A 56152-nucleotide genomic window follows, 5' to 3' on the forward strand; every position below is an offset into this window, starting at 1 on the left:
GCGGATCGGTGCGCTCTGCCAGCGGCGGTCGATCGCGGCGACGCCGTGTCGCAGCCGTTCCGCGCCGGCGATCACCCGTCACCGCGCAGGACGTACCCGACCCCGCGCACGGTGTGGATCAACCGCGGCTCGCCCGCAGCTTCGGTCTTGCGGCGCAGGTAGCCGACGAACACCTCGAGGGAGTTGCTGGTGGGTTCGGACTCCCAGCCCCACACCCGATCCATGATCGTCTCGCGAGGCAGCGGGCGGCCGGCGTTGCGCAGCAACAGCTCGAGCAGGGCGAACTCGGTGCGCGTCAAGTCGATCGGCCGGTTCCCGCGCCGAGCGGTGTGCGCGGCTGGGTCGAGCTCGAGGTCTTCGTAGCTGAGCACCGCCGTGTCGTCGCCGTCACCCACCGACGTACGGCGCAGCAGCGCCCGCAGCCGGGCACGCAGCTCCTCCAGCGCAAACGGCTTGGTGAGGTAGTCGTCGGCGCCGGCGTCGAGTCCGGCCACCCGGTCCCCGACCTCGTCGCGAGCGGTCAGTACGAGGATCGGCAGGCGGTCGTTCTTGCTGCGCAAGGTGCGGCAGACGTCGAGCCCGCCGACGTACGGCATCATCACGTCGAGCACCATGACGTCCGGGCGGCTGTGACCCACCGCCTCGAGCGCCTTGACCCCGTTACTGGCCGTGGACACCCGGTAGTCGTCGAGCTCGAGCGCTCTCGTCAACGCCTCGCGAAGCTGCGGGTCGTCGTCGACGACGAGTACCTGGGGGCCGGCTGCCATGTCAGCTCGTCGTCGAGTCCGACAACGTGACCGTCGCGGTCTTGGTGGATCCGCCTCGCAGGTAGGTGACGGCGATCCGGTCACCCGGCTGGAAGGAGCGGACGTAGGCGATCACGGCGTCAGCTCCCGCCGTCGGGTGCCCGTCGATCGCGGTGATCACGTCGCCCTCCTTGATGCCCGCCTTGTCGGCCGGCCCGCCGGCGGTGACCGCTCGCACCACCGCCTGGTCCGCGCCGTTGGCGGAGGTGGCGTCGGCCAGGGTCACTCCCAACAAAGGATGCGTCGCGTGACCGCTCTCGATCAACTCACTCGCGATCACCTTCGCCTGGTTGATCGGGATCGCGAAGCCGACCCCGATGTTGCCGCTCTGCCCGCTCAGATCGGTCGAGCCGAGCGAGGCGATCGCCGAGTTGATCCCGATGACCTGACCGGCCGAGTCGACGAGGGCGCCGCCGGAGTTGCCGGGGTTGATCGCGGCGTCGGTCTGGATCGCGTCGATCACGGTCGGCTCGGCCGGCGCCTGCGGGGCGCTGTTGCCGAAGCCGAAGCCGAACCCGAAGGGGTCCTCTTGCTGTTGGGGCTGACTGTCGTCCTCGGTTTCGACCGGGCGGTTGAGCGCGGACACGATGCCCTCCGTGACGGTGCCCTGCAGCCCGAGCGGGGAACCGACGGCGAGCACCGGGTCGCCGACCTGGATGGCCGAGCTGTCGCCGAGGGTCGCGGGAGTGAGCCCGGACTTGGACACCTTGATCACCGCGAGGTCGTCGAGCGGGTCGGTCCCGACGATCTTGGCGCCGGTCGTCGACCCGTCGTTGAACGTCACCGAGATCTGGCCACCACCGTCGCTGGCCGCCGAGACCACGTGGTTGTTGGTGAGGATGTAGCCGTCCGGGCGCAGCACGATGCCGGACCCGGTGTCCGACTCGTCCTGGGACGTCACGTTGATGTTGACCACCGACGGCAACACCCGTGAGGCGATGGCCGCGTAGGACTTCGGGTCGTTGCTGAGCGCGACCGAGCTCGCCGTTCCGACCGTCAGCCCCGAGCCGGGCAGGGTCGAGTTCGAACCGTTGTTGAGCAGCTCCGCGCCGACGGCCACGCCGCCGCCGCCGAAGACGAACGCGGTCGCGGCGACCACCATCGCGGTCCAGCGACGCGACCGGGCCGCGGGGTCGCTCGACAGGGACCGGAAAGGCGCCGTGGGCTGCGGGTCGAACGCGCGGGTGTCGGCCGACGACGGGTCGATCGGCGCGGTCGGGTTCGCTTGCGGGTTGCCGGGATCCGGCTCCGGAGCAGCGAAGGGAGACCAGAACAGATCGTCGTCGCTCATGTGATGTCCTCCGTCGTCTCGAACACCAACGACGTTGCCCGGGCGGTCTGAATGATTGCTGAGACAGACCTGGCCGGACGCTGGGTGCGACAAACCCGGCACACCGGACGCCCACGACAAGACGCGCTGTGAGTTCTCACACTGTTCGGCGCCGCGGTTGACCGGGTCGTGCTCCGACAGGGAACACTGTTCACATGACGGTCCCCAGAGAGATCGCCACTGCCGCGGTCGCGCTTGCGAAGCCGAAGCTTCGTGGCTGGCTGCACGCCGTGACCTCGCCGCTGGCCCTCGCCGCCGGCATCGTGCTCGTCTGCCTCGCACCGACCACGGCGGCACGCCTCGCCGCTGCCGCCTTCGCGTTGACGTCGTTCGTCCTGTTCACGACCAGCGCGCTCTATCACCGGGGCCGCTGGTCACCGCGCACCGAGCGCCGCCTCAAGCGACTCGACCACGCGAACATCTTCTTGCTGATCGCCGGGTCGTACACGCCGTTCGCCGTGCTCGCCCTGAAGGGGGATGCACGGGTCGCGATCATGTCCGCGGTGTGGTGCACCGCCGTACTCGGTGTGGTGTTCCGGGTGCTGTGGGTCGGTGCGCCCCGGTGGTCGTACGTCCCGCTCTACATCGGGCTGGGATGGGCGATGGCCTTCGTCTTCCCGCAGCTGCTCCACGGTGCCGGGGTGGCGGCGTTCGTGCTGGTCGCGGTCGGTGGCCTGCTCTACACCGCGGGCGGCCTGATCTACGGCATGAAGCGACCGAACCCGAGTCCGCGCTGGTTCGGCTTCCACGAGATCTTCCACACCTGCACGATCGCGGCGTTCGTCTGCCAGTACGTCGCCGCTTCGTTCGTGGTCTACCGGGCCGCCTGAGGTCAGGGCGTCTGCCAGAGCGGCAGCGGCTCCGTCGCCGAAGCAGCGCCGTCACCGTCGCGCGCGACGGCGTACAGCCAGCTCGGGTTGCCCTGCCCGGCCGAGCTGTCGGCGGCGACGGTGACAACTCGCCCGCCGGCCGCGGTCACGTCGTGCACCACCTCGGACCGGGGCACCCCAAACATCCGCACCTTCTTCGCGTCGTCGTTACCGCTGCGCAGCAGGTGTGACAGCGCCCGGCTCGCCCGGCCGGGCAACCGGTCCGGGATCTGGAACAGCGCCAGTCCACCGGGGCGCAGCACGCGGACGAACTCCGCGACGTAGCCGCGAGCCAGGTTCGGCGGGATGTGCTGGAGGACGATGCGGGAGTAGATGAAGTCGAAGCTCGCGTCCGGCAGTACCGACAGGTCGTCGCGGTCGTTGCAGATGAACTCGCAGTTGCTGGTCGCGCCTTGTCGCTGCTGCGCGAGCGCGATCATCGGCGCCGAGATATCGACGCCGACCGCGCGCGAGAAGTGCTTGCCGAGGGCGTACGTCAGCCGTCCCGGACCACAGCCGAAGTCGAGCGCGTCCCCGTGGGCCAGTGTCGGGCGAACGGCCTCGGCGTAGCTGACGACGTAGTCGATCTCCGCCTCACCCGAGGCGTAGAACGCCTCGACATCCCACTTGCCGCCCCGCTTGGCCGGGTCGGACAGCACCGCCCAGTAGGCGTCGCTCTCGCCGAGGCGCTCCCAGTCCTCGCGCAGCCGCGTCAGACGCATGTGCGACAGCCTCCCATCGCTGGGTACGCCGTTTCGCGGCGTACGCCGGTCAGTCCTGCGACTCGAGGCTGCTGGCGTCGTGCCAGGCGCGGATGAACGCAGCCGCGACCGCGCCGACGTTGTCCGCCGAGATCTGCTGGTAGACGAAGAAGCTGAAGGGATAACCCGGCAGATGCAGCGGGTCGCCGCCGCCGTCCGAGACCCCCCGGAAGCCGATGAACGGCAGGTGGGCGGCGTGGGCGGCCTTCGCTACCTCCGCGGTCTCGTTGTCAGAGCTGACGTAGTGGCCTGCGACGGAGGCGGAGGAGAAGTAGCCGGTGATGAAGCTGGGGCTGGCGATCGCGAGCAGCTGGTCGAGCAGCGTCACGACGTTGTTCGGCGTGACGTCTGCCGAGTCGCACGGCCGGCAGCCGAACACGTCCGTCGCGCCCGGGACGCACGGGAACGCCTTGCCCCCGAACGGGTCGGTGGTCAGGCCCGTACCACCGACTTTGAACGTCGGCGCGTGAGTCAACGTGATGGCCGGACCGAGATCGGCCGGCAGCATCGGGACACACGGCAGGTTCGGCAGGTGGGCGTTGCGGGCGAGGCGGTAGCGGTGGTCGCGCTCCACGTCACGCGCCACGCGGATCATCGCGCGACTGACCGGGATGTAGTGCTTGCCGTCCTCGGTCCACCGGGTCGCGGCGTTGACGTCGCCGATGTAGTCGCCGCCCGCCACGCCGGCGAACACGACCCCGGTGATCACCGACCTGCCGTCGCAGCGGAAGTGCGACAAGGCCAGGCGAGTGGTGTTGCGGGCGTTGACCGGACCGATCCCGGTCAACGTGAGGGCGACCCGGTGCCCTTCGAGGTTGCCGAGGTAGAACGTGTGGTCGCCGACCGGTACGGCGCTGCCACCGACCGGATCGGTGCGCCCCAGCAGTGGCCCCAGCTCGGTCGGAAAGGCGGACAGCACGAGCAGGCGCGGCAGGCAGCCGGCGGGGGCATCGTGCGCGGTCGGGCCCGGGACCGCTGCGGCGCCGGCGACGCCACAGCAGACGACGCCGGTGACGGCCACGAGCATGGCAAGCGCCGTACGCAGGAACCTCATGGACATCGGTTCGCCATCGGTCGATCGCAACCTCCGTCGCGGCTCGACCGCGCCGCCGTTACTTCGGCGTGGTCTGGCGAGGCGCCGGCGGGCTCGGCTGGCCGTGCTCGTAGCCGGTGAGCAAGCCGGCCAGCGCGTTCGCCGGCTTGGCAAGCGACGGCGGCTCGTAGAACGCGGGCTTCGACGTGTCGAGGAAGGCGGCCAGCGTCGAGGCGTTCGCGTCGCGACGGGTCAGGGCGGGCAGGTTCCACTGCCGTTCGATCGTCGCGAGCACCGAGGTGTGGTCGTGGACGACGTTCGTCACCGCGCGCTTGCGTGCGTACGGGCTGACCACGACGGCAGGAACGCGCGGACCGTACATGTTGTAAGCCCCGGGCAGGCTGTCGCTTTGCAGGTTCGGTTTCCAGCCGTCCGGTTCGAGCGCTCGCGGCGGCGCGACGTGGTCGTAGTAGCCGCCGTGCTCGTCGTAGAACCAGATCAGCAGCGTGCGGTCCCAGTTCTTGCCGTTCATCACCGCGTTGACGACCCGGGCGACGAACGCCTCACCGAGCTGGACGTCCTCCGGGTTCTCCTCGGACTCGCACGTCGTGTCGATCGCGGTGTCGGGCAGCCGGGTGAAGGTCGGAATCGGGGCGGGCAGCGACTCGATCACGCCGGGGATCTCGCTTTGGATCGCACCCATGTTGCAGTCGACGAGGCTCACGGCCGGCAGGTTGCCCACGGCGGCGTCGAGGTAGAACTGCTCGATGCGGCGCAGGTTGGCGGCGTGCCGCAGCTCGGTCCCGAGGATGATCGCCGAGGTCGGCGCGTCACTGAAGTAGTTGGCCCACGAGATGCCGTGCTTGCTCAGCTGGTCCCAGATCGTGCCGTTCTTCGGGTACGTCGTGAGCGTCTCCATGCCGGTGTGGATGACGCCCGTGGCGGTGCCGGCCATCAGGAACCGCCGGTTGGGGTAGGTCTGCGCCGGCACCGAGCAGAACCAACGGTTGGCCAGCGTGAACGTCTTTGCCAGCGAGTAGTAGAACGGCAGCTCGTCTTCGGTGTAGTAGCCCATAGAGCCGGGGCCGGTCTGCGCGAAGCCGGTCATCGCGCCGTTCGCGATCTGGATGTGGGAGTCGTTCCACGACTGGCTCCCGGAGTCGCTGGCACCGATCGCGCCCGACTGCCGGTACACGTACATCCGGTCCTTCTCCAGCGGGTTCCAGTTGACCGGCTCGTCCCGCTTGTTGAACGTGAACCCGTCGGCCTTCGGCTGGCCGCTGACCGGCAGCATGCCGAGGTAGTTGTCGAACGAGTGGTTCTCCTGCATCACCAGGACGAGGTGGTCGAACGGGAACTCGCCGGTGTTCTTGCCGACCGCGCGGCCCGGGAACGGCAGCGAGCCTGCCTCGCGGATGCGGCGAGGCGTGGGCGAGGCGGCGAGGGCCGAGCCGGATGGGCGGATCGCACCGAACGTGCCGAGCGCCGCCGCGGCAGCGCCGTACTGCAGGAGGCGGCGACGGCTCAGCCGAGCCGAGTGCGAGTCGGTGTAGCGAAGCGGATCCACGGCATTCATCTTTCGCCGCAGAAGGGCGCTTCGCCTGCCACCGTCAGGCGAAGGAGAAGTGAACTCTCGCGACATCACATTTGGGGAGTTGAGGGGAGTTGAACCCCTGACCCCATCGTCGGGAAGATTCATCGACGACGGTTCGAGCTGAGGCGTGAAAACCTACACAAGACTGCAGGTTCACCCGGCATTTAGGTCGCGGGTCGGTCTCGGATCGCAATTGGAATCTGCAGAAGGGTCCAGATTTCCCATCGCCTTGCAGACCCCCAGGGCTACCGCGAGAGCTTCGAATCTCACATTGACTGTAGATTTCTTGCCGGGTCGTGGGCATAATCTCTAGCCTTGTGGAGGATTCGCCCAGGCTGGTTCGGATCGGTGAGGTAGCCCGGACCCTGGGCGTGTCGCCATCGCGGGTGCGGCAGTTGGCTGACGAGGGGGCCATCCCCTTCGAGCGAACGGCGGGAGGGCACCGACTATTCGACCTAGGGGCAGTTCGCCAAGCGCAGGCAGCCCGCGAGCTGCCGCGATCCCGGCAGAGCCGGCCTCCAGACGTACCGGACTGGCAGGAGATCGTCCGTCTCGAGGCGGCAGACGAGGCTGACGTTTGGTCTGAGGTGCGTGGCGCGCTCGACCTCGCTGACTCACCTGCTCGACGAATCATGCAGTACGCGTTCACGGAGATGCTGAACAACGCCATAGATCATTCCGGCAGCTCGCCGGCGTCAATCTCTTGGTGGGTACGGCCGAGCGCATGGACGTTCGAGATCCTCGACGATGGCGACGGAGTGTTTCCGCATCTGCGGGACGGAGCAGGGCTCGAGGACCTGTTCGCCGCGATCCAGGAGCTGACGAAAGGCAGGACGACGACCGATCCGGCTCGGCACACCGGTGAGGGGATCTTCTTCACGAGCAAAATGGTCGATCTGTTCATCCTCGAATCTGCCGGCCTCGCGTGGGTGGTCGACAATCTTCGAGACGACCAGGCAGTCGGGATCGCCAAGACAACTGTGGGCACCCGCGTCATCTGCGAGGTCGACCCGAAAACCAACAGACAGACCACCGATGTCTTCCGCCGCTTCTCCGACGATGACCATCAGTTTTCTCGGTCGCGAACGGCGGTCCACCTCTTCGGCCTCGGAGTCCGATTCGTTTCGCGATCCGAAGCCAAACGACTCCTGCACGGGCTCGAACGCTTCCGCGAGGTCGAAATCGACTTCACCGGTGTGGATGAAGTCGGACAGGGCTTCGTCGACGAACTCGTTCGTGTGTGGCCTTCACAACACCCCGACACGCACATCAACCCGGTGGGGATGAACGAGGCCGTCGACTTCATGGTTCGGCGCGGCCTCGCGAGATCAAGCGAGGGTTAGCTGACCGATACCCGCCGCCCGCGAGCGCTCGCCTTCATCGATCCATACCGGACAGCGGGCCGCCGACATCCAACAGGGCTCGCCGACATCCGTGAGCACACGCCGACCTCACGGTCCAGCCACGGTCCAAGCTCTTCTCAGTGGATATCCACGTCGGCGTGATTCGCACTCGCAAGCCGCTGACCTGCGGCGATGCTGTGGTCGAATCGGTGGAGCTGAGGGGATTCGAACCCCTGACCCCCTCGTTGCGAACGAGGTGCGCTACCAACTGCGCTACAGCCCCTTGAGCGGCGACGAGTCTAATCCTTCGCGATTGCCGGCTGACGGTGCTCTAGGACATCGAGGCGGCAATCGCGGTGGCGGTGGCTAGTCGTTGACCGCCCAGCGGCGATCGAGGATCGCCTCGAGGTCGTCGTCGGTCTGCAGCTCGATCGCCGGTTCGACCGGCGGCAGCAACCGCTCGCGGGGGGTTTCGTAGACCGGACGGGACGCCGCAACCGGCTTGGTGGCGTACGTCGGCTTCGGCACCGGGACCGGCTCCCACGGCTTGCCGCCGACCGCCCGCACCTCCGCCGCGGCATGGGCGGCCGCACGCGCCGCGCGCTCGCTGCTGTAGACGTGCTCCGGCTCCGCCTCGAACTCCGGCTCAGGCTCGACCTCAGCCTCGACATCGGCTGCCGCAACGTTCGGCTGCAGATGGTCGTCGTCTTCCTGGTCGAAGAAGCCGTCGTTGCGGGCCCGGTGAGCGGGCGTCGGAGCCGACGACGCTACGAACGCCGAGTCGGTCTGTTCCCACGGGGCGGTCTGGTCGAAGACCGCGTCGTCGGCCGCAGCGGGCGGCTGGTCGGCGCTGACGCGGGTGACGAGGCGGGTGTCAGCCGCGGCCGGGACCGGCCCGCGGTGCACGGTGATCCCCTCTTCCCAGTGCGCGGGCTCGGCGCGCTCCCAGCCGCCGTCGCGCTCGAGCTCAGCGAGCTCGGCGCGTTCCCGGCGCCGGGCAGCCGCACGACGCCGCGCCGCGGCGGCACGCACCGCCTCGCGGCGCAGGTGTACGGCGTAGCCGGCAGCAGCTAGGTCGAGCAGCACCTGGACCACCCACAGCAGCAGACCACCGACGGCGGCAGCGGCCACCAACGTGGCGAGGACGCTCAGGGCCAACCCGACGAGCAGCTGCCGACGGCGGCGGGCGAGGTCGCGCTTGCGGCGAGCGGCGAGCGCGTCGGGGGCCGACGCGCCGGACACGTGGACGAGGACTTCTGGAGCTGTCTCGCGCTTCATGGCACGCGCCTCGCGCTGGACGGACTGGGGGTGGCCGTACGACGACGTCTGCACGTTTCGCTGGGTGGGACGGGCGCCGTGGCTGGACAAGGTGCTCATCGCGGTCGAGAACCGGTCGACGGAACGGGACTCCTCGACCTCGTCGTGACGTCGCAGCCACATGGGGACCAGCACCACACCCCACATGAGGATGAGGCCGAGGATGATTACCGGGCTCACGTCAGATCACCACGCACGACTGGCCCACAATATGAGGCCAACGACAGGTGACGTCCATCGTGGATAGGACGCTAACGAGCGATCCGCCGTTGGGCACGGACCTACGTCGGTGTGTCGCCGAACGGCTCCCGAACCCGGCTCCAGCGGGCCAGCAGCCCGCCCGGGACATCCTCGCGCACCAAGGCGTAGGTCAGGTGGTCTCGCCAGTCGCCGGAGATGTGCAGATAGCGCTGCCGGGTGCCCTCCAGACGGAAGCCCAGCTTCTCGACCACGCGCTGGCTGGCGACGTTCTCCGGGCGGATGTTGATCTCGATCCGATGCAGGCCGACCACGCCGAAACAGTGGTCCGTGGCAAGCGCCACGCACGTCGGCATGACCCCCCGGCCGGCGACGCGTTGGTCCACCCAGTAGCCGATGCTGGCCGACTCCAACGAGCCGCGGACGATGCCCGACACGTTGAGCTGACCTGAGAACCTGCCGTCGACGACGACCGCGAACGGCAAACCGCGACCGCCGCGGGCTTCGGCTCGCAACCGCCGCGCCATCGAGACGAAGACCGGGCGCGACGACGCGAAGATTCCCGAGCCGCCCGGTGGCGTCGCCTCCCACGGTCGTAGCCACTCGACGTTGTGCTTGCGCGCCTCGACCCATGCGGCGGCGTCGCGAACCCGCAGCGGGCGCAGCCCGACCGTGCCGTGGTTGAGCTCGGCCGGCCAGCCGGGAGCCAGAGTCATGCTGCCGCCGGCGCCGTCACGGCTGGCGGCGCTCCAGCATCATCACGGTTGCCGGCTCGCCGCGGTCCAGGATCGCGACCTCCTCCGGTACGACGATCAACGCGTTGGCCGACGCGAGCCCCGCGATCTGACCCGAGCTCGCCCCGTGCGTCACGCGGACGGTGTAGGCGCCGTCCTCGACGGCCAGCCACGCCGCGAGATAGCTGCGGACGCCGGGCGCCGACCGGATCTGGTCGTGCAGCCTCGCCCGCACCAGCGGCCGGGTGATCGGTTCGACGCCGATCATCCGGCGCAGCGCGGGACGCACGAAGGCCTCGAACGACAGGTACGCCGCGACCGGATCGGACGGCAGCGCGAAGAACGGGGTGTGGTCCGGGCCGATCAACCCGAACCCCTGCGACGAACCCGGGTGCATGGCCACGTGGTCGAAGCTCACCTGACCGAGCCTCGAGACCACCTCGCGAAGCACGCCGGACCCTCCTCCGGACCCGCCCGCGGCGATCACGACGTCGGCCCGGATGAGCTGGTCCTCGAGCGTGTCGGCGAGCACGCCTGGCTGGTCGGGCACGATGCCGACGCGGAAGGCGATCGCGCCGGCCTCCTCAGCCGCCGAGGTCAGCAGCGCGCTGTTGGCGTCCGGCCGCTGACCTCGTGCCAGCTGCTGGCCCGGCTCGACGAGATCCTGGCCGGTCGACATCACGACGACGCGAGGTCGCGGCATCACCGCGACCCGGTCACGACCCACGGCCGCCAGCAATCCGATCTGGGCCGCGCCGAGGTTGGTCCCCGCCGCCATCAGCCGGGTGCCGGACGGCGCTTCGCTACCCGCGGCGTTCACGTAGCGGTTCGACCCGGCCGGCCGACGGATCGCGACGTTGGCCATGCCGCCGTCGGTCGCGCCGTACGGCACGACGGCGTCGGCGCCGGGCGGCATCGGCGCGCCCTCCATGATCCGCACGGACAGCCCGGGCTGGACGGTGTACGGCGTGTTGCTGCCGGCGACCACGTCCCCGACCACCGGCAGCACCGTCGGGGTATCCGGCGTGGCGAGCCGGACGTCCTCGCTGCGAACCGCGTACCCGTCCGCCGCCGCCATGTCGTAGGGCGGCAACGGGAATGTGGTGAACACGTCCTCGGCGAGCACGCACCCGTGCGCGTCGGAAAGGGTGAGGACCAGGCTGCCCAGCGGGGCGACGGCGGTGAGGATCTCCTGGAGATGGACGTCGACCGGCTTGAGGCCCTGCGTCACGTGCCGGCCTGCGTCATGGCTCGATCGGGTGGTCCGGCGCGCCGGAGGCACGCCCGCTCGCGACGAACTCGGTCAGCCAGGCCCGGAACTCTTCGCCGAGGTCGGAGCGGTCGCAGCCGAGCTGGACGACGGCCTTGAGGTAGTCCGCCTTGTCACCGGTGTCGTAACGCCGGCCGCGGAACACGATGCCGTGGACCGGACCGCCCGCGCCCGGTCGGTCGATCATCTCGGCGATCGCGTCGGTCACCTGGATCTCGCCGCCACGGCCGGGCTTCGTCGTACGCAGCACGTCGAAGATCTCGGGACTGAGCACATACCGGCCGATCAGCGCGAGATCACTCGGCGCCTCCTCCGGTGGCGGCTTCTCCACCAGGCCGGTCACCCGGACCACGCCGTCTTCGTCGGTGGGCTCGATCGCCGCGCAGCCGTACATCCCGATCGACTCGTGGGGCACCTCGAGCAGCGCCAGGACGCACCCGCCGCGCTGCGCCTGTACCTCGACCATCCGGCGCAGCAGGTCGTCGCGTTCGTCGATCAGGTCGTCTCCGAGCATGACCGCGAAGGGCTCGTGACCGACGTGCTCGGCCGCGCACAGGACCGCGTGACCAAGGCCGAGCGGCTCGCCCTGACGCACCGAATGGATCGTTGCGATCCCGGTTGTGGCGCGCACCCGCGCGAGCAGGTCAGCCTTGCCCTCCAGCTTGCGCTCGAGGTCGGCGTTGCTGTCGAAGTGGTCCTCGATGGCGGACTTGCCGCGCCCGGAGATGAACAGCACGTCGGCCAGACCGGAGCGGGCGGCCTCTTCGACGATGTACTGGATGGCCGGCTTGTCGACGACCGGCAGCAGCTCCTTCGGGATCGCCTTGGTCGCCGGCAGGAACCGAGTGCCGAGCCCAGCCGCAGGGATGACGGCCTTGCGCACCGACGACATGCCGCCACAGTAGGGCTAGCGCAGACTGAACGCGTGGCGGGCCCGGGCGAAGACGTCGCGGCGGTGAAGCGCGCAATGCGGCGAACCGCGTTGGCCGCCCGGCGGTCGCGCACACCCGAGGACCGCATAGCCGCGGGCGCGGCCGTGGCTCGTCACGGCGTCGCACAGTGGCGCGGCAGTCGCCGTGTCGCGGCGCATCTCGACTTCGGCACCGAGCCGCCGATGCGCCCGCTGCTCGACGCTCTCGCTGCCGGCGACACAGAGATCGTCATACCGGTCATCGACGGGGACGAACTCGACTGGGTCCGGTACCTGCCCGGCGGCGAGGTGCAACGCAACTCGCTCGGGATCGCCGAGCCGACCGGGACCCGGCTCGGTGCCGCTGTCCTGGACTCGGTCGACGTGGTGCTCGTCCCGGCGCTCGCCGTCGATCCGGCCGGTCACCGGCTTGGCCGGGGCCGGGGCTTCTATGACCGCGCGCTGCGCCGCGTGTCCGTGCCGGCAGTCGCGATCGGGTACGACGACGAACTTGTCCCGGCGGTACCCGCAGAGCCACACGACCGCCCGGTGCAGGCGATGCTGCGCCCGGCCGGCTACGTCCCGTTCTTGCTGCCCACCGAGCCGGTGCCCGACCCGGTCTGAGGCGGCGCGACGTCGAAGGCCGGGTCGGACTCGGATGGCAGTCCGGCGCGAAGCGACTTCGCCGCGCGACTCGGGGCCGCGCCACCGGCGACCCACTGCCGCCACGGCATGTTCCAGTCCTCGGTGCCCGGGTCTCCCGGGTCCGGCGGGCGCACGCCGTCGAAGACGTCGATGATGTCGCCGCGGTTCGACCAGTTGAAGAACCACTCGGCGTCCTCGGTGCTGAGGTTCACGCAACCGTGCGAGACGTTGGTGTGGCCCTGGTCGGACACCGACCACGGCGCGGCGTGGACGAACTCGCCGCCGTCGGAGATGCGGACGTCCCAGTACACGGTCTCGTCGTAGTAATCGGGGTTGCCCGGGAAGATGCCGACCGTGGCGGAGTTCATCTGCACCACCGGCGACTTCTCGATGGCGATGTGGACGCCGTCCATCGTCGGGTACTGGTCGCGCCCGGTGCTCACCGGGAAGGTCTTGATGAGAGCGCCGTTGTCGTAGACGTGCATCTCGTGGGTCGCGATGTCGACCTCACTGACGTGCGCGTCACCGATGTGGAACGACGTCTGGTGGATGCCGTCGCCGCCCCACAGCCCGTGGCCGAAGTTCAGGCCCTGGAGGTCCGCGCTGATCGTCACCGACGTACCCGGCTTCCAGTACGTCGGCGGACGCCAGTGCACCTCGCGGTCGTTCATCCAGTGCCAGGCGCCGACCACGCTCGGGCTGGTGCGTACGGCGAGGCGGCCCTCCACCGCCGCCCGCATCCTGGTCGGAACGTCGTAGTTGAACGTCGCGACGACGGGCGACCCGATGCCCACCGTGTCGCCGCCGCCCGGCGACAGCAACGCCAGCATGCGGCGCTTGGAGTCCGTCGAGTGCAACGAGAACGTCTTCGTCGTCACGTGATGGGCCAGGTCGGCGTAGCTGACCGACGCCTTCAGTCGGGTCAGCGGCGCGAAGCTGGAGGTGCTGGTCCAGGCCGAGTGGTCCGCGGTGAAGGTGCCGGGAATCTGCTGGCCGTCGGGCTCGGCCACCGACACCGTCGTCAGCGCACCGTTGCTCACCTTGAAGATCAGTCTGCGGCTCAACGGCAGCGCACTGCCGTGCAGATGAGGGACTCGCAGCGCAGCCGGCGGTGGGGGCTGCGAGGATCCCGCGAGCGAGCCGCCCCCGGATGAGTGACCGGTCTCGACACCGACGGTCACACCGACCGCCGCGAGGACCGCGACAACGGCCACCGCCGCCACAGTGGTGGCGCGTGACTGGGGAAGCCGCATGCTGCTCGATTCTCGACTGGGGTGACCCATTGTGCCTGGTCGCGCCCGGAATGACCCCACTCGAATCGACGTTCTACCGGCCGATCGGGTTTACTTAGCAGTCGACGGCAGAGAGTGCCAGCCGGTACCGGCTGGTGAGAACGAGGAGCAGCAGATGCCCACCTACGAGTACGTCTGCACCAAGTGCGGCGAGGGACTCGAGGCCGTGCAGAGCTTCACCGACCCGCCGTTGACCAAGTGCCCGGCGTGCAAGGGGAAGCTGCGCAAGGTGTTCTCCGCAGCCGGCATCGTGTTCAAGGGTTCGGGCTTCTACAAGACCGACAGCCGCTCCGGCGCGAAGAGCGCCAGCGCGTCCAGCACGAGCAGCTCGGCCGGCGGGGATTCCAAGTCCGCCTCAGAGTCCTCGTCGAGCTCGTCCGGGAGCGGCTCGTCCACCGGATCGACGCCGGACTCGGGCTCGAGCAAGGGATCGGGCGACAGCAAGGTCGCCTGAGCGCGACCCCGAAAGTCCACACCGCGCCTCCGGCTCGCCGCGCCTCCACATCGGCAGCGCGCGCGGGCGAGTGGGCGGCCGCCGCGTGCAGCGTCGCCGGATGACCGGTGATGCCGGCCCGGGCGCACAGCTGCGACTGCTGAGCTCGAAGGCCTCCGATGTCCTGCAGCGCCACCGCCGGACGGTAGGCGCGGCACTCGCCGCCGCCGCTGTCGTCGTCGGCGCCAACGCCGCCCGTCCTCACCCTGCCGCCACCACGCGGGTCTGGGTCGCCGCCCGCGACTTGAGCGGCGGTGCGCCACTGTCCGCCTCCGACGTCCGCGCCGAACAGCTGCCCGAGGCCGACGTCCCGGACGATGCGCTGCCCGCCGACCACTCACCGGTCGGGCTCGTCCTCGGCGCGCCGGTACGCCGCGGCGAGCCACTGACCGATCTGCGCATCCTCACGATCAACTTGGTCGCCGCCAGCGGCGCGGCGGACGACCTCGCGGTCTCGGTGCGCGTCAGCGACGGACCGGCCGCGATGGCGCTGGTCAAGCCCGGTGAACGAATCGCGGTGATCGCGGCGCCCGACTCCGGCCTTGCCACTACGGGCACGGCCCGCACCGTGGTGCAGGATGTGCGCGTGCTCGCCGTACCCACTCACCTCACCGACGAGGACAGCGGGCTGGTCATCGTGGCCGCCACACCGGCCGAAGCGCGAGCGCTCGCGGGAATCAGCTCCAGTGACCGGGTGTCGGTCGCCGTGCGCCACTAGCGATGGAATCGACGTACGGCGTCTGGGGTTGGGGCGCCACCGCGGCCGACCAGCCGGCCGAGGCCGAGCTCGCAGCGCTCGCTCCGCTGGCGAGCGGGCTGCTGGGCGTGCCCGTCAGTGCGCCGGTGGTTCCGGCGCCGCTGCGTCCGCTTCCGCCGGACCGGGTGAGCAAGCGGTTGCCGCCGGCCATCGCCTGCCTGGCATCCGCCGCTGACGCCGACCGCGCCCGGCACGGGGTCGGCCGCTCCTACCGAGATGTGGTCCGGGCGACAGCAGGCCTCGTCGAGCACGCCCCCGACGTCGTCGTGCGGCCGGCCGAGGAGGCGCAGATCGTCGCGGTGCTCGACTGGTGCGCCGCGAACGACGTGGCGGTCGTGCCGTTCGGCGGCGGCACGAGCGTGGTCGGCGGCGTCGAGCCCGACGTCGGCGAGCAGTGGTCCGGCGTGGTCAGTCTCGACCTCGAGCGTCTGGCGGGCGTCATCGAGGTCGATCCGATCGCGCGAGCGGCCCGCGTCCGGGCGGGGACCGCCGGCCCGGCACTGGAAGCCGGGCTGCGGCCGCATTCGCTCACCGCGCGGTTCTACCCGCAGTCCTTCGAGCGCTCGACCGTCGGAGGGTGGGTGGCGACCCGCGCGGCCGGCCACTTCTCCGCCGGGCCGACCCACATCGACGACCTCGTCGAGAGCGTGCGAGCGATCACGCCCGCAGGCCCATGGGAGTCCCGCCGGCTGCCGGGGTCCGGCGCCGGCCCGAGCCCCGACCGGATGCTGCTGGGCAGCGAGGGCGCCCTTGGCGTGGTCACCGAAACGTGGATCCGGGTCCAGCCTCGGCCGAGCAAGCGCTGGACGGCGACGTACGCCGCGGCGGACTTCGACACGGGCCTGGAAGCGGTCCGCGCCATCATCCAGAGCGGGCTACGGCCGGCCACCTGCCGGCTGATCGACGCCGGCGAGGCCGCCGTGACCGGGACGCTGACAACCGGCGAAGCGCCGCTCGTCCTCGGCCTCGAGTCCTGGCACTCGCCGCTCGACACTGACGCCGCAGCGGTATCCGCGATCTGCGGCGACCACGGGCTGCGGCTCGTCGCCGCGGGCGACATGAGGGATGGTGGCGGCGGGCGTGACGCGGCCGGTGAGTCCTGGCGCTCGTCGTTCCTGCGCGCGCCGTACCTTCGCGAGCAGCTGGTCCTGCTCGGGCTGATCGTCGAGACGTTCGAGACCGCGACGACGTGGGACCAAATCGGTGCCCTCGTTCGAGCCGTCGAGTCGCGGACCAGTGCTGCCCTCCAGGCGATCTGCGGCGGCGGGTCCGTCACGTGCCGGCTCACCCACGTCTATCCCGACGGCGCGGCGCCGTACTTCACCGTCGTCGCCCCGGGCCGTCCCGGCAGCGAGCTCGCGCAGTGGGACGAGGTCAAGGCGGCGGCGGGCGAGGCGATCCTCGCGGCCGGCGGCACGATCACGCACCATCACGCGGTGGGCCGCGACCATCGGCCGTGGTACGACCGGCAACGTCCCGACCCGTTCGCGCACGCGCTGCGAGCCGTTAAGGACGCACTCGACCCGCACGGCATCCTCAATCCCGGCGTGCTGGTCTGATCCGGCGCACTGCCGCCGACCGGTCGGTCATCCGCGGCGTCGGCGGTTGTCAGTCTCGATCGTCGTAGTGCGGCGGGCGGTCGGCCGCGAGCTCGTCGTCACGGTCGTCGTCGGCGAGGTCGTCCCCCCACCCGATCTCGAGCTCGTCCGAGGTCACTCCCGGCTCGATCGGCTCCGTGCTCACGGTTCGAACTTGTAGCCGAGTCCCCGGACCGTCAGCAAGTGCTGCGGGTCCGAGGGCGCCGGCTCGATCTTGGCGCGCAGCCGCTTGACGTGGACGTCGAGGGTCTTGGTATCACCGACGTAGTCGCTGCCCCAGATGCGGTCGATCAGCTGACCGCGGGTCAGCACGCGCCCGGCGTTGCGCAGCAGGAACTCGAGGAGCTCGAACTCCTTGAGCGGCATCGGGACGCTGGCGCCGTTGACGCTGACCACGTGCCGGTCGACGTCCATGCGGACCGGACCGGACTCGAGGATCGACGAGGCGAGGTCCTCCGGCTCGGCGCCGCGTCGCCGCAGGACCGCCCGGATCCGAGCGACCAGCTCGCGTGCCGAGAACGGCTTGGTCACGTAGTCGTCGGCGCCGATCTCGAGGCCGACGACCTTGTCGACCTCGGAGTCCTTCGCGGTCAGCATGATCACCGGCACCTCGGACTTGGAGCGCAAGGTGCGGCAGACCTCGAGTCCTGACAGACCCGGCAGCATCAGGTCGAGCAGGACCAGGTCGGCGCCGGCGCGGTCGAACTCCTCGAGACCGTCCGGGCCGGTCCCTGCCATGGCGACCTCGAAGCCTTCACGGCGCAGCATGTAGCCGAGCGCATCGGAGAACGACTCTTCGTCCTCGACCACGAGAATGCGGGTCACTTCGCTCCAAACGCTCGGTGGGGAATCAAGAGGCTCCTGCCTCCTGAAGGGATGCGGCGACGTCAGCCGACGGGTCTCGGCGAGGACGCGCCGCGGGCAGCCGGATGGTGAAAGTGGTCCCGGCTCCGGGCCGGCTCCAGACGGCAACCTCGCCGCCGTGGTTGCCGATGGTGTGCTTGACGATCGCCAACCCGAGCCCGGTCCCGCCGGTCTCGCGGGAGCGCGCCGGGTCGACCCGGTAGAAGCGCTCGAAGATGCGCTCCTGCTCCTCTTCGGCGATCCCGATGCCCTGGTCGGTCACCGCGATCTCGATCACGTCGGCCCGGCCGTGCACGCCGACCGCGACCCGGGTGCCTTCCCCGCTGTAGGCGACGGCGTTGTCGAGCAGGTTGCCGACCGCGGTCGCGAGCTGCGTCTCGTCGCCGTAGACGACAAGGTTCGGGTCGCCACCTCGCGCGATCGTGATGCCCTTGACCTCGGCAGCCAGCCGGGCACGGTCGATCGCCTCGTCGACCACCGCGTCGACGAGCACCTCGTTTGCCGCCGGAAGCGGCTCGCCGCCCTGTAGCCGCGACAGGTCGAGCAGCTCCTGCACCAGGCGGGACAGCCGCTGCGCCTCGCGCTGCATCCGGCCGACGAAGCGGTGGACGGCTTCGGGGTCGTCGCTGGCGTCGAGCGCCGCCTCCGCAAGGAGCTGGAGCGCACCGACCGGCGTCTTGATCTCGTGGCCGACGTTCGCGACGAAGTCGCGGCGCACCGACTCGACCCGCTTGGCCTCGGTCAGGTCGTCGACGACGAGCGCGACCTCACCGTCGGGCAGCGGCTGCGCCCGTGCGCCGACCGTCACCATCCGACGCGGGAACTCGTTGGCGCCGAGCACGATCTCCTCGGTCTGTGGTGTCCCGGTACGCCGCGCTGCGCGCACCAGGGTCACCAGCGCGGACACGTCGAGTACACCCTCGCGGATGACACCGAGCTGCAACGCCGCGCTGTTGGCGAGCCGGACGCTGTCGTCGGAGTCGAGCAGCACCGCCGCAGTGGGCAGCAGCTGCAACATGGTCTCTGCGGGCATCGCGTCACGCTTCCTCGGGGAAGGTCGCGACAGTGCCGGCTCATCGGTCGGCGGCTGCTGCGAACGGGAGCGAATCAGCAACGTGCTCACGATCCCGACGAGCAGTCCTGCAAGCGCAGCAACAGCCACCGCCACGAATCGATCATAGGGACGGGATACCGCCCGACAGCGCCCTTCGCACCGTCCACGAGGGCAACGTTCTGGCTTTTCGACACGCCGACCACCGTCGTTCATCTCGTCGTTGCTTGTCGTTCACCGATCGCGAGAGAACGTGGTTGTGGTGGGTCGCGGCGCTACTAGGCTCCGCGAGGAGAGCACGTCATGGAGGCGCACCGTGCGAGACCAGTACCACGAGGATCTGGACAGCATCACCGCGTCCCTCGTCGACATCACGCGCATGGCCGGCAGCGCCATCAACCGCGCCACGCTCGCCCTTCTCGACGCTGACCTGCAAGCCGCCGAGTCGGTGATCTCGGGCGACGCGATGATCGACCAGCTCTACGAGCACATCGAGACCGCAGCCTTCGATTTGCTCGCCCGGCAGCAGCCAGTGGCGAGCGATCTGCGGGTGATCATCACGAGCCTGCGGATGGTGGCCGACATCGAGCGGATGGGCGACCTCGCACTGCACATCGCCAAGGTCGCGAGGCGCCGCTACCCGGCGAGCGCCATCCCCGCGGAGCTTCAGGCGACGGTGCTCGAGATGGGCCAGGTCGCGCAACGGATCTGCGCGAAGTGCTCCAGCGTGATCGCCGGCCGGGACCTCGCAATGGCGGCCGAGCTCGAACGCGACGACGACGTCATGGACGACCTGCACCGCCGGCTGTTCTCGGTGCTGCTCGACGAGTCCTGGCACGGCGGGATCGAGTCGGCCATCGACGTCACGCTGTGCGGCCGCTACTACGAACGCTTCTGCGATCACGCGGTGTCGGTGGCGCGCCGGGTCATCTTCCTGGTGACCGGCGAGAAGGCACCCGTCGACACCGTCGCGTAGCCCCGCCGAGTCGCTGGGCCGGTTCACCGACTGGCCTGCGGGCGTTCACTTCTCGTTCATCTCGAAGGGGCTCCGGGGTCGATTCCCGCCCCTAGCGTCTGCCTCGCCGGCCCGGACAACCCGGGCCAGACACATTCGGAGGTTCTGACGCCGTGAAGGTTTCGGTCGTAACGCGCACCGCCGGCATCGCCGTTGTCGCCGCGCTCGGTCTGGCCGCCTGCGGGAGCAGCAGCAGCGGTTCGGGGGGTAGCTCGGGTGGCAGCTCCACCAGCCTCAACCCGCAGGGCTCGACCTTCCAGGCCACGCTCGAGGCGCAGTGGGCCACCAAGTTCCACGCCCAGAACCCGAGCGACCAGATCACCTACAACCCGACCGGCTCGACCGCGGGCATCACCGCCTTCACCCAGGGCACCGCGCCGTTCGCCGGCTCCGACGTGACCATGACGTCGGACGAGCAGACTCAGGCCAACAGCGCCTGCGGCAGCACGGCGCTGACGATCCCGATCACCTCGGGCGGCGTCGCCGTCATGTACAACCTGCCGGGCCTCAGCAAGCCGCTGAACCTCTCCGCCGACACGGTCGCCGGCATCTTCATGGGTCAGATCAAGACGTGGAACGACCCGAAGATCGCCGCCGACAACCCCGGCGTCACGCTGCCGTCGACCCCGATCACCGTGTACTACCGCGCCGACGGCTCGGGCACGACCGACGTGCTCTCCGGCTTCCTCGACGCGGCGGCCAAGTCGATCTGGACCCTCGGCGTGGACAAGCAGTTCACGAACTGGCCCACCGGAACCGGCGCGACCGGCTCGAGCGGCGTCGCAGCCGGCGTGAAGAGCACGCAGGGCGGCATCACGTACGCCGAGATCACCTACGCGCAGCAGGACAACCTGCAGACCGCGGCGATCAAGGGCTTCGGGAGCAGCTACGTGCCGCTGACCGCCGCGAACGTCGCGAAGTCGATCCAGAGCGGCTTCGCCACGACGGCGACCGCGCCGGATCTGGCCGGCACGTTGTCCTTCGACAAGATGACGGGCTACCCGATCTCGACCGTCTCCTACGTCCTGGTCTGCTCGAAGTACAACAACGCCGGCACCGGCGCCCTGGTCAAGAACTTCCTGACCTACGCCGCCGGGGCATCGGGCCAGGCGGAGGGACCGGCGCTCGGCTTCGCGCCACTGCCCAAGAGCCTGGACCAGCAGGTCCTGTCCTCGATTGCCACTATCAGCTAGCACCTTCCAACTGATTCGATGGCAACCATCGCCTCGATCCCGGACAGCGCGTCGCTGCGGACCACCCGCTCGGGTGGCCGCGGCGACGCGGTGTTCCGCGGGATCGCCATCACGGCGAGCGTCGTCGTGTTCGTCCTGCTCGGGGCGATCGCGATCTTCCTCGTGGTCAAGGCGATCCCCTCGCTCAACGCGGACAAGACCAGCTTCTGGTCGACGAAGATCTGGTCCCCGACCCAGGGCAACGCGACCTTCGGCATCGCGGCCCTGCTCTTCGGGACCGTCCTCACCAGCGCGCTGGCGCTCGCGATGGCGATCCCGGTCGGGATCGGCGTCGCGATCTATATCACGCAGTACGCCCCGCGGCGGATCGCGACACTGCTCGGCTACGTCACCGATCTGCTCGCCGCCGTACCCAGCGTCGTCTACGGCCTGTGGGGGCTGTACTTCCTGTTGCCGCATCTGATCGGCATCCAGCTGTTCCTGGCCAAGTACTTCGGCTGGATCCCGCTGTTCGCCAACCCGAACAACCAGGCGAGCATCTTCAGCAAGTCGGTCTTCGGCGCTTCACTGGTGCTCGCGATCATGGTCTTGCCGATCGTCGCCGCCATCAGCCGCGAGGTGCTGCGGCAGGTCGACCCGGCCAACAAGGAAGCGGCGCTCGCACTCGGCGCGACCCGCTGGGAGATGATCCGCACGGCGGTGCTGCCGCCGAGCCGGCCAGGCATCATCAGCGCCGCGATGCTCGGCCTGGGCCGCGCGCTCGGCGAGACGATCGCGGTGGCGCTGGTGATCGGCGTCAGCTTCAAGATCAGCCCGCACATCCTGGTGCCGGGCGGCAACACGATCGCCGCCAACATCGCGAACTCCTTCGGCGACGCCGACACCATCGGACGCTCCGCGCTGATCGCGAGCGGTCTGGTGCTCTTCGTGGTCACGCTTGCGGTCAACCTGATCGCCCGCTACGTGATCCTGCGCTCGGGCACCGAGGAGCGGACCGCGGTATGAGAACCGACGCATGAGCATCGTCGCGAGCGAGCTACGCAGCCAGGGCATCCGGCAGGCCTCACTGCCGAAGTGGGCGCCTGCGGCGGCCACTGTCGGCGCGGTGCTGGTCACGCTGCTGCTGTTCGCCACGACCGGTTTCCAGGGCGACGCCGACTTCCTCGTGGTCGCCGTGGTCCTCAGCGTTGTCGCGGTCGCGGGGCTGAGCTGGCGAGTGGAGGGCCGGCGCCGGGCGGTCGACCGCATCGCCACCAACGTCGCACTGGTCGCGCTCTTGCTGACGATCCTCCCGCTCGGCTTCGTGATCGGCTACGTCGTCAAGCGCGGCCACACCGCCTTCGGTTGGAGCTTCCTGACCCACGACCTGAGCACCACTGGTCCGCTGCAAGCCGGTGGCGGCGTCGGTCACGCGATCGTCGGGACGGTCGAGCAGGTGCTGCTCGCCAGCGTCATCTCGGTGCCGCTCGGGATCATGGTCGCGATCTTCATCACCGAGTACGGCGGACGCCGACTCGGCACCGCCGTCCGGTTCCTGATCGACGTCATGACGGGCATCCCGTCGATCGTGGCGGGGCTGTTCGTCCTGTCGTTCTGGATCTTCGTGCTGCACCAGGGCTTCTCGGGCATTGCCGGGGCGATCGCGCTCGCGATCATCGAGCTGCCGATCATCGTGCGAACGTCGGAGGAGATGATCAAGCTCGTCCCGGGCGCGCTGCGAGAGGCGTCGTACGCGCTGGGTATCCCGAAATGGCGCACCATCCTGCGGGTCGTGCTGCCGACCGCGTCGACCGGGATCACCACCGGCGTGATGCTCGCGATCGCCCGCGTGATCGGAGAGACCGCGCCGGTGCTGCTGGTCGTCGGCAGCAGCAACTACTTCCACAACGACCCGTTCACGGGCTCTCAGGGATCGATCGGCGTCTACATCTTCCAGAACGCGACCTCGCCGTCGGACTTCAGCATCCAGCGGGCCTGGGCGGCGGCGATGACCCTGATACTGATCGTGCTGGTGCTCTACGTCGCGGCACGGCTCCTCACCCGACGCAACCGGCTAGCCGGAAGGTAGGCAGTGGTGGCAAAGCGGATCGAGACCGTCAACCTGTCGTGCTTCTACGGCTCGACCAAGGCCGTCGACAACGTGAACCTGACGGTGGAGCCGAAAAGCGTCACGGCGTTCATCGGACCCAGTGGGTGCGGCAAGTCGACGTTCCTGCGCTCACTCAACCGGATGCACGAAGTGACCCCGGGCGGTCGCATCGACGGCAAGGTTTTGCTCGACGACGAGGACATCTACGCCTCCGACATCGACGCGGCCGCGGTACGCCGTACGGTCGGCATGGTCTTCCAGAAGCCGAATCCGTTCCCGACGATGTCGATCTTCGACAACGTCGCCGCGGGCCTCAAGCTCAACGGGGTCCGGAAGAAGTCGGAGCTCGAAGACGCGGTCGAGCGCTCGCTGCGCGGCGCGAACCTCTGGGAAGAGGTCAAGGACCGGCTCGGGAAGTCGGGATCGGGCCTGTCCGGCGGCCAGCAGCAGCGGCTGTGCATCGCGCGCGCGATCGCCGTCGAGCCGCAGGTGCTGCTGATGGACGAGCCGTGCAGTGCGCTCGACCCGATCTCGACGTTGGCGATCGAGGACCTGATCGGTCAGCTCAAGGACCGGTTCACGATCGTGATCGTGACGCACAACATGCAGCAGGCCGCCCGGGTGTCCGACACGACCGCCTTCTTCACGTTGCGCGGACCCGGTCAGCCCGGCTATCTGGTCGAGGTCGACGCCACCCAGAAGATCTTCACCAACCCCTCCGTGAAGAGCACCGAGGACTACATCACCGGCCGCTTCGGATAGCCGACCGACCGGGGGCGCAGACTGGACGTATGCGGCGGACGGAAGTGGACCCGATCCTCGTCACGACCGCGACCCAGAGCCCGGCCGAGGAACGCCAGTCCCGGGAGCGCCGTTACCTGTTCACGATGGGGCTGCGGGTGGTGTGCATCATCGCCGCGATCGCCTTTGCGCGGGTGTCGTGGGTGATCGCCGGCATCGCGATCGCCGGATCCGTCGTGCTGCCCTGGGTCGCGGTCATCGCCGCGAATGCGCCGAAGCCAGGGGCGCGCGGGCTGTCGCCGACGTTGTACGAGGGTGAGCGACCTCGGGAGCTAGGAGAGCGCTAGCGCGAGGCCGGCGACCACGAGCACGAACAGCACGCCCACGATGATCTGCAGCCACAGCGTGAGGTCGACGGCGGGCAGCAGCCGGGTGCCGAGGTCGACGTCGTCGAAGTGGTTCATGTCCCCATGGTGCACGAGGACTTTTCCCTTTGCTAGCAACGAGAAAGTGACGTTCGTCGCCGTCACGTGACCTGTGTCACAGCAGGCGGGGGCTACCCGACGAAGAGGTGGACGATCTTGAAGACGACCGCGGCCGTCAGGCCTGCTGCCGGCAGCGTGAGAACCCACGCCACGAGGATGTTGCCGGCGACCCCCCACCGCACCGCCGAGAACTTCCGCGTCGCCCCGACCCCCATGACCGCAGACGTCGTGACGTGCGTGGTGGAGACGGGCGCGGCGTAGGCGTACGCCGTGGTCATGAGCACGGCTGAGGCAACCGTCTGTGCCGCGAAGCCGGCCGTGTTGTCGAGCTTGAAGACGCGGCGTCCCAGCGTGCGCATGATGCGCCAGCCGCCGGACGCCGTCCCCGCGCTGATCGCGAGGGCGCAGGCGATCTTCACCCAGACCGGGACGGCGAAGACCGACACGTGATGCGTGACGAGGAGCGCGAGCGTGATCACACCCATCGTCTTCTGCGCATCCTGCAGGCCGTGACCGAACGACATCGCGGCCGCGCCGAGCCACTGGCCCATCCGGAAGCCCACGTTCGCGTCGTGCGGGTTCGCCCGGCGGAACACCCACAGCAGCAGGAGCATGAACAGGAAGCCCCCACCGAAGCCGACCAGCGGTGAGGCGATCATCGGGATGACGACCTTCTCGACCACGGCGTGCCAGTTGACGTGGCCGCTCGACGCGAGCGCGGCGCCGCACAGCCCGCCAATCAGGGCGTGAGAGGACGACGACGGCAGGCCGAGCCACCAGGTCACCAGGTTCCAGGCGATGGCCCCGACGACGGCGGCGAAGACCACGACCAGCCCTTCGGTGGTCTGCGGCGCAGTGATGATGCCGCCGACGGTGTCCGCGACCTTCGTGGAGACCAGCGACCCGATCAGGTTGAACACCGCGGCCAGCAGCAGAGCGGTCCGGGCGCTCAGCGCACGGGTCGAGACCGATGCCGCGATCGCGTTCGCCGCGTCGTGGAAGCCGTTGGTGTAGTCGAAGCCGAGGGCGACCAGGATCAGGACGACAAGCCCCAGAGTCTCCACGAGTGCGGCGCTGCCTCAGGACTCTTTGACGGCGATCGACTCAACCGTGTCCGCGACGTGCTCGAGGGCGTCCGCGGCTTCCTCGAGCTGCTCGGCGATCTCCTTCAGCTTCATCACCGTCAGCGCGTCGTAGTCGCCGCCGAACAGCCGGGCGACGAAACGCCGGAACAGCTTGTCGGCGTCGTTCTCGAGCCGGTTGATCTCGATCCAGTAGTCGCTGAGGTTCGACAACGACTTCAGCCGGGTCATCGCGCCGGAGGTCAGCTCGGCTCCGCGGACCAGGATCTCGCTGAGCTGGTGCATCTCCAGCGGCAGCACTTCCAGGTCGTAGAGGATGATCAGGTCACCGGCGGCTTCGAAGTAGTCCATGACGTCGTCGAGCCGGCTGGCGAGCCGGTAGATGTCCTCGCGGTCCAGCGGAGTCACGAACGTCGAGTTGACCTTGCGCATGATCTCGTGGGTCCGGTCGTCGCCGCGATGCTCGAGGTCACGCAGCCGCTTCGCGTGCTCCTGACGCTGGACGTAGGTGCCGGTGACCAGCTCGTTGAGCACCTGAGCGCCGTCGAGGAGATTGGCCCCCACGGCGGTGAACAGGTCGTAGAAGGCGTTCTCGCGCGGAGTCAGACGTAGGCGCACGGTCATCACCCTAGGGCGAAGGTGAACGCCGGATGAACGCGGTCTCAGTCGAGGTCGAAGCCGCTGACCAGCAGGGCGGTGAGCTCCTCGACCACAGTTGCGCGGGGGACCTCCGGATGGTCCAGCCACCAGTCCCCGGTCGCCTGCACCATGCCGGCGATCGCCTGTGCCCAGACCGTGGCCCGCATCTCGCTGATCCCGCCGAGGGATGGCTCGTTGCGGATGCCGATCGCGAGCTCGTCGCCGAACCGGCGTACGAAGCCTTCGACGTCTCCGCGCACCTCCGGCTCCTCCACCGCGGCACGCTGGCGCAAGAAGCGGTAGACCTGCGGTCGTTGCTCGATCGAGGCGAGATAGGCGTCGACCGTCGCCCGGGTCCGGGCGGCAAGACCGCCATGGGTGAGCAGCGCCGAGCGCAGTCGTGCGAGCAGCTCCTCGATGTGCCGTGCGGCGAGCGCGCGATAGAGCCCGCTTTTGTCCCCGAAGTGCCGATACAGGATCGGCTTGGTGATCCCGGCCTCCGCCGCGATCACGTTCATCGTCGCGGCGCTGCCCTCCCGCTGGACGACCCGGTCAGCGGCCTCCAGCAAGCCGGCGCGGCGTTCCATGACCGATGCCGCCACCCCGCTCACCCCCGCTCCACTCATCGGCTACTTGACAGTAGGTTACCGACGGTAACACCATGGAAGGGTTCCTGGACGGCATCGGCGACCGCGCCGGACCGCACCCTTGAGGAGACAGTCGTGGCCGAGTTCTCGCTCGATCTCACCGAAGACCAGATCACCCTCCAGAAGTGGCTCCACGACTTCGCGGCCGACGTGATCCGGCCGGCCGCCGCGGAGTGGGACGAGCGCGAGGAGACCCCCTGGCCGATCATCCAGGAGGCGGCGAAGGTCGGCATCTACTCCGTCGACTTCATGGCGCAGCAGTGGTTCGACGACACCGGCCTCGGGATGGTCGTCGCCCAGGAGGAGCTGTTCTGGGGCGACGCCGGCATCGCGCTGTCGATCATGGGCACCGGACTCGCCGCCGCGGCGGTCAGCGCCAACGGCACCCAGGAGCAGATCGGTGAGTTCGTCCCGGCGATGTACGGCACTCCGGATGACGTGAAGATCGGCGCGTTCTGCTCCTCTGAGCCCGACGCCGGCAGTGACGTCGGCGCCATGAAGACCCGCGCGGTCTGGGACGAGGCCGCGGGCGAGTGGGTGCTCAACGGCACCAAGACCTGGGCCACGAACGGCGGCATCGCCGACTGGCACGTCATCGTCGCCTCGGTCGACCCGGAGCTCGGTACCCGCGGGCAGGCGTCGTTCGTCGTACCTCCCGGTACGCCGGGCCTCAGCCAAGGCCAGAAGTTCAAGAAGCACGGCATCCGCGCCTCGCACACCGCCGAGGTCGTGATCGACAACGTGCGGCTGCCGGAGAAGTACCTGCTCGGCGGCAAGGACAAGCTCGACGTCCGGCTCGCGCGGGTCCGCGAGGGCCTGAAGGCCGGCGTCCAGCCGTCCATGGCGACCTTCGAGCGCACCCGCCCGACGGTCGGCGCGCAGGCGGTCGGCATCGCCCGCGCGGCCTACGAGGTCGCTTTGGACTACGCCAAGCAGCGTGAGCAGTTCGGCCGGCCGATCATCGAGAACCAGGGCATCGCGTTCAAGCTCGCCGACATGAAGACCCGCATCGACGCCTCACGCCTGCTGGTGTGGCGGGCGGCGTGGATGGCTCGACAGGGCAAGACGTTCTCCGCGGCCGAGGGCTCGCAGTGCAAGCTCTTCGCCGGCGAGACCGCGGTCTGGGTCACCGAGCAGGCGATCCAGATCCTCGGCGGCAACGGCTACACCCGCGAGTACCCGGTCGAGCGGATGCACCGCGACGCGAAGATCTACACGATCTTCGAGGGCACCTCGGAGATCCAGCGACTGGTGATCTCCCGCGCGATCAGCGGCGTGCACATCAAGTAACCGCGCCGTCCGGGTCTGCGGTCGCGGTTCGCAGCCGTAGACACGGACCGGGTCAGGGACGACCGGCCAGTGTGGTCGGCGCGCCCACCCACGCCTTCGTGATCGTCGCCCAGCCCGTCAGCTTGAACCGGAACCGGCCGTCGTTCTTCGCGACCCGGATCCGCCAGGCCTCGCCGCTCTTGTCGATCGGTCCCACCAGGACGGTGCGGAAGTCGTCGTAGCTGTAGTGGATGTTCTGGCCGTTGACCGTGCCGAAGTTGCCGGGGATCAGCGTCGTGCGATGCCCGTTGGCGAGCAGCAGTCCCCACGGCAGGCCCGCAGGCTTGCCGAGTCCGCCGGCGTTGACCCAGCGCGCGACCCGCAGCCTGGTGAGGCTCTTGTCGTACGGCGCGGACAGGCAGACGACGTACGGGTGGGTCGCGGTCACCCAGCACGGGTCGTAGCCGAAGCGCACGTGGCAGCTGTACGCGTTGCCCGTGGTCGGCGAGTGTGACCGGCAGGTCGCGCCGCCGAGGGTGCGCACCACGTGGTAGCCGGAAGCGACGTAGCCGCCGGCACCGACCGGGCTCACCTGCTCGATGACCGTGGCCCGCGACGCCGGCCGTTCGGTCGCTGCGCCGGTCGGCATCACCCAGGTCACACAGCACAGTCCGGCCAGAGCCGCGGTCGTCACGATGCGTCCGATCACGACCACACCCTGCCAGACCGCCTAGCGCTGAGCGGCAACGACCTCTTCGACGTAGGGCAGCGCCGCTGCCCGCCACGCCGGGACGAGGTCGAGGCGCAGCCGACGGTCGAGCACGTCCTCAGCGGTGATCGCGCCTTCGGCGCGGATCGCCCACGCCGCCTCGCTGCGCAACGCGGGAACGTCCGGGGCGACCGGCTCATTGCCGCCGAGCGCCGCGACGGCGTCGGCTTCGGCGCCGAACCGCCGGCGCAACCTCGGCGCGTCGGCGGCCGGCCGTGACGCGACGCCGACCAGCGGCAACGCCGCGGTGCGGCAAGCAGCGTCGGCGCCGAGGTTCGTGACCGCACGATCGACGGCGTCCTGCGCCATCCGGCGGTACGTCGTCAGCTTGCCGCCGACGATCACCAGCACCCCGTCACGGTCGAGCAACGCGTGGCGGCGGGAGATGTCAGCGGTCTCGCCGTCGCTGCTGCCCAGCAGCGGGCGCAGGCCGGCGTAGCGGCCGATCACGTCGTCAGCGGTGAGCGGGGCGCGTAGGCCGGTCGAGAGCATCTCGAGCAGGAACCGCTCGTCGTCGGTGTCGACCGTGGGCTCGTCCTCGATCGTCTCGACGGGGTCGTCGGTGAGCCCGATGAGCACGGTGCCGTCCGGACGTGGGCAGGCGAACACGAACCGGTTGATGCTGCCCGGCAGCAACACGTTGAACGCCGCCGTCGGGTTGCCCAACGACTCGCCACGCACCACGAGGTGCGCTCCCTTGCTGGGCCGCATCGGCACATCGGCAACGAGGTCACCGGACCACACGCCGGCGGCGACGATCACGGCGCGCGCGTTGATCTGCACCGTCGTACCGGTCAGCTCGTCGCGGACCGTGGCGCCGTCACGCGCGATCTCCGTCGCCGAGCAGTGCGTGACGACGCGCGCGCCGAAGCCCGCTGCGGTCCGCGCGATCGCCACGACGAGTCGCGCATCGTCCTCGAGCGCGCCGTCGACGTGCACGTAGGAACCCTTGACCTTCCCGACCTGCGGCACGACTTGCCGGGTCGCCGACTCGTCGATCCAGCTCGTCGGCGGCATCCAGTTCGGGGTGCGGGAGGCGGCGCGCAGGCCGTCCGCGATGCCGAGCAGGACCCGGGAGACCGCCCGGCCGCCGCGCGGGTAGGAGGGATAGAACGGCATGAGGAACGGCATCGGCCGGATCAAATGCGGCGCGATCACCGTAGCGAGGCGGTTGCGTTCGACCGCCGACTCCCACGCGACGCCGATCTGACCGGCCGCGATGTAGCGCAAACCGCCGTGGGCCAGCTTGCTCGACCATCGGCTCGTCCCCGCCGCGAGGTCGCGACGCTCGATGAGCGCGACGGACAGCCCGCGGCTGGCTGCGTCGAGCGCGACACCGGCTCCGGTCACACCGCCGCCGACGACGAGCACGTCGACGACCTCGCCCGCCGCAAGAGCGTCGAGGTCGCGCTGTCTGCGCTCCGCAGTCAGATACGTGTCGCCCGGGATCGTCGTCATGGCTGCAACCAGCCGTCGAGGCCGGCGTCCAGCTCGTCGAGCGCACGATCTCGTCCGACGCCGTCGAGCAGCCGGGCGGACACGACGAACGGGAGCACGGCGACCAGCACCGCGGTGGCCATCACCTCTGGGTCCCCCTTGCGGATCGAGCCGTCGGTGTGACCGTCGCTGATCGCGCGCCGCACGTGGTCGATCGCGAAGCGCTGCGTCGAGCCGATCCGCTCGGTGAGGTACGGCAGCAGCAGATCCGGATCGACGTCGATCACCCGTCGGAACAGCGGCTCGTCCGGCAGCCGTCGTGCGACGTCGACGGTCATGGCCACGAGACGGGCGCGGGCTGTCCGCCGGCGTGACGCCTTCGCCTCGGCATCCAGCAGAAGGGCCGCGAAGTCGGTGGTCATCACGGCCAGGATCAGCGCCTCGACATCGGGCACCATCCGGTACAGCGTCATCCGGCTGACCTTGGCCCGCCGGGCGACGTCGGTCAGCGTCGTACGCCGGACCCCGACGGCAAGCACCGAGTCGCGCACCGCGGCGGCCACCTCGGCGGGCAGCACGGTCGCCGCTGGAGGTGCCACCTGGATACTGTGACGTTGGGACGTCATATGTCACACTGTAGCGCATGCCTCACTCCTCGACCTCAGCCGCGGGCGATGCCGACAACGGGTCGACCTGGACGTCATGGGGAGCGACGCAGCCGACGCTGCCCGCCTCCGCGCGGCGGCTGCTGGGCGATCTGCTCGGCACGCTCACGTCGCAGCACCCCGCTCCGATCGAGCAGGCCCAGCTGGCGCCGTCGCGGCTGAGCGACACCGTGCGCGAAGCGCTCGAGGCCGCCGTGGGCGCGGCAGCCGTGCACACCGACGACGTCACCCGCGCCCGTCACGCCGGCGGCCAGTCCTACAGCGATTTGGTACGACGGCGCCGCGGCGACGCCTCGGATGCGCCCGACGCGGTTGTCCGCCCGGCGAACGCTCGTGAGGTCGCCGCCGTACTGCGGGTGTGCAGCGCCCAGCGGGTGGCGGTCGTTCCTTGGGGTGGCGGCACCAGCGTGGTCGGCGGCCTCGCGGCGCTCGACGGTGGTCTTGCGGCCGTCGTCGCCTTGGACCTCAGCCGCATGGATCGGCTGCTCGCCGTCGACCCGATCTCGCGGACCGCCACCTTCGAGCCGGGCATTCGTACGCCGGCCGCCGAGGCCGCGCTCGCCCAGCACGGGCTCTCGCTCGGTCACGTCCCGCAGAGCTTCGAGCGCGCATCGCTCGGCGGCTACGTCGTCACCCGATCGTCGGGCCAGGGCTCCAGCGGGCGAGGCCGCATCGACGACATGGTCCTCGGGCTGCGGATGACGACACCGGTGGGCGAGCTCGTCCTGCCCGCGATGCCCGGCAGCGCCGCCGGGCCCGACCTGCGCCGGCTCGTGCTCGGATCCGAGGGCACGCTGGGCGTCCTGACCGAAGTCACGCTGCGAGTGCGTCCGATCCCAGCGACGACGCACTACGAGGGATGGGTCGTCCGTAGCTGGGAGGATGGGACCCGTCTCGTGCGGACGCTGGTGCAGGACGGCCCGAAGCCCGACGTACTGCGCCTGTCGGATGAGGACGAGACCCGGATCTCCCTCGCGCTGTCCGGGACCAGCGGCGCCAAGAAGCGCGCGATGGACGCGTGGCTTCGGCTGCGCGGCGCCTCAGGTGGCTGCCTGGTCATCGTCGGCTTCGAAGGCCCAGCCGCCGACGTCCGGCACCGCCGCCGCGGCATACGACGCGTCATGCGCGCCGGCCACGCGGTTGGCCTGGGCACGGCGGCAGGGAAGTCCTGGGAGCACAACCGGTTCTCCGGTCCGTATCTGCGTGACACCCTGCTCGACGAAGGGGTGCTGGCCGAGACGCTCGAGACGGCGACGACGTGGTCGAAGCTGCCCGGCCTCTACCAGGGCGTGCGCGAAGCGCTGACCGGCGCGTTGACCCGCGACGGGCGTCCGCCGCTGGTCGGCTGCCACGTCTCACACGTCTATCCGGCGGGCGCATCGCTGTACTTCACGGTGCTGGCCGCAGCCAGCCCCGGAGCCGAGCTGGAGCAGTGGGCTGCGGCGAAGAGCGCCGCCAACGCCGCGATCGTTGCCGCCGACGGCACGGTCACCCACCACCACGCGGTGGGCACCGCCCACCGCGACGCCGCAGTGACCGACCTCGGCGGGGCGGAGCTCGTGGGCGTCGCCGCGTTGCGCGCCGTCAAGGAGCGGCTCGACCCGGTCGGCATCCTCAACCCGGGCAAGCTGCTTCCCGACGGTCCCGGCTGACTCAGAGCCCGAGGGTCACCGTCGACGTCGGGGTACCGGTTGGAACCGGCGGCGGGCTCACCGGCGGCGGGCTCACCGTCGTCGTCGGTGTCGGGGTGAGCGTGGGCGTTGGCGTCGGGGTCAACGTGGGGGTCGGCGACGGCGAGAGCGTCGGGCTCGGCGGGGTGAGCCTGGTGGTCGCGTCACTGCGGAACAGCGTCAGCGCGTTCGCGATCTGCTGACCCAGCTCGGGGTTCAGGTTGCCTTCCTGCTCCTGGGTGTCGACCGCCGTACTCATCTGGGAGGCGACCGTGTCGAGATCGGTGAGGTCCTTGTCCTGGACCGCTGCCGCGAGCTGGCTCAGGTACGGCGAGAGGGCGTTCGACGCCTTTGCCGAGATCACCCCCTTGCACACCAGGTCGGTCAGGGTGTTCAGGTCGTTGCCGACCTTGCCGCCCACCGACGGCACCGCCGTCCCGCAGTCGGCGGAAGGGCCGTTGGCGTTCGAGCCGTTGCTGTGGTGGGACAGCGCGAGGACGACGCCCACCGCGATCGCGACCAGCACAGCGGCGCCGAGCACCCACGGCCACAGCGGTCGCTGCCGCGGAGCCGGGCGCACATAAGAGGTCTCTGCCGCCGCGGCGGTCGGGAGCATGCGGGTCGGCTGGGACATGACGGCGGTCTCGGCCGCACCCGCGACCGGGACGCCGATCGCCATCGTGGAGTCGGCCGCCGCACCGGACAGCCGCCGCAGCCGGTCACTGACGTGTGCGGCGGACAGCCGCCCGGCCGGCAGCCGCGCGAGCATCCCGCCGAGCAGGTCTCGCCACTGCACGGGCAGCGAAGCGGGCACGGCCGGCGGCCGGGACACCCGTGCCATCGCCGCTTCGAGCGGCGGCCCGTCGTACTCCCGTCGCCCGGTGAGGCACTCGAGGAGGAGCAACCCGAGGGCGTAGACGTCGGCGGGCGGGCCGACCGGCTCGCCGGTGACCTGCTCGGGGGCGAAGTACGCCGGAGTGCCGACCACCTCACCGGCGCTGGTCACGTGGCTGGCGTCGACCAGGCGCGCGATCCCGAAGTCGGCGAGGTGAACCCGCCCGTCCGAGGAGATCAGCACGTTGGCCGGCTTCACGTCGCGGTGGATCAGGCCCTGGCTGTGCACGTAGCTCAACGCATCCGCGAGCGCCGTACCGATCTCGGCGACGCGCTCGGTCGGCAGCGCGCCGTAGCGCAGCTCCTCGGCCAGCGTCGGACCTTCGATCAACGTCATGACCAGGTAGGGCCGTCCGGTCGCGTCGTCCTCACCGGCGTCGAGCACCGTGACGAGCGAGGGGTGGTCCAGCCGCGCGAGCGTGCGCATCTCCGCCTCGTGGCGGCGCAGCTCGTCGGCGACGTCTGCCCGGAACAGCTTGATCGCGACGTCGCGATGCAGCCGCTCGTCAAAGGCGCGGTAGACCTCGGCGACGCCTCCCGAGCCGAGCAGCGCGTCGAGCCGGTATCGCCCGTCGAGCAGGCGGTCGCCGGGCGGCGGAGTGGAGCTGGTCATCCCCTACAGGATCCCGGAGTCGGGGCTGGCTCGCGACGCGCCGCGCCGCCCGTGATCTTGTCGGGACTGACCGGTCGTGCTCTCACAACGAGGTCACATACCCCACCGCGGACCCGTCAGACCGGCCGGATGCGGCCCGATCCGACGAGCTCACGCCCCCGCGGCGCGCCGTACCCAGGCATCCCGGTGCCGCCTAGCATTGCTACGCCCCGCCCTCTTAGCTCAGGGGATAGAGCGACCGCCTCCTAAGCGGTAGGCCGCAGGTTCAAATCCTGCAGGGGGCACGAAACCGAGACGGTCGAACCCGCCGCGCCAACCAAGGCCCCCGTCGTACGAAGTAGCACACAACCCGCCGCGAAATGTCGCGCTTCTGGCGCGATGTCCGAATCCGTGGCCGGGTTGTGTGCTACTTCGAACGGGCGGGCCGGCTTGGGAGGACAATCTCGGGCGTCTCGAAGGGGTCCACGTGAAGCTTCCGAAGTCCGTTCTGCGAGAGCTCGCGGTCGCTGCCGGCGACGAGGCGCGGCTCGCCAAGCGCGACACCAGGCACACCGACGTGGACTGGCCGAAAGCCGGAAAGGGCCGCGCGGCGAAAGAGGTCGCCGAGGAGGATCTCGCCGCCTTCAAGGAGGAGCTGCAACGGGTGCAGCAGCAGCTCTACGCCAACGGCACCCGGGCGCTGCTGTTGATCTTCCAGGCCCTGGACGCGGCCGGGAAGGACGGCACGATCCAGCACGTCATGTCCGGCGTGAACCCACAAGGGTGCTCGGTCAGCTCCTTCAAGCGCCCGTCGGACACCGAGCTGCGACACGACTTCCTGTGGCGTTGCACCCAGGCGCTGCCCGAGCGCGGGCGGATCGCGATCTTCAACCGGTCCTACTACGAAGACGTGCTCGTCACCCGCGTCCACCCGGAGCTGCTCGCCGATGGCGGCATCGACAAGCACAGCGGTCTCTGGCGCGAGCGCTACGAAGACATCAACGCGTTCGAGCGTCACCTCGACCGCAACGGCACCCGAGTGGTGAAGTTCTTCCTGCACGTCTCCAAGGCCGAGCAGCGGCGCCGGTTCCTCGATCGCCTCGACGACCCCGCGAAGCACTGGAAGTTCAGTACGGCGGACCTCGCCGAGCGCGCCCACTTCGAGGAGTACCAGGACGCGTACGAAAAGGCCCTCACCGCGACGTCGACGAAGCACGCGCCGTGGTACGTCATCCCGGCCGACGACAAGCCGACGATGCGAGCGCTGGTCGCAGGGGTGATCGTCGACGCGATCGACCGCCTCGACCTCGACGCGCCACGACCGGCGGCATCTGCCGAGGAGCTCGAGCAGGCCCGCGCGCAACTCCTCGCCGAAACCGACTAGTCCTGCGGCGGCCGGTTGGCCGTCAACGGCAGCCGTGTCGCTGCCGGCCCGCGCGCCGCGGACCAGCCGGCAACCAACGCGGCCAACCCGATCAACGTCGCCGACACGAACAACGCCGTCGACAATCCACTGTGAAATGCGCCGTACGCCGCGTCGTAGATGCGATCGATGAACGACGGGAACAGCGCCTTGATGCCCGACAGCGACCCGCCCTTGGCGGTACCGCCGTGCTCGTAAGCGTTGATGATCGACCCCTGGAAGAACGACGGGATGTGCAGCTCGCTCAGCCGCTGCCGCAGGTCCGCGGTGAGGCGATGGTTGACCAGCCCGCCGAGGATCGCCACCCCGAACACCACTCCGAGCTGGCGCGCAGTGTTGGTGGCAGAAGCCGCCATCCCGGAGTGCTCCGGAGGTACGACGTCGAGCACCAGCACCGTTACCGGCACCATCGCCAGGCCCATCCCGAGGCCGGTCAGCCCAAGTGACGCGGTGAGCGCCCCGAACGACGGATGGGTCGACAGCAAGGGTTCGCTGATTGCGATGCCTGAGCCGGCGACCAGGCAGCCCGCCGCCATCGTCCAGCGGCCGCCCCTGCCCACGACGAGCCGACCGGCCCAGATCGCCCCGCCCACCATGAGCACGGTCATGGGTACGAACAGCGCGGCCGTCCGGTAGCCGCTGTACTTCACGACGTCCTCGAGATAGAGCGCGGTGAAGAAGAAGATCGAGAACGTCCCGAAGTACACGGCGAAGGAGACGACGAGCGCGGCGGTGAACCGCAGTCGTCGGAAGTAGCGGACGTCGAGCATCGGGTAGGTCGCAGCACGCTCGCAGGCGACGAACGCGAACAGGCAGACCGCGCCGACGACGAACAGCGCGACGATTCCGGCCGAGCCGTAGCCGGAGCTCTCGCCTTGGATCATGGCGGTGACGATCGAGCCGATCGCCACGACCCCGAGGACCTGGCCCGCGACGTCGACCTTGGCCGTCGCCGGGTCGGCGCTTTCGGCGACGAACGCCCGCGCCGCGACGTACAGCACCGCGCCGACGAGGACGTTGAGCCAGAACACCGCCCGCCAGCTCCACAGGCTGACCAGTACGCCGCCCACGAGCGGGCCGAGCGCAAGTCCGAGGCAGGACACCGCGGCCCACACGCTCAAGGCGCGCGCCCGCCCGCGGTGGTCGGGGAAGATGTGCCGCAACACCGACAGCGTCCCTGGCTCGGACGCGGCCGCTCCGACCCCCATGACCGCACGCGCCGCGATCAGCACGCCGCGGGAGCTCGCAACGGCCCCGGCGAGGGACGCGAGGCAGAACACGACAAGGCCGACCAGCATCACCCGGCGCCGGCCGAACCGATCACCCAGCGTGCCTCCAGTCAGCATCAGACTGGCGAACGCCAGGGCGTAGGCGTCGACGATCCACTGCAGCCCGGTCACGCCGAAATGCAGCGAGTCCTGGATGCTGCTCAGCGACACGCTGACCACGGTCGTGTCCAGGAACGTCAGGGCGAGGATCCCGCAGACCACGACCAGCGCCGCGCGGCGGCCGCGAGCGGCATCGGGCTCGTGCCGGGTCGCCACACCATCATGGTGATGCACGGCTGCGGCACGGCCGGGTCTTAAGGTCGAAACCGTGCTGGTCGGCGTCGTCAGGGAAGCTGCCGCCGGCGAGCGACGGGTCGCACTCACTCCTGACGCCACGCGCCGGCTGGTCGACGACGGCGTGCAGGTCGTGGTCGAGTCCGGCGCCGGGAGCGGCGCCTGGTTCGACGACAGCCAGTACCTCGACGCGGGCGCTTCGACCGCCGACGCGGCGAGCCTTCGCCGCGACTGTGACGTCCTGCTCTGCGTCGGACGTCCCGACTTCACCGCGATCCCCGACGGCAAGACCGTGATCGGCCTGCTCGCGCCGCTGCTCGATGCACCGCTGATGGCACGAGTCGCGGCCCGCCGCATCACCGCGATCAGCCTCGACGGACTGCCGCGCACGTTGACCCGTGCGCAGGGCATGGATGCGCTGACCTCACAGGCGAACATCGCGGGGTACCGCGCAGTCCTCGTGGCGGCCGAGCATTTCGACCGGTTCTTCCCCCTGCTGATCACCGCTGCGGGAACCTCCAAGCCCGCAGAGGTTCTGGTCCTGGGCGCCGGCGTCGCTGGCCTGTCCGCGATCGGTACGGCGCGACGTCTCGGCGCGATCGTCCGCGGCTACGACGTACGACCGGCCAGCAGCGAGGAGATTCGCTCGCTCGGCGCGCAGCCGGTCGAGCTCACTTCGGTCGCCCAGGGAGCCGGTGAGGGCGGGTACGCACGAGCGCTTACCGACGACGAACAGCGAGCCCAACAAGACGAGTTGGCCGGCCACATCGCAAAGCACGACATCGTGATCACGACCGCCCATGTCCCCGGCCGCCGGCCCCCGCTGATGGTGACCGCTGCGGCGATCAATGCGATGCGCCGCGGCTCGGTGATCGTCGACATGGGTGCCTCCGACCTCGGCGGCAACGTCGAGGGATCGCAGCCTGGGGTGGTCACCGTCACAGACAACGGGGTGACGGTGGTCGGTGCGGGCGACCTGCCCTCACGCATGGCCACGGCAGCGAGTACGGCGTACGCCCGCAACATCAGCGGGCTGCTGCGTCACTTTCTGGTCGACGGCGTCGTCACGATCGATCTCAGCGACGAGATCACCGCGGGTGTCGTCGTCACCCACGACGGCGCCGTCGTACACGCCGCGACTGCGGCGTTGCTCGAGGAGAAGGGGCAGCAATGACCGGCTCGTTCGTCGGGGACATGACCATCTTCGTGCTCGCTCTGCTCGTCGGGTTCGAGGTCATCAGCAAGGTCCCGGCGACGCTGCACACTCCGCTGATGTCGGGCGCCAACTCGATCCACGGCGTCGTCCTGGTGGGTGTGGTGATCCTCTCCGGCGAGACGCGCGGCCTGCTCGGCTACATCCTGTTGTTCGTCGCGGGTGCATTCGCGGCGGCGAACGTCGTCGGCGGCTACGTCGTCACTGACCGGATGCTTCAGATGTTCAAGCGCCGTCCCGTCGTACCGGGCAAGGACCAGCCCTCGTGACGCACTGGGAGACCGGCATCCGGTTCGCCTCGCTGTTCGGCGCGGTCTGCTTCGTGCTCGGTCTGCACCTGATGAACTCCCCCGCGACGGCCCGGCGGGGCAACGAGCTGTCCGCGTTCGGCATGGTCGTCGCGGTCGCCGCGGTGTTGCTCAACGTCGGCCACGGCGACGACGGCGCGGTCATGACCGGCACCCGGTGGGCGGTCCTGCTCGCCGGCGCGGCGGTCGGCGGCGCGTGGGGTCTGTACGCCGCACGGACCGTCCGGATGACGTCGATGCCGCAGCTGGTGTCGTTGTTCAACGCGGTCGGCGGCGGCGCCGCGGCGCTCATCGCGATCGCCGAGTACGACATCCACACTCACCCCAGCGCCGGCACCGCGACAGCAACGGTGCTCGACGTGGTGATCGGCGGGGTGACCTTCACCGGGTCGGTGCTCGCGGCCTTGAAGCTGCAAGGGCACCTGTCCCACCCCGTCGCGTTCCCGGGGGCCCGGCTCGCCTCCGGTCTGTTCGTCGCGGCCGCGGCGGCGGGCAGCGGCTGGGTGATCGCCGGAGCGGACCGCAAGCTCGTCCTGCTCGCCGTCGTGGTCGCGGCCATGATCTTCGGCGTGCTGATGGTGCTTCCGATCGGCGGCGCCGACATGCCCGTCGTCATCTCGTTGCTGAACGCGTTCACCGGGACCGCGGTCGCCATGGCCGGTTTCGTGTTGTCCAACGCGACGTTGACGATCGCCGGCGCTCTCGTCGGGGCATCCGGTTCGATCCTGACCAAGCTGATGGCCGACGCGATGAACCGATCGGTGGTCAACATCATCGCCGGCGGGTTCGGCACCGGCGACGCCGGCGCGGACACCGCCGGCGGCGCGAGCGGCCCGGTCAAGGCGATCGCGGTCGATGACGCTGCCCTCCAGCTCGCCTACGCGAGCAAAGTGATCATCGTGCCGGGCTACGGGCTGGCCGCCGCCCAGGCTCAGCACGAGTGCCGCGAGCTCGCCGAGGTCCTCGAGTCCCACGGCGTCGACGTCAGCTACGCGATCCATCCGGTCGCGGGACGGATGCCGGGCCACATGAACGTGCTGCTCGCCGAGGCCAACGTTCCCTACGACCAGCTCAAGGAGATGGAGGAGATCAACTCGGAGTTCGACCGTACTGACGTTGCGCTTGTCATCGGCGCCAACGACGTCACCAACCCGGCGGCGCGGCGGCCGGGCAACGCGGTCTCCGGGATGCCGATCCTCGACGTCGACCACGCGAAGTCGATCATCGTGATCAAGCGGTCGATGGCCTCCGGCTATGCCGGGATCGACAACGAGCTCTACAGCGACCCGAAGACCTCGATGTTCTTCGCGGACGCGAAGCAAGGGCTTGCCGCCCTCGTGGCCGCCGCCAAGACACTGGTCGCCTAGCCGGCCGCTGCCCTTCTCAGCCTCGGCTGCCTGCGGCAGGGCTGAACCGCACCGGCATCGACTCGTAACCCGACACGAAGTTCGCCGGACGGTACGCCGGCTCGGCGTCGTCGACCAGCGCGATGTCCGGGAGCCGCCGCAGCAGCGTCTCGAAGAAGCACACCAGCTCGAGGCGAGCCAGGTTGTTCCCGAGACAGAAGTGAGTCCCGATGCCGAACGCAACGTGGTCGTTCGGCGTACGCCCGATGTCGAACCGGAACGGGTCGACGAAGACCGACGCGTCGCGGTTCGCCGAGGGATAGAGCAGCAGCAGCTTGTCGCCGGCGGCCAGCCGTTGGCCGCCGACCTCGGTGTCGGCGACGACGGTGCGTGCCATGTTCTTGATCGGACTCACCCACCGCAGCATCTCCTCGACCGCCAGCGGGATCCGGGTCGGGTCGTCGATCAGGGTCTGTTTCGCCTCGGGGTTGCGTAGCAACTGGTAGAGCCCACCGCTGATCACGTGGCGAGTGGTCTCGTCACCGCCGATCAGGATGAGCAGGGCGTCGTGGATGACGTCTTCGAGGTTGACGTCCTCGCCGTCCGTGCCGCCCTGCACCAGCAGGCTCACCAGGTCTTCTCCCGGTGCGCGCCGCCGATCCTCGATCGCCGCCGTCGCGAACTCGCGGAAGCCGGCGTAGGCCTGCGCCGCCGGCAGCATCGCCTCCGGGTCGGCGTTGCCGACGAGTGCCTTCAGCATGTCGTCTGACCACTCGAGCAGAGACCGCCGCTGCGACTCCGGGAAGCCGAGCATGTCGCCGATGACGTGCATCGGCAGCCACGCGGCGAGATCGCGGACCGCGTCGCACTCGCCGCGTTCACAGACGTCGTCGATGATCCGTTCGCACCACGCGTTGATCGGCTCCACCGAGTCGGCGAGGCGGCGGGGCGTGAAGCCGCGGTTGACCATGTTGCGGCGGCGTTTGTGCTCCGCACCGTCCTGGTCGATCATCATCGGGATCGCGGCGTTGTCGGGACGGATCCCCCCGCCGTTGCAGAACTGCTCCGGGTGCAACGAGACGTACTTGAGGTCGGCATGGCAGGCGATGCCCCACACCTGGCCGTCCCAATAGACCGGAGCGTTCTCCCGCAGCCAGGTGAGCTCCCCGTGCGGGTTTCGCCCCCAGAACTCGCCGCTGACGAGGTCGATCGCCGGATTGACCGGGTGGTCGCCCTTGGCGAGTGTCGTACCGGCGGTCATCCGCCCGACCTCGGCAGGAAGCGGCCGTCGCAGCGGTAGCCGGTGGCAGGGTCGTCCACGCGCTCAAAGCCTCCGTTCTCGAGCTTCCACAGGATGTAACAGTGTGGCCCGCCCTTTGCGCTCGGATCGACCGGAGCGATCAAGCCGTTGGAGTCGAAGTTCTTGATCCGGCGCAGCGAGGCCAGCAGCGTCTTGCGGTCGAGAGTCGGTCCGGCGGTCTCGGCAGCCTGCTCCAGCATCCGGTCGTCGGCCCATGCGTACATCGCGTAGAGGTTGATCGGCTGTCCCGGATAGGTCCGCGTGAACCAGTACTGGAAGAGCTTGACCTCCGGTGTCTCGTCGGCGGGGTCGGTGTTGAAGAACAGGGCGTAGGAGTTCCAGCCGAGGATTCCGTTGAGGTCGGACTTCGCTCCTGCGTAGTCGCTGAGGAACGCCTGGTCATAGGCGATCGGGATGATGTTGATCAGACTCGACGGGCAGCCCGCCTGGCGTTCGTTCTGGATCATCGTCGCGGCATTGCCCGCCGGCTCGGTCAGCTCGAACAGCACCTGGATGTGCTCCTGCTGGCACAGCTTGACGAAGTCGCCCTGGAAGCTGCTGTTCGTCGGCTGCTCCAGGATGCTGTCGACGAAGTGCCATCCCTCTGCTTGCGCCGAGTGGACCATGTTGGCCTGTTGCGCGACCGCCGACGGGATGTTCTCGACGATCGACCCCACGTGGTCGAGCTTCGTCCCGAACTTCTGCTTGTAGTAGCGGAACATGCCGGTGGAGAACCCGCTGCCGCCGGCGGAGATGTCGAAGTGGTTGGGCGGGGTGTAGGCGGTCGGATCGAGGGCGACGTGGATGTCGGCGACACCAGGGTTTGCCTTCACGATCGAGGCGCCGCAGCCGTCGTAGAGGGCGAAGGTGCCCGACAGCGCGAAGCTCCTCCCGATCAAGCTCTGTGTCGCGTTCTCGTCCTGCGTGCAGCTCGCCGCGTCGTCGACCACGTCCACCTTCACCTGCCGACCGCAGATGCCGCCGGAGGTGCTGTTCACGTAGTTCGCGAACGCCTCGCCGCCTTGGACTGCTCCTTCGAACAGCCCGGACACCGGGCCGCTGAGCGTCGCGACCTCGCCGAGGGTCATCGTCGTCGCGGTCAAGCCGACGTCGGTCCCGCCCGAACAGCTCTGCGCCACCGGAGCGGTCGCCACCGGTGTGGTTGACGGACGTCCGGGATTCGCAGCCGAGCCGGTCGTCACACCTGCCGGCGCGCTGGGCTGCGACACAACGCCTGGTACGCCGGAGGGCGCGGCGGAGGCCACCGCGCTCGCCGACGCGACCGCAGCCACCGCCGGCGGCGGCGCGACCGCTCGGTCGTTCAGGACCGCGTGCTCTGCCTGGCTGCGCACGTCGCCGGGCAGCCGGGCGCCGCACGCAGTGGACAGCAGCCCGACCAGGGCGGCCGCCACGCGCAGCCGGCCACCGCGCCGCAGTCGGGTGCGGGTGCTCATCGCCGGTCGTCACCGGATCCCGGAAAGGCACGCTTGGCGCCGCGACCGCGGTGCGCCGAGACCCGCTCCTCGACCACCCCGTTCAACGACGAACCCCGCGGCCAGCCCACGTAGTGGGTGAGGAAGACGACGACCTCACGCAGCTCGGCTGCGGTCATCTCGTCGTTGGACAAGATCGCGTCCACCTGGATCGGCAGCACCGACCATTCGCCGAGCGCCGCGATCACCCCGAGCAGCAGCATCCGGCGGTCGCGGATCGACAACCCGTCGCGCGACCAGACCTCTCCGAAGAGGTGGTCCACCGTCATCGCGAAGAAGTCACCCGCCACCTCGGGCACGTCGTCCCAGGCATAGACCTCTGCCATCCTCGCCTTGCCCTGCGCATGGCGCTGGGCGCGATCGACGTCCTCAGTCATGCGCACCCTCCCGAGGCACTCGCAGCGCCGCCGCCAGCGACGCCAGTCCGAGCCGCCCGAACGGCAGGTCCACGCCCAGCGCGGCGCCGAGGTCGAGGGCGTGTTGCAGGTCCTTCTCGCCGAGCTCGCGGGTGTGCTCGAAGATCGGCCGCAGCGGGTCGTCATCGGCGTACGGGTCCTGCGTCGGCGAGATCATGACCACGGACGGGCCGCCGATGACGGCATCGCTGTGGCGGATCGCGGCGGCGAGATCGAGCACGTCGACGCCCGCGGCATGAGCGAGTCGCGCCACCTCGCCGGTCGCGGCGTAGCCGACGAACTGGAGCAGGTTTCGGACGACCTTCGCGCGGATTCCCGCTCCCGAAGCCCCGAAGTACAGCAACAGCGACGCCCAGCGTTCGAACACCGGCTTCGCCCGCTCGTAGGCAATGCGGTCTCCGCCCGCCATCGCGACGAGCTGCCCGGAGTCGGCACCCGCCGGGCCGCCGGTCAGCGCGACGTCCAGGACCGCCACGCCGCGCTGCTCCCCGGCGGCGGCCAGTGCGGGCGCCGTCTCCACGTCGATCGTCGAGTGCACCGCGATCACAGTCCCCGGTGCCGCGTGCTCGATCAGCTCCTTGACGACCTCACGCACCTGCGCGTCGGTCAACACGACGACCGAGATCACGCTCGCGGCCGACGCCAGGTCACGCAGATCGCCAGCGGCTCGGGCGCCGGCATCGACGAGCGGAGTCGCGGCCGCCGGGTCGACGTCGTACACCGACAGACCACCAGGCCAGTCGATGAGGCGCTTTGCCAGCGCTCCGCCCATGTTGCCCAGCCCGACGACTCCGACGCCGACGGCCGCCGCCTCACTCACGGCAGGGGCGGCCACAGCGGAGCGGGAAGCTCACCGCGGCGGTAGTGTCCCGGCAGCCGTTCGCCGCTGGCGGCGCGTTCCATCCGCGAGCGCATCCCGTCCGACAGCACGCCGGCGTTGATCATCTCGAAGAACAGCGAACCGGCGTTCATGTGGTCGAAGAAGTCCCGCTGCCAGGCCCACCCCTGCGGGCTGTAGCCGAACCAGCTCGCACCGAAGCCGGCGACTTCGTACGGCGAGCCGTCGGGTCGGGTCACGTCGGCGACCTGCTTCCAGAACCCGATGATCATCCCGGCACGGTCGTCGATCATCGTCGCCTGGTACGGGTAGCTCCACCCCTCGAGCCCTTCCATCTCGAGGCCGAGCGCCTTCTCCCGGATCTCGTCGCGACCGACCGCCATGAACTCGTCGTTCGCACCGCAGTTCCAGCCGTACGTCGCGTCGGGTGCGAAGAACTCGGCCAGCGCCGACCAGTCGCGATTCGCCTCGCACGACTTGTTGGCGTCCAGCCAGCGCTGCCAGAACGCCTCCATCTCGGTGCGGTCGGGCATCAGTAGCCTCCCTCGATCGTCAGCGCGCGTGTGGGGCAGTACGTCACCGCCAGCCGAACCGCCTCTTCGTGCTCGGGCGGCACGGAGTCGACGAGCAGCTCGACCTGGTCGGACCTGCCGACCTGGAAGACCTCGGGCGCCTCGAGCTCGCACATGGCATGGCCCTGACACAGGTCACGATCGACGCTGACTCTCATGACGCCCTCCGGGGACGCACGCGAACGGCACAGGGCTGCTGGAGCTGGACCACCATCTTGGAATGATCATTGCGGTAGGAGTCGGCCGGCTGCGCCAGCTCGAAGCGGTAGTCGCGCAGCAGCACCGAGAAGATGGCCTTCAGCTGCATCATCGCGAACGCCGCTCCGACGCAGCGATGACGGCCACCACCGAACGGGATCCAGGTCCACGGGTTGAGGTCGTCCTCGCGTCGCGGATCGAGATAGCGCGACGGATCGAAGGTGTCGGCGTCGGGAAAGTCCGGGGTGAGCCGGTTCGAGATCGCCGGGCTCGCCGCCACCAGGTCACCTTTGCGGACCGCGTAGCCACCGACCGCCAGGTCCTCGGTCGCGACACGCAGCAGCAGGATCAGGGGCGGATGCAGCCGAAGCGCTTCCTTGATCGCAGACTCGAGCCGCGGGATCTCCCGCAGGGCCTGGAAGCTGACAGCTGACCCGTCGGCGTACAGCTCGTCGAGCTCGGCGGTCACCGCGGCGAGCTCATCGGGATGGCGCAGCAGCTCGATCAGCGTCCAGGCCGCGGTGCCCGACGTCGTGTGGTGGCCGGCGAACATCAGCGAGATGAACATCCCCGTGATCTCGTCGGCGGTGAACCGCGGCTGGTCGTCGACGGTGAGCGACATCAGTACGTCGAGCAGGTCTTTGTCGCCGGTCACCGCGCCCGACGTGCGGGCGGCCATGATGCCGACCACCAGGTCGACGAGCGCCAGCCGCGCTTCGTCTCGTCGACGGAAGCTTTCAATCGGCGCATACGCGTCGACGTAGGCGAGCGCGTCGGTTCCGCGCTCGAGATCGTGGTAGTAGCTCGCGAACCGGCCGTCGAGCTGCTCGCGGAACTTCTGCCCGATCAGGCAGGCCGAGGACGTGTAGATCGTGAGCTCGGCGAAGAAGTCGAGCAAGTCGATCGTCCGTTCACCCGACCAGTCGGCAACCGCCCGCTCGACTTCCGCCGCGATGACCTCGGCGTGGCCCTTCATCTGCGGGCCTCGCAGCGACGAGTTCTTCAGCATCTCGGCGCGGCGTTCGGGCGGCGCGTCGAACACCACGCCCTGACCGAAGATCGGGGTCATGAACGGGTACGCCGCGCCTTGGTCGAGCAGCTCGTCCGGTGCGCGGAAGTACCACTCGTTGACCTCCTTGCCGCAGACCAGCACGACGTCGCGGCCGGCCAGCTCGAAGCTGCCGACCTCACCGCACTCGTCGTGCACGCGACGCATCAACCCGATCGGGTCGCAGCGCAGCTCCTCGAGATGGCCGTGTTCGTGCTCACCTCCGGACACCCGTGGTGGACGCGGCAGGGTCGGGCTCAGCATTGCGCGGCCGCCGTCATCGCAGCTCCTCGTGGTCGGATCTCATTGCAACGTCACCGACGTCGGCAGGTGCGCGAAGCCGCGCACGTTGACCGAATGGACCCGGTGCGCGTTCGCCTCGTCCACGTCGTAGCCCGAGACGCGCGACACCAGCTGTTCGAGCACGACCTTCGCCTCGAGCCGGGCGAGTGAGGCTCCGAGACAGAAATGCCGGCCCGACCCGAAGCTGAGCAGTTCGGAGGTGTCACGGTCGAGGTCATACCGGTCGGGTTGCGGGAACACCCGCTCGTCCCGGTTCGCCGACCCGATGAGCAGCAACACCCGCGAGCCGGCGGGCATCGTCACGTCCGCGACCGTCACGTCGGTGGTCGTCGTACGCGCCAGCATCTGTGTCGAGTTGTCGTAGCGCAGCGTCTCCTCGACCCACGCCGCCACTGCGGCGCGGTCACCCAGCGGCTTGGCCAGCTGTTCGGGGTGACGCCATCCCCAGTACCAGCAGTGTCCGAGCAGCTTCGTCGTGGTCTCGTTGCCGGCCACGACCATGAGGAACAGGAACGCGCCGAGCTCGTCGTCGCTGAGTCGTTCACCGTCGATCTCCACGTCGAGCAGCGCCGAGGTGAGGTCGTCTCGCGGTTGTCTGCGCCGGGTCGCAATCAGCTCCAGGTAGTAGACCGCGAGCTCGATCGAGGCGGCCGCTGCCGCTTGCGGCACGTCGTACACACCGTCGTCTCGGTGGACGACGACGTCGGCGAGGCGCCGCAGCTCGGCCCGGTCCGCCGTGGGCACCCCCAGCAGCTCGGACACCACGTCCATCGGCACCTTGCCGGCAACGTCCTCGATGAAGTCGAACGTGCCCCGCTCCAGCGCCGGCATCAGATGTGCGTCCGTGATCGCGCGCACCCGCGGCTCCAGGTCCTGGACGCGCCGTGGCGTGAACCCCTTCGACACCAGCCGTCGCATCCGGCCGTGGCGCGGCTCGTCCATGGCGAGGAACGACATCACCCTGGCGGCCTGCGGTCCGGTCGCCGCCGGGTCGAGCGAGACCCCGTCGGCACTGGAGTACCGCTCGTCATCACGGAACGCCGCCGCCACGTCGGCGTGGCGGGAGATCGCATAGAACCCGTGGTCGGTGTTGCGGTAGACCGGCGCGTGCGCGCGCAGCACCGCGTAAGTCGGATACGGGTCCTCGTGGATCGCATAGTCGTACGGGTCGTACGCCGGAACGGTCGACGTCATCGCGGTTCCGTCATCAACGCGGTTGCGTCCGCCATCAGCGAGGGCAGATCGTCGTACCTCGCATAACCCATGCCGGCCGAGAGCAGCGCCCCGATGAACGTGAACGTCAGGACCGCAGCAACCCGAGAGTCCTCGTCGCGGCCGAGCGCGTCCGCGAGCCGCTTGCCGATCGCGGAGCCGATTCGGTCGCGCAGGACCTGCACGTCGGCGTCGTGCGCGAGCAGGGCCGTCGTGACGCCCGCGGCGAGCTCCGGCTCGTCCGCGACGAGCAACGCAACCGACCGCATCGCGTCAGCGACGCGATCCGCCCGCCGCTGACGTCGGCTCGGCGCCGGCGGGTCGAGCGCGTCGAGCCGGCGCCAGAAGACCTCCGTCAGCAGGTGCTCCTTGCTCGCGAAGTACGTGTACGCCGTCGCCGGCGACACCCCAGCCCGGCGCGCGACCGCGCGCACGGTCAGACCGTCGAAACCGGTCTCGGTGACCTCGGCCACCGCCGCGTCGACGAGTGCGGTCACGGTGTCCGCCTGCCGACGCGCGAGCGCCCGACGGGGCGCCTCCGAGGCGGCCGGACTGGACACGTGTCCAGACACTAGACCGTCAGGGCGAGGTTGTGAAGCCGGCCTGCCGGGAAGGCTCGCGGAACCGGAACGCGGCACCACTGCTGATCTTGGCGATGCTCAGCTCGGGCGGCTCGGCGATCGGCGCAGCCTCCGGGTCGAGCCGGATCCGATAGGAGTGGAGCTCGCCGGCAGCCGGCGTCGTCGGGGTCAGCCGGGCGTGAGGGTCGAACGCCGCGACGATCTGGGCGAGCGCGGCGTCGACCGCGCCACCGAGGGCAGTGACCCAGGTGAGCGCGTCACCCTCCTGCGCGGCCGCACAGTCGCGAAAGCCGAGCCGCACCGCGTCGCCGTCGATCTCGACCGAAGCTGCGACGTAGCGACGCGGGGCGAGCATCGGATGGAGCGCCAACATCGTCGCGAGCCCAGAAAGATCGCCGGCGAGGCCGAGTGCGTCGCGCAGCCGCTGCGCGGTCAGCCCGCACCAACCGGTCAGCAGCCGCGGCAGGATCTGCGCCGCCCGGTCTGCGCCGAGACGGCGACTCACGCTGAGCAAGAGAGAGCGCAGCAACAGGTGGCTCTGCAGCGCGAACTCCTCGCAAGCCACCTCGAGGGCGGACCGCGAGAAGTCCTCCAACCGAAGGTCCGGATCGAAAGGACCGCTGTAGTCGGTGCGTCCGGCGCCGCCGGCGGAGTCGGGCGAGCGGACGTCGAGCTGCGCTGCCCGGGACCGGGCGACCTCCGCTTCGAGCGGGTGCGGCGCGACAGGAGCAGCCGCGGCGGTGATGTCGATGCGCCAGTGGCAGTGGGGAGTGCGGCCGGCGGGGACGCGCGGCGGCCGGTGCAGCGGCCGGATGGCGGCACGCGGATTGGTCGCTGCTGCTGTCGCGTCGAACGTCGGATCCTCGATCGTGTGGCACATCCCGTGAACGAAGTCCACGCCCATCGGCTCGACGTCCATCAGCGCGCCGCAGTGCGCCAGCCAGAACTCCGCGTGCTCGGCGTCGATCAGCCGGAAGCGGAAGTCCATGAACTCGTGCGGCGCGCCGATGTCGAGCTGCAGGTTCTTGCAGATCGTCTCCACACCGTCGCCGGGGAAGCGCAGCGCCTGCTGCATCCGCCGCGAGTAGACCGGACTGGCTGCCATCCACTCGTCGATCGCGATCTGCTGCATCTCCTCGCGCCCGACGCTCTCCATCACCAGCGCCATGCCGACCCGGTCCTGCAGATGGCCGTGCAGCAACCACTCCCGTCCGAGCACCGCAAGGGTCGGGTGATCCAGATCGGACAGGTACGGCGCGGCCGGGCTCACGGCTCCCGGACGCTAGTGGGCGGTCACTGCGCGAGCAAGCCGAAGCAGCCCAGGACGGCGAAGCCGACCAGCGGCCACGCCAGTCCGCCCGATGCGGTGAAGGTGAGCACGGCGAGCGCCGTACCGGCGGCCGTGCCGAGCCCGCGCGTCATGTTGAGCAGCCCGGCCACCGCGCCCGAGGTGCCGGTCGGCGCCGCGAGCATCACCGAGCGGTTGTTCGCCGGGGTGAACGTGCCGATGCCGAGTCCGACTGCACCCAGCGTCAGCGCGAGCACCGGGCCGGCCGGACGCGTCACGGCGGTGATCGCCAGCGCAGCGACCGTCAGCATCAGCCCTGATCGAGCCACTCGGCTCGGCATCCGGTCGGCGAGGCGACCGGCGAGCGGCGCCGCGACTCCGATGCCCAGCGGCAGTGCCGCGGTGAGCAAACCGACTGCGGTCGTGCCGAGATGACGATCGCGGGTCAGGAACAGCGGCACCACCACCAGCGTCCCGAACAGCGCGGCGTATCCGCACAACGCTGCCGACAGCCCTCGTCGCAGGCCTGGCGCGCTGAGGACGACCGGCTGCACGAGCGGCGCGGCGCTTCGACGCTGGTGTCGCCCGGTCACGATCGCGACGACGACCGCCGTCGCGCCCGCGACACCCGCCGCGACCCCGTCGCGCGACTGGCCGGCAAACGACATCGCCAGCAGCCCGACCGCGACCGCGGCGACGAACAGCGCGATGCCGCGCGGGTCGATCCGGCGGGCAGGTGCGAGGTCACGACTGCGCGGCAGCAGCATCGCAGCGGTGCCCAACCCGACGATCCCAGCGGGCACGTTGACGAGGAACAGCAGCCGCCAGCTGCCCGCTGACAGCAACAGCCCGCCGAGCGCCGGGCCTCCCGCGAGGCCGATCGCCTGCGCAGCTGCCTGCAGCCCGACCATTCGGCCCAGCCGGGCGCGCGGCGCCACCGCCGCGATCAGCGCGACACTGTTCGCCTGCATCAGCGCCGCGCCGACCGCCTGCACGACCCGGCAGCCGCACAGCGCGGGTAGGTCAGGGGCGATGGCGCATGCGGCACTGGCCGCGGCGAACACGGCGAAGCCGGCGATGTAGAGCGCCTTGCGGCCGACGCTGTCCGCCCACGCACCGATCGGCACGACCAGCGCGACGAGGGTCAGCACGTAGGACAACGACACCCACTCGACCGCTCCGACGCTCGCATGGAACGAGCCGGACATCCGGGGCAGCGCAACGCTGACGATGCTGGCGTCGAGTTGGCCCATGAACGCGCCGATGCACACCGTCGCGACGGCGAAGATCGGCGCTCGCGGCGATGCCGCGATCCGGCGGGGCCGGGCCGGCTCGAGCAAGCTGAGCAGGCGATAACCCGGCACACCCTGCGGTGGCCCGACCCTCCCGAGTCCAGCACCGACCGGCTGATTCTGCATATTGATACTGTAACAGGATGTTTCTGCCTTAGGAATGCCCTGCGACCGAATAGCACCTGCGGCCGTACGATGCGCAGATGCCCGCCTCCCGCCGGTCGACCACCGCCGACCTGGACGCGCTGGCCGACGTCGTCACCAGGCTCCGGCGCGCGCTGCGCCGCGTCGTCCGCTCGGACCTGCCGTTCGAAACGCTGCCGATGGCTCAGATCGAGGTGATGCAGCTACTGGCTGAGCGACCAGGGCTGCGCGCCGGCGAGGTGGGCGAGGCGCTGCTGCTCGCGCCGACCACCGTCAGCACGCTGATCGGGACGTTGCTCGCGCAGGACCTGATCGATCGCCAGCCGGATCCGGCGGATCGCCGCGCGTGGCGGTTGGTGCTCACCGCGGAGGGTGAAGCCCGCCTCGCCGACTGGCAGCAGTCCAACCGCCGGGTCATGCGCTCAGCCGCGAGCGGCTTGGCCGACGAGGACCTGGTGGCGCTACGCAACGCACTGCCCGCGCTCACCCGGCTCGTCACGGAACTGGACGGAAACCGCCAGTGAGTCAGGGAGCCGATCCCAGCCGGTGGCCGGTCGACCCCGATGTGACGGCCGACGATGCCGCAGCGCCCCGGCACACGCTCATCGACGCGCGACGGGTGGCCGTCGTCTTCGCAGGTGGCCTGGTCGGCGGGTGTGCACGGTACGAAGCGGTCACCCACTGGGCGAGCGCTGCGGGCCGGTTCCCGTGGTCCACGTTCGTCGTGAACACGGTGGGCGCGTTCGTTCTGGGCGTCCTGGTCGTCGTCGTGTCGGAGGTCCTCGGACCGTCGACGTACGCCCGACCGTTGATCGGCGCCGGGTTCTGCGGCGCGCTGACCACCTTCAGCTCCGTCGCGGTGCAGTTCGACGAGCTCGCCGCGCACGGACATCTCGGCCTCGGCTGCGGCTACCTGTTCGCAAGCCTCGTCGCCGGCCTCGTGGTCGCGGCGACAGGTGTGTGGTTCGCTCGCCGGCTGCCCCCGACCGCAGCGCGGCGCGCCCTGACCGCAGAGCCTGGCTGATGGTCCTCGCGCTGCTCGTCTCGCTCGCCGCGGCACTCGGCGCGGTCGGCCGCTACACGCTGGACACAGCGGTCCAACGCCGTCATCGATCCGCGCTGCCGTGGGGCACGTTCGTCATCAACGTGACGGGGTCGTTCGTACTAGGCCTCGTGACCGGCATCGCCACTCATCACGGCTTCCCCAGCCGTGCGACGACGACCATCGGCACCGGCCTGTGCGGCGGTTACACCACCTGGAGCACCTTCCTCTGGGAGTCCTTCGCCCTCGCCGAGCAAGGCCGGCCGCTCGCTGCGGCGAACAATGTGCTCGGCAGCCTCACCATCGGATTGGCCGCCGCGGCTGCCGGGCTTGGTCTAGCTCTGCTTTAGGTGCGGCGGGACCAGATGGTCCGGGAGCTCGTGGTCCACCCCGAGGTGCTCCTTGATGTGGTGCAGGTGGGCGAGCGCCTCGGCGTGGAGCTTCGAGGCGTGCATCGTGGTCAGTGACGTCGTCAGCAGCGAGAAGGTCGCCGCGAACAACGGAATGACCGTCAGCATCACGAGTACGGCGATGACCCGGCCGGTGCTCGTGTGCGGAGTGATGTCGCCGTACCCGACGGTCGTCGCGGTCGTGACCGACCAGTACAGCCCGGTGGCGACCGAGATGTTCTCGACGGCGGCGAACCAGATCGCGCCGATCACGTCGAAGCCGACCGCCGCGGCGATGGTGACCAGTGCGGCTCGGCGGTTCATGTGTCCGCCTTCACGGCCAGCGCGGCGTGGTGGGCGGCGTGCGCCTCCTCGACGCTGACCGGCCCGGCCGCCGGATGGTGCTTGCGGCACAACAGGTGCCCTGCCGCGGTCGGCCGTTTGAGCTGGATCCGCGGGCAACCGGGGATCTCACAGTTGTGGTGGCGGATCAGCAGCACCAAGCCGCCGAGGAGAGGCAGGTCTCCGAGGATGATCGCGCCGGAACCCGACTCGAACGCATACCAGCGACTCGCCTCGTTCTTCACGCCGAGGAACTGGATGAAGCCGTCCCACCAGACCACCATCGCGGCCAGGCCCACGACGACCAGCACCAGCCCGACCGTCAGGTTTCGTTTGGGCATGGCCTCAAAGTAAGGCCATCAGCCAACGGTGGCGTGCATCTCCCACACCAGAATCTCCGCGTCCGACGACGCCGTCACACGGCGTTCGCCGGCCGCGGTGAGCCGCGCCGCATCCCCTTCGGAGAGCACGCCCGTGGCCTCGACGTCGACCGAGCCGACCGGAACGAACAGGTGAACGTAGGGCGCATCGGGCACCGTGACCGCCTCCCCCGGTCGCAGCCTCGCGGCGTACAGCGCGGCGTGACGGTTCCCGATCCGGATCGCGGCCTCGTCGCGATGGCGCGCCATGCCGGAGGCGACAATGGTCAGCCGTCCTTGCAGCTGATCCGGGGCAATCTCCAGCTGCTCGTAGCCCGGTGTGACGCCCGCGGTGTCAGGCAGCACCCACATCTGCACGAAGTGAACCGGCTCGTCGGCGCCGGGTGCCCTGACGTCGTTCTTCTCCGAGTGCAGGATGCCGGTTCCGGCGCTCATGCGCTGCGCGAGCCCCGGATAGAGCACCCCCGAGTTGCCTTCCGAGTCCTGATGCACCAGCGACCCACGCAACACCCACGTCACGATCTCCATGTCGCGGTGCGGGTGCGTCTCGAAGCCCGTGCCCGGCGCGACGATGTCGTCGTTGTTCACCAGCAGCAGCCCGTGATGGGTGTTCGTCGGGTCGTAGTGCGACCCGAACGAGAAAGAGTGCTTCGAGTCCAGCCACGAGATCTTCGTACGATCCCGGTCGACGGCCCGGCGGATCTGCGTCATCTCCGGCACACCCGGTCAACCAAGACCGGGACGTGCACATTCCGGCTAGAGCAGGACTCCCGGGTTCAGCAGACCGGCGGGATCGAGGGCCGCCCTGATCGCCCGCATGACGGCGATCTCGTCGGCCGACCGAGACAGCCCCAGGTACTCCGCCTTCGCGCGGCCGACCCCGTGCTCCGCGCTGATCGAGCCGCCGAAGGCGGACACCAGCTCGAGGACGGCGCCTTCCACCTCCGCGTCCCGATCGAGGGCGTCGAGGACGTTGACGTGCAGATTGCCCTCGTTGACGTGGCCGAACAGCACGAGGCGCGCGTTGGGCGCGGCCGCGGCGATCGCTCCGGGAAGGTCGTCGACGAGCTCGGCCAGCCGGCCGATCGGCACCGCGACGTCCAGCTTCACCGGCACGCCGTTGGCGTTGATCGATTCGGTGTGCGCCTCGCGGTAGCGCCACAGCGCGGCGCGGCCTCGCGCGTCTCCCGCGACCGTCGCATCGAGTACGACGTCGCCCGCCTGCTCGATCGCTGCGAGAAGCTCGTCGGACGGGTCTTCGCTCGCGGCGCACTCGAGGACGACGTACGCGCCGTGCTCGTCGGGGAACGGCGCCGGCAACCCGGTGTGCTCGCACACCATCGCCAGGCCCGTTGGGTAGAACAGCTCGGCCGCTTCGAGGTCCGGCAGCGCCCGGGCAGCGCGTACCAGCTCGACCGCGTCGGAGGTCGACCCCACGGCGACGAGGGCGACCGCGCGCGCAGAGTGCAGCGGATGCAACCGGAGCCGGACTCGGGTGAGGACGCCGAGCGTGCCCTCGGCACCGGCGAGCAGCGACATCAGGTCGTAGCCGGTGTTGTCCTTCGGCAATCCCGCCAGCCGGGTGAGCACGCTGCCGTCCGCCAGCACGGCCTCGATGCCGGCGACCTGAGCGCGCATCGTGCCGTACCGCAGCACGCGTTCGCCGCCTGCGTTGGTCGACACCATTCCGCCGATCGTGCACGACTCCCGCGCCGCGAAGTCCACACCGACGTCGAAGCCGCTCGGCCGCACCGCTTGCTGCACGCTGGCCAGCGTCGCCCCGGCACCGACGGTGATCTGGGCGGCAGCCCGGTCGATCTCGTCCACCGCTGACAACCGTCTCGTGCTCAGCAGCACCGCGCCGTCGACCGGGACCGAGCCACCTACGAGCCCAGTGTTCCCGCCCTGCACGCACACCGCGACACCCGCCTGACGGCAGGTCGTCACGACCGCGGCCGTCTCGGCGGTGTCGGCCGGACGGACCACGAGTCGGGCGTTAGCGCTGAACCGGCCGGTCCAGTCCGACTCGTACGACGCGCGCATGTCCCCGTCGAGCAGCACGTGGGACTCGCCGACGATCTCGGCGAGCGTTGCCTCGAGGGTCACGACAGGACGCGGAGCCGGACGGTCTCCGGCATGGCCGCGAGCTCGGCCGGCACGTCCGACGGATAGTCGACGCCGATGTCGGTGATCACGTAGCCGAGCTCACCGCGGGTCCCCAGCAGCTGTCCCTCGATGTTGACCTTGTTCTCCGCGAGGACGCCGTTGATCGTCGCCAGGACGCCGGGAACGTTCTGGTGGAGGTGCGCGATGCGGTGGCTGTCCGGTCGAGACGGCAGGACGAGATGCGGGAGGTTGACGCTCATCGTCGTCGTACCGTCGACGACGTAGTCACGCAGCTTGCCCGCGACGTAATGGCCGATGTCCTGCTGTGCCTCCTCGGTCGAGCCGCCGATGTGCGGCGTGAGGATGACGTTGGGCAAGTCGCGCAGCACCGAGACGAACTCGTCGCCCTGCGCCTTCGGCTCCTCGGGGAACACGTCGACCGCGGCACCCGCGATGTGCCCGCTCTCCAGATGCGCACGCAACGCGTCGTGGTCGACGAGGAAGCCACGGGACAGGTTGAGGAACAGGCTGCCCGGCTTCATCAGCGCGAACTGGTTCTCGCCGAACATGTCGGCGTTCGTCGCCCGCCCGTCGACGTGAAGCGTGACGATGTCCGACGTGCTGAGCAGCTCGTCGAGTGAGCTGCAGCGGCGCGCGTTGCCGAGCGCCAGCTTGTCGGCGGTGTCGAAGTACGACACGGACATGCCGAGCGCCTCGGCGATCACCGACAGCTGCGCGCCGATGTTGCCGTAACCGACGATCCCGATCCGACGGCCCCGAATCTCGTGCGCTCCCGTTGCCGACTTGTCCCACACCCCCGCGTGGAGGTCGGCGTTCTTCTGCGTCAGTCGGCGGGTGAGCGCGATGATCTCCGCGATCGCGAGCTCGACCACACTGCGGGTGTTGGAAAACGGCGCGTTGAAGACCGCGATCCCGCGCGACGATGCCGCCGGCAGGTCGATCTGGTTCGTGCCGATGCAGAACGCGCCGATCGCGAGCAAGGAGTCGGCGCCTTCGAGAGCTGCCTCGGTCACGTCGGTCTTCGAGCGGATCCCGAGCAGCGACACGCCGCGAAGGCGATCGGCGAGCTCCGCGGGGTCGAGCGCACCTTTGGCCGTCTCGACGTCGAAGCCTTCGGCAGCGAGCGCGGACGCCGCGTCCGGATGCACGTTCTCGAGCAACAACGCGCGAAGCGGCCCAGCCTGTGCAGTCAACGGATTTTCCCTTGGATCAAAGGCGTTTTCGAGCCTTCAATCCTACCCGTCGGGGGTCAGCCGACGGCCAGCGCATTACGCGAGCTCGGC

At 69.7% G+C, this 56152-nt stretch carries 61 protein-coding genes and 2 tRNA genes (2 of these 63 only partly in view); 22 read left to right on the forward strand and 41 right to left on the reverse strand.

The window, feature by feature from the left end; translation table 11 throughout:
* The 3 genes in view from VG899_02570 to VG899_02580 are tightly spaced (at most 1 nt apart) and all read right to left on the reverse strand, a layout consistent with a single transcriptional unit that may run on beyond the window.
* On the reverse strand, positions 1-75 hold the start of the coding sequence (locus VG899_02570; protein HWA65237.1) for a HAMP domain-containing sensor histidine kinase. Its footprint begins 1380 nt before the window's first position; the window shows 75 of its 1455 coding nt (coding positions 1-75); its start codon is at positions 73-75; its stop codon lies off the left edge, out of view.
* Entirely contained in the window at positions 72-767 is a 696-nt protein-coding gene (locus VG899_02575; protein ID HWA65238.1) for a response regulator transcription factor, read from the reverse strand. Before VG899_02575 ends, VG899_02570 begins: the two co-directional genes overlap by 4 nt.
* Before the next feature lies 1 nt (position 768).
* On the reverse strand, positions 769-2097 hold the full coding sequence (locus tag VG899_02580) for a trypsin-like peptidase domain-containing protein (protein ID HWA65239.1): 1329 nt from the start codon (positions 2095-2097) through the stop codon (positions 769-771).
* Positions 2098-2291: 194 nt separating this feature from the next.
* Here VG899_02580 and VG899_02585 point away from each other — a divergent pair, with 194 nt between their 5' ends.
* On the forward strand, positions 2292-2966 hold the full coding sequence (locus VG899_02585) for a hemolysin III family protein (GenBank protein HWA65240.1): 675 nt from the start codon (positions 2292-2294) through the stop codon (positions 2964-2966).
* Positions 2967-2968: 2 nt separating this feature from the next.
* On the opposite strand, the gene VG899_02590 is transcribed toward VG899_02585, so the two are convergent.
* Genes VG899_02590 through VG899_02600 form a run of 3 tightly spaced genes read right to left on the reverse strand, consistent with a single transcriptional unit; the run spans position 2969 to position 6366 of the window.
* Positions 2969-3727 (reverse strand): class I SAM-dependent methyltransferase, encoded by a 759-nt coding sequence (locus tag VG899_02590; protein HWA65241.1) that lies wholly within the window; start codon positions 3725-3727, stop codon positions 2969-2971.
* Positions 3728-3776: 49 nt separating this feature from the next.
* The gene (locus tag VG899_02595) at positions 3777-4826 is read right to left on the reverse strand and encodes a hypothetical protein (protein HWA65242.1); all 1050 of its coding nucleotides are present in this window, start codon (positions 4824-4826) and stop codon (positions 3777-3779) included.
* Between the two features lie 52 nt (positions 4827-4878).
* Positions 4879-6366, reverse strand: a complete 1488-nt coding sequence (locus VG899_02600) for an alkaline phosphatase family protein (protein ID HWA65243.1) — start codon at positions 6364-6366, stop codon at positions 4879-4881.
* A 344-nt stretch (positions 6367-6710) separates the two neighbouring features.
* Here VG899_02600 and VG899_02605 point away from each other — a divergent pair, with 344 nt between their 5' ends.
* Positions 6711-7736, forward strand: coding sequence for a DUF4325 domain-containing protein (locus VG899_02605; protein HWA65244.1), 1026 nt, complete (start codon positions 6711-6713; stop codon positions 7734-7736).
* A 210-nt stretch (positions 7737-7946) separates the two neighbouring features.
* Here VG899_02605 and VG899_02610 read toward each other — a convergent pair.
* The 5 genes from VG899_02610 to VG899_02630 form a co-directional block, all read right to left on the reverse strand.
* Positions 7947-8019: transfer RNA gene (locus VG899_02610), tRNA-Ala, on the reverse strand.
* An 83-nt stretch (positions 8020-8102) separates the two neighbouring features.
* Positions 8103-9233 (reverse strand): hypothetical protein, encoded by a 1131-nt coding sequence (locus VG899_02615; protein ID HWA65245.1) that lies wholly within the window; start codon positions 9231-9233, stop codon positions 8103-8105.
* Positions 9234-9334: 101 nt separating this feature from the next.
* A complete protein-coding gene (locus VG899_02620) occupies positions 9335-9967 on the reverse strand; it encodes a GNAT family protein (GenBank protein HWA65246.1) in 633 nt (210 codons plus the stop codon).
* Between the two features lie 16 nt (positions 9968-9983).
* Positions 9984-11216 carry a gephyrin-like molybdotransferase Glp gene (gene glp, locus VG899_02625; GenBank protein ID HWA65247.1) on the reverse strand — a complete coding sequence of 411 codons (1233 nt, stop codon included), beginning with the start codon at positions 11214-11216 and terminating at the stop codon, positions 9984-9986.
* A 13-nt stretch (positions 11217-11229) separates the two neighbouring features.
* A complete protein-coding gene (locus VG899_02630) occupies positions 11230-12147 on the reverse strand; it encodes a UTP--glucose-1-phosphate uridylyltransferase (protein HWA65248.1) in 918 nt (305 codons plus the stop codon).
* 33 nt (positions 12148-12180) lie between these two features.
* On the opposite strand from VG899_02630, the gene VG899_02635 reads away from it, so the two are divergent.
* The gene (locus VG899_02635; protein HWA65249.1) at positions 12181-12789 is read left to right on the forward strand and encodes a 5-formyltetrahydrofolate cyclo-ligase; all 609 of its coding nucleotides are present in this window, start codon (positions 12181-12183) and stop codon (positions 12787-12789) included.
* On the opposite strand, the gene VG899_02640 is transcribed toward VG899_02635, so the two are convergent.
* Positions 12741-14063, reverse strand: a complete 1323-nt coding sequence (locus tag VG899_02640; protein HWA65250.1) for an Ig-like domain-containing protein — start codon at positions 14061-14063, stop codon at positions 12741-12743. The genes VG899_02635 and VG899_02640 overlap by 49 nt on opposite strands.
* A 154-nt stretch (positions 14064-14217) precedes the next feature.
* Here VG899_02640 and VG899_02645 point away from each other — a divergent pair, with 154 nt between their 5' ends.
* The 3 genes from VG899_02645 to VG899_02655 all read left to right on the forward strand — a co-directional run bounded on the left by VG899_02645 (position 14218) and on the right by VG899_02655 (position 16911).
* Positions 14218-14556 (forward strand): FmdB family zinc ribbon protein, encoded by a 339-nt coding sequence (locus VG899_02645; GenBank protein ID HWA65251.1) that lies wholly within the window; start codon positions 14218-14220, stop codon positions 14554-14556.
* Between the two features lie 100 nt (positions 14557-14656).
* Positions 14657-15313, forward strand: coding sequence for an RcpC/CpaB family pilus assembly protein (locus VG899_02650; protein HWA65252.1), 657 nt, complete (start codon positions 14657-14659; stop codon positions 15311-15313).
* Positions 15314-15315: 2 nt separating this feature from the next.
* Positions 15316-16911: an FAD-binding oxidoreductase gene (locus tag VG899_02655; GenBank protein HWA65253.1), complete on the forward strand. Its 1596-nt coding sequence runs from the start codon at positions 15316-15318 to the stop codon at positions 16909-16911.
* A gap of 49 nt (positions 16912-16960) precedes the next feature.
* Here VG899_02655 and VG899_02660 read toward each other — a convergent pair whose 3' ends face one another.
* The 3 genes from VG899_02660 to VG899_02670 are packed head-to-tail and all read right to left on the reverse strand — an operon-like array spanning position 16961 to position 18847.
* On the reverse strand, positions 16961-17095 hold the full coding sequence (locus VG899_02660; GenBank protein HWA65254.1) for a hypothetical protein: 135 nt from the start codon (positions 17093-17095) through the stop codon (positions 16961-16963).
* Positions 17092-17775 (reverse strand): response regulator transcription factor, encoded by a 684-nt coding sequence (locus VG899_02665; protein ID HWA65255.1) that lies wholly within the window; start codon positions 17773-17775, stop codon positions 17092-17094. Before VG899_02665 ends, VG899_02660 begins: the two co-directional genes overlap by 4 nt.
* Before the next feature lie 25 nt (positions 17776-17800).
* Positions 17801-18847 carry an ATP-binding protein gene (locus VG899_02670; GenBank protein ID HWA65256.1) on the reverse strand — a complete coding sequence of 349 codons (1047 nt, stop codon included), beginning with the start codon at positions 18845-18847 and terminating at the stop codon, positions 17801-17803.
* Positions 18848-19181: 334 nt separating this feature from the next.
* Here VG899_02670 and phoU point away from each other — a divergent pair, with 334 nt between their 5' ends.
* From phoU to VG899_02700, 6 genes are all read left to right on the forward strand, one after another.
* Positions 19182-19841, forward strand: coding sequence for a phosphate signaling complex protein PhoU (gene phoU, locus VG899_02675; GenBank protein HWA65257.1), 660 nt, complete (start codon positions 19182-19184; stop codon positions 19839-19841).
* A gap of 152 nt (positions 19842-19993) precedes the next feature.
* On the forward strand, positions 19994-21073 hold the full coding sequence (pstS, locus tag VG899_02680) for a phosphate ABC transporter substrate-binding protein PstS (GenBank protein HWA65258.1): 1080 nt from the start codon (positions 19994-19996) through the stop codon (positions 21071-21073).
* Between the two features lie 18 nt (positions 21074-21091).
* Entirely contained in the window at positions 21092-22078 is a 987-nt protein-coding gene (gene pstC / locus VG899_02685; protein ID HWA65259.1) for a phosphate ABC transporter permease subunit PstC, read from the forward strand.
* A gap of 10 nt (positions 22079-22088) precedes the next feature.
* On the forward strand, positions 22089-23141 hold the full coding sequence (gene pstA, locus VG899_02690) for a phosphate ABC transporter permease PstA (protein HWA65260.1): 1053 nt from the start codon (positions 22089-22091) through the stop codon (positions 23139-23141).
* A gap of 6 nt (positions 23142-23147) precedes the next feature.
* Complete coding sequence (gene pstB / locus VG899_02695) at positions 23148-23924, forward strand: phosphate ABC transporter ATP-binding protein PstB (protein ID HWA65261.1); 777 nt, start codon at positions 23148-23150, stop codon at positions 23922-23924.
* A 29-nt stretch (positions 23925-23953) separates the two neighbouring features.
* Positions 23954-24250, forward strand: a complete 297-nt coding sequence (locus VG899_02700; GenBank protein HWA65262.1) for a DUF3099 domain-containing protein — start codon at positions 23954-23956, stop codon at positions 24248-24250.
* Here VG899_02700 and VG899_02705 read toward each other — a convergent pair.
* The 4 genes from VG899_02705 to VG899_02720 form a co-directional block, all read right to left on the reverse strand.
* On the reverse strand, positions 24236-24367 hold the full coding sequence (locus VG899_02705) for a hypothetical protein (GenBank protein HWA65263.1): 132 nt from the start codon (positions 24365-24367) through the stop codon (positions 24236-24238). The two genes, VG899_02700 and VG899_02705, sit on opposite strands and share 15 nt — an antisense overlap.
* 92 nt (positions 24368-24459) lie before the next feature.
* Positions 24460-25452: an inorganic phosphate transporter gene (locus tag VG899_02710; protein ID HWA65264.1), complete on the reverse strand. Its 993-nt coding sequence runs from the start codon at positions 25450-25452 to the stop codon at positions 24460-24462.
* Between the two features lie 15 nt (positions 25453-25467).
* The gene (locus tag VG899_02715) at positions 25468-26088 is read right to left on the reverse strand and encodes a DUF47 family protein (GenBank protein ID HWA65265.1); all 621 of its coding nucleotides are present in this window, start codon (positions 26086-26088) and stop codon (positions 25468-25470) included.
* Positions 26089-26132: 44 nt separating this feature from the next.
* Positions 26133-26735, reverse strand: coding sequence for a TetR/AcrR family transcriptional regulator (locus tag VG899_02720; protein HWA65266.1), 603 nt, complete (start codon positions 26733-26735; stop codon positions 26133-26135).
* Positions 26736-26831: 96 nt separating this feature from the next.
* On the opposite strand from VG899_02720, the gene VG899_02725 reads away from it, so the two are divergent.
* Positions 26832-28046 carry an acyl-CoA dehydrogenase family protein gene (locus VG899_02725; GenBank protein HWA65267.1) on the forward strand — a complete coding sequence of 405 codons (1215 nt, stop codon included), beginning with the start codon at positions 26832-26834 and terminating at the stop codon, positions 28044-28046.
* 52 nt (positions 28047-28098) lie between these two features.
* On the opposite strand, the gene VG899_02730 is transcribed toward VG899_02725, so the two are convergent.
* The 3 genes from VG899_02730 to VG899_02740 are packed head-to-tail and all read right to left on the reverse strand — an operon-like array spanning position 28099 to position 30830.
* Positions 28099-28734, reverse strand: a complete 636-nt coding sequence (locus VG899_02730) for a hypothetical protein (GenBank protein HWA65268.1) — start codon at positions 28732-28734, stop codon at positions 28099-28101.
* A gap of 21 nt (positions 28735-28755) precedes the next feature.
* On the reverse strand, positions 28756-30252 hold the full coding sequence (locus tag VG899_02735; GenBank protein ID HWA65269.1) for a glycerol-3-phosphate dehydrogenase/oxidase: 1497 nt from the start codon (positions 30250-30252) through the stop codon (positions 28756-28758).
* Positions 30249-30830 (reverse strand): TetR/AcrR family transcriptional regulator, encoded by a 582-nt coding sequence (locus VG899_02740; GenBank protein HWA65270.1) that lies wholly within the window; start codon positions 30828-30830, stop codon positions 30249-30251. The genes VG899_02735 and VG899_02740 overlap by 4 nt, the downstream gene beginning before the upstream one ends.
* 44 nt (positions 30831-30874) lie before the next feature.
* Between VG899_02740 and VG899_02745 the strand changes: the two genes are divergently transcribed.
* Positions 30875-32548, forward strand: a complete 1674-nt coding sequence (locus tag VG899_02745; protein HWA65271.1) for an FAD-binding oxidoreductase — start codon at positions 30875-30877, stop codon at positions 32546-32548.
* A 1-nt stretch (position 32549) separates the two neighbouring features.
* Here VG899_02745 and VG899_02750 read toward each other — a convergent pair whose 3' ends face one another.
* Positions 32550-34073, reverse strand: a complete 1524-nt coding sequence (locus tag VG899_02750; protein ID HWA65272.1) for a serine/threonine-protein kinase — start codon at positions 34071-34073, stop codon at positions 32550-32552.
* 211 nt (positions 34074-34284) lie between these two features.
* Between VG899_02750 and VG899_02755 the strand changes: the two genes are divergently transcribed.
* Together VG899_02755 and VG899_02760 are read left to right on the forward strand one after the other, a co-directional pair.
* Positions 34285-34357, forward strand: a tRNA-Arg gene (locus VG899_02755).
* A gap of 182 nt (positions 34358-34539) precedes the next feature.
* A complete protein-coding gene (locus VG899_02760; protein ID HWA65273.1) occupies positions 34540-35436 on the forward strand; it encodes a PPK2 family polyphosphate kinase in 897 nt (298 codons plus the stop codon).
* On the opposite strand, the gene VG899_02765 is transcribed toward VG899_02760, so the two are convergent.
* Positions 35433-37019, reverse strand: coding sequence for an MFS transporter (locus tag VG899_02765; GenBank protein ID HWA65274.1), 1587 nt, complete (start codon positions 37017-37019; stop codon positions 35433-35435). The two genes, VG899_02760 and VG899_02765, sit on opposite strands and share 4 nt — an antisense overlap.
* A 52-nt stretch (positions 37020-37071) precedes the next feature.
* Between VG899_02765 and VG899_02770 the strand changes: the two genes are divergently transcribed.
* From VG899_02770 to VG899_02780, 3 genes are read left to right on the forward strand one after another with little or no spacing between them, the layout of a single operon-like run.
* On the forward strand, positions 37072-38211 hold the full coding sequence (locus VG899_02770; GenBank protein HWA65275.1) for an NAD(P) transhydrogenase subunit alpha: 1140 nt from the start codon (positions 37072-37074) through the stop codon (positions 38209-38211).
* A complete protein-coding gene (locus VG899_02775) occupies positions 38208-38519 on the forward strand; it encodes an NAD(P) transhydrogenase subunit alpha (GenBank protein ID HWA65276.1) in 312 nt (103 codons plus the stop codon). The genes VG899_02770 and VG899_02775 overlap by 4 nt, the downstream gene beginning before the upstream one ends.
* A complete protein-coding gene (locus tag VG899_02780; GenBank protein HWA65277.1) occupies positions 38516-39925 on the forward strand; it encodes an NAD(P)(+) transhydrogenase (Re/Si-specific) subunit beta in 1410 nt (469 codons plus the stop codon). The genes VG899_02775 and VG899_02780 overlap by 4 nt, the downstream gene beginning before the upstream one ends.
* 16 nt (positions 39926-39941) lie before the next feature.
* Here VG899_02780 and VG899_02785 read toward each other — a convergent pair whose 3' ends face one another.
* From VG899_02785 to VG899_02835, 11 genes are read right to left on the reverse strand one after another with little or no spacing between them, the layout of a single operon-like run.
* Positions 39942-41165, reverse strand: coding sequence for a cytochrome P450 (locus VG899_02785; GenBank protein HWA65278.1), 1224 nt, complete (start codon positions 41163-41165; stop codon positions 39942-39944).
* A complete protein-coding gene (locus VG899_02790) occupies positions 41162-42658 on the reverse strand; it encodes an ABC transporter substrate-binding protein (GenBank protein HWA65279.1) in 1497 nt (498 codons plus the stop codon). Before VG899_02790 ends, VG899_02785 begins: the two co-directional genes overlap by 4 nt.
* A complete protein-coding gene (locus VG899_02795; GenBank protein HWA65280.1) occupies positions 42655-43074 on the reverse strand; it encodes a carboxymuconolactone decarboxylase family protein in 420 nt (139 codons plus the stop codon). Before VG899_02795 ends, VG899_02790 begins: the two co-directional genes overlap by 4 nt.
* On the reverse strand, positions 43067-43948 hold the full coding sequence (locus VG899_02800) for an NAD(P)-dependent oxidoreductase (GenBank protein ID HWA65281.1): 882 nt from the start codon (positions 43946-43948) through the stop codon (positions 43067-43069). Before VG899_02800 ends, VG899_02795 begins: the two co-directional genes overlap by 8 nt.
* On the reverse strand, positions 43930-44484 hold the full coding sequence (locus VG899_02805; protein ID HWA65282.1) for a nuclear transport factor 2 family protein: 555 nt from the start codon (positions 44482-44484) through the stop codon (positions 43930-43932). The genes VG899_02800 and VG899_02805 overlap by 19 nt, the downstream gene beginning before the upstream one ends.
* Positions 44484-44681 carry a ferredoxin gene (locus VG899_02810; GenBank protein HWA65283.1) on the reverse strand — a complete coding sequence of 66 codons (198 nt, stop codon included), beginning with the start codon at positions 44679-44681 and terminating at the stop codon, positions 44484-44486. Before VG899_02810 ends, VG899_02805 begins: the two co-directional genes overlap by 1 nt.
* Complete coding sequence (locus tag VG899_02815) at positions 44678-46033, reverse strand: cytochrome P450 (GenBank protein ID HWA65284.1); 1356 nt, start codon at positions 46031-46033, stop codon at positions 44678-44680. Before VG899_02815 ends, VG899_02810 begins: the two co-directional genes overlap by 4 nt.
* Positions 46034-46072: 39 nt before the next feature.
* Positions 46073-47266, reverse strand: coding sequence for a cytochrome P450 (locus tag VG899_02820; GenBank protein HWA65285.1), 1194 nt, complete (start codon positions 47264-47266; stop codon positions 46073-46075).
* On the reverse strand, positions 47263-47844 hold the full coding sequence (locus VG899_02825) for a helix-turn-helix domain-containing protein (protein HWA65286.1): 582 nt from the start codon (positions 47842-47844) through the stop codon (positions 47263-47265). The genes VG899_02820 and VG899_02825 overlap by 4 nt, the downstream gene beginning before the upstream one ends.
* A 19-nt stretch (positions 47845-47863) precedes the next feature.
* Positions 47864-49135 carry a hypothetical protein gene (locus tag VG899_02830; GenBank protein ID HWA65287.1) on the reverse strand — a complete coding sequence of 424 codons (1272 nt, stop codon included), beginning with the start codon at positions 49133-49135 and terminating at the stop codon, positions 47864-47866.
* 23 nt (positions 49136-49158) lie between these two features.
* The gene (locus tag VG899_02835) at positions 49159-50571 is read right to left on the reverse strand and encodes an MFS transporter (protein HWA65288.1); all 1413 of its coding nucleotides are present in this window, start codon (positions 50569-50571) and stop codon (positions 49159-49161) included.
* Between the two features lie 77 nt (positions 50572-50648).
* Between VG899_02835 and VG899_02840 the strand changes: the two genes are divergently transcribed.
* Genes VG899_02840 through crcB form a run of 3 tightly spaced genes read left to right on the forward strand, consistent with a single transcriptional unit; the run spans position 50649 to position 51981 of the window.
* Positions 50649-51113: a MarR family winged helix-turn-helix transcriptional regulator gene (locus VG899_02840; GenBank protein ID HWA65289.1), complete on the forward strand. Its 465-nt coding sequence runs from the start codon at positions 50649-50651 to the stop codon at positions 51111-51113.
* A gap of 41 nt (positions 51114-51154) precedes the next feature.
* Positions 51155-51613 carry a CrcB family protein gene (locus tag VG899_02845; GenBank protein HWA65290.1) on the forward strand — a complete coding sequence of 153 codons (459 nt, stop codon included), beginning with the start codon at positions 51155-51157 and terminating at the stop codon, positions 51611-51613.
* Positions 51613-51981, forward strand: a complete 369-nt coding sequence (gene crcB, locus VG899_02850) for a fluoride efflux transporter CrcB (protein HWA65291.1) — start codon at positions 51613-51615, stop codon at positions 51979-51981. Before VG899_02845 ends, crcB begins: the two co-directional genes overlap by 1 nt.
* Here the strand turns inward: crcB and VG899_02855 are convergent.
* From VG899_02855 to VG899_02880, 6 genes are all read right to left on the reverse strand, one after another.
* Positions 51967-52344, reverse strand: coding sequence for a potassium channel family protein (locus VG899_02855; GenBank protein HWA65292.1), 378 nt, complete (start codon positions 52342-52344; stop codon positions 51967-51969). The genes crcB and VG899_02855 overlap by 15 nt on opposite strands.
* Positions 52341-52703: a hypothetical protein gene (locus VG899_02860; protein HWA65293.1), complete on the reverse strand. Its 363-nt coding sequence runs from the start codon at positions 52701-52703 to the stop codon at positions 52341-52343. Before VG899_02860 ends, VG899_02855 begins: the two co-directional genes overlap by 4 nt.
* An 18-nt stretch (positions 52704-52721) precedes the next feature.
* Positions 52722-53453 carry a pirin family protein gene (locus VG899_02865; protein ID HWA65294.1) on the reverse strand — a complete coding sequence of 244 codons (732 nt, stop codon included), beginning with the start codon at positions 53451-53453 and terminating at the stop codon, positions 52722-52724.
* Positions 53454-53498: 45 nt separating this feature from the next.
* Positions 53499-54848 (reverse strand): FAD-binding oxidoreductase, encoded by a 1350-nt coding sequence (locus VG899_02870; protein HWA65295.1) that lies wholly within the window; start codon positions 54846-54848, stop codon positions 53499-53501.
* Positions 54845-56062: a phosphoglycerate dehydrogenase gene (serA, locus tag VG899_02875; protein ID HWA65296.1), complete on the reverse strand. Its 1218-nt coding sequence runs from the start codon at positions 56060-56062 to the stop codon at positions 54845-54847. The genes VG899_02870 and serA overlap by 4 nt, the downstream gene beginning before the upstream one ends.
* A 75-nt stretch (positions 56063-56137) precedes the next feature.
* Positions 56138-56152, reverse strand: partial view of a C40 family peptidase gene (locus tag VG899_02880; protein HWA65297.1) — the final stretch only. It continues 1224 nt past the right edge of the window; 15 of the gene's 1239 nt are visible here — the last part of the coding sequence; the start codon falls outside the window, past its right edge; its stop codon occupies positions 56138-56140.

The organism is Mycobacteriales bacterium, from assembly GCA_035550055.1.
Taxonomy (GTDB): Bacteria; Actinomycetota; Actinomycetes; order JAFAQI01; family JAFAQI01; genus DASZTV01.

Bases quoted from the DNA above. Each gene is read 5' to 3' on its own strand.
- VG899_02575 (HWA65238.1), bottom strand. From the start codon at position 767: ATGGCAGCCGGCCCCCAGGTACTCGTCGTCGACGACGACCCGCAGCTT.
- VG899_02580 (HWA65239.1), bottom strand. From the start codon at position 2,097: ATGAGCGACGACGATCTGTTCTGGTCTCCCTTCGCTGCTCCGGAGCCG.
- VG899_02585 (HWA65240.1), top strand. From the start codon at position 2,292: ATGACGGTCCCCAGAGAGATCGCCACTGCCGCGGTCGCGCTTGCGAAG.
- VG899_02590 (HWA65241.1), bottom strand. From the start codon at position 3,727: ATGCGTCTGACGCGGCTGCGCGAGGACTGGGAGCGCCTCGGCGAGAGC.
- VG899_02595 (HWA65242.1), bottom strand. From the start codon at position 4,826: ATGTCCATGAGGTTCCTGCGTACGGCGCTTGCCATGCTCGTGGCCGTC.
- VG899_02620 (HWA65246.1), bottom strand. From the start codon at position 9,967: ATGACTCTGGCTCCCGGCTGGCCGGCCGAGCTCAACCACGGCACGGTC.
- VG899_02630 (HWA65248.1), bottom strand. From the start codon at position 12,147: ATGTCGTCGGTGCGCAAGGCCGTCATCCCTGCGGCTGGGCTCGGCACT.
- VG899_02640 (HWA65250.1), bottom strand. From the start codon at position 14,063: ATGCGGCTTCCCCAGTCACGCGCCACCACTGTGGCGGCGGTGGCCGTT.
- VG899_02645 (HWA65251.1), top strand. From the start codon at position 14,218: ATGCCCACCTACGAGTACGTCTGCACCAAGTGCGGCGAGGGACTCGAG.
- VG899_02650 (HWA65252.1), top strand. From the start codon at position 14,657: ATGACCGGTGATGCCGGCCCGGGCGCACAGCTGCGACTGCTGAGCTCG.
- VG899_02655 (HWA65253.1), top strand. From the start codon at position 15,316: ATGGAATCGACGTACGGCGTCTGGGGTTGGGGCGCCACCGCGGCCGAC.
- VG899_02670 (HWA65256.1), bottom strand. From the start codon at position 18,847: ATGCCCGCAGAGACCATGTTGCAGCTGCTGCCCACTGCGGCGGTGCTG.
- pstC (HWA65259.1), top strand. From the start codon at position 21,092: ATGGCAACCATCGCCTCGATCCCGGACAGCGCGTCGCTGCGGACCACC.
- pstA (HWA65260.1), top strand. From the start codon at position 22,089: ATGAGCATCGTCGCGAGCGAGCTACGCAGCCAGGGCATCCGGCAGGCC.
- VG899_02700 (HWA65262.1), top strand. From the start codon at position 23,954: ATGCGGCGGACGGAAGTGGACCCGATCCTCGTCACGACCGCGACCCAG.
- VG899_02705 (HWA65263.1), bottom strand. From the start codon at position 24,367: ATGAACCACTTCGACGACGTCGACCTCGGCACCCGGCTGCTGCCCGCC.
- VG899_02720 (HWA65266.1), bottom strand. From the start codon at position 26,735: ATGAGTGGAGCGGGGGTGAGCGGGGTGGCGGCATCGGTCATGGAACGC.
- VG899_02735 (HWA65269.1), bottom strand. From the start codon at position 30,252: ATGACGACGATCCCGGGCGACACGTATCTGACTGCGGAGCGCAGACAG.
- VG899_02745 (HWA65271.1), top strand. From the start codon at position 30,875: ATGCCTCACTCCTCGACCTCAGCCGCGGGCGATGCCGACAACGGGTCG.
- VG899_02750 (HWA65272.1), bottom strand. From the start codon at position 34,073: ATGACCAGCTCCACTCCGCCGCCCGGCGACCGCCTGCTCGACGGGCGA.
- VG899_02775 (HWA65276.1), top strand. From the start codon at position 38,208: ATGACCGGCTCGTTCGTCGGGGACATGACCATCTTCGTGCTCGCTCTG.
- VG899_02785 (HWA65278.1), bottom strand. From the start codon at position 41,165: ATGACCGCCGGTACGACACTCGCCAAGGGCGACCACCCGGTCAATCCG.
- VG899_02790 (HWA65279.1), bottom strand. From the start codon at position 42,658: ATGAGCACCCGCACCCGACTGCGGCGCGGTGGCCGGCTGCGCGTGGCG.
- VG899_02795 (HWA65280.1), bottom strand. From the start codon at position 43,074: ATGACTGAGGACGTCGATCGCGCCCAGCGCCATGCGCAGGGCAAGGCG.
- VG899_02805 (HWA65282.1), bottom strand. From the start codon at position 44,484: ATGCCCGACCGCACCGAGATGGAGGCGTTCTGGCAGCGCTGGCTGGAC.
- VG899_02810 (HWA65283.1), bottom strand. From the start codon at position 44,681: ATGAGAGTCAGCGTCGATCGTGACCTGTGTCAGGGCCATGCCATGTGC.
- VG899_02815 (HWA65284.1), bottom strand. From the start codon at position 46,033: ATGCTGAGCCCGACCCTGCCGCGTCCACCACGGGTGTCCGGAGGTGAG.
- VG899_02820 (HWA65285.1), bottom strand. From the start codon at position 47,266: ATGACGTCGACCGTTCCGGCGTACGACCCGTACGACTATGCGATCCAC.
- VG899_02835 (HWA65288.1), bottom strand. From the start codon at position 50,571: ATGCAGAATCAGCCGGTCGGTGCTGGACTCGGGAGGGTCGGGCCACCG.
- VG899_02840 (HWA65289.1), top strand. From the start codon at position 50,649: ATGCCCGCCTCCCGCCGGTCGACCACCGCCGACCTGGACGCGCTGGCC.
- crcB (HWA65291.1), top strand. From the start codon at position 51,613: ATGGTCCTCGCGCTGCTCGTCTCGCTCGCCGCGGCACTCGGCGCGGTC.
- VG899_02855 (HWA65292.1), bottom strand. From the start codon at position 52,344: ATGAACCGCCGAGCCGCACTGGTCACCATCGCCGCGGCGGTCGGCTTC.
- VG899_02860 (HWA65293.1), bottom strand. From the start codon at position 52,703: ATGCCCAAACGAAACCTGACGGTCGGGCTGGTGCTGGTCGTCGTGGGC.
- VG899_02865 (HWA65294.1), bottom strand. From the start codon at position 53,453: ATGACGCAGATCCGCCGGGCCGTCGACCGGGATCGTACGAAGATCTCG.